Consider the following 57,671-nt stretch of genomic DNA (forward strand, 5'->3'; position numbering starts at 1 on the left):
ACTCACCGAGATGGGTTGAGCGGCCAGGTTGCGGTGGTGACGGGCGGTGCCCACGGGTTCGGACAGCACGTGGTGGCGGCCTTGGCCGAGGCCGGGGCCAGACTGGTCGTGACCGGCCGCGACGATGCGGCCTTGACCGATCTTTCCCGGGCCGCGCACTCCGCCGGTTGGTCGTTGGTCACCCAGGCCGGTGACGTCCGGGACCAAGCCACGGCGACCGCGGTGGTCGACCGGGCGGTCGAGACGTTCGGCCGGGTGGACGTGCTGGTCAACAACGCCGGGATCACCGGGCCGATCGGACCGACCTGGGAGGTGGACTCCGACGACTGGTGGCAGGCGATGGAGGTGAACGCGCACGGAAGCCTGCTGTTCATCCGGGCCGCGCTGCCGGTGATGACCGACCGGGGTGGCGGTACGATCGTCAACATCGTCTCCAGTGCCGGCCGGCGGCGCTTCCCGCACCTTTCCGCCTATTCGGTTTCCAAGGCGGCTGTGATCAAGCTGGGGGAAAATCTCGGCCGCGAGCTGGCGACCGCCGGCACCGGTGTATCGGTCTTCAGCCTGCATCCCGGCGTTCTCCGGGACAGCGGCATCGCCCGCGACCTTCTCCGGGGTGATCACTTGGACCGGTGGCTGGTCAAAACCGCAGGCTGGGTCCGGGAACAGATCAGGACCGGGCGGTCCGTAGAGGCCGCGGTCGCCGCGCAGGCGGTCGTCGCGCTGTGCACCGGCGAATTCGACGCTTCGAGCGGGAGCTATCTGGAGGTCGGCGATGTCCTTGCGCAGCTCGGCTCCTGACACCACCCGGGTGACCGACCGAGGCCGGCGCGCCGGCACCCGGCATCGCCACGAAACCGTGCTGCGGTTCGCGGATCTCGACTGGCAAGGCCGCACCAACAACGTCTCAATGGTCGGAAATCTGCAAGAAGCGCAGATCTGGCTCCTCGACCCGGATCGGCGCAAGATTTTCCAGGATGCCGACGAATCTTTTGTGGGCGCCGCGAACAACGTCGACTACCTCCGCCCCCTCCGATTCCGGGAGGAACCGATCACCGTCGAGGCCACCATCGTCGAACTGAGCCGGTCGAAGGTCCTGCTCGGCAGCGACGTCGTCGATGACCGGTACATCTACGCCGACACGCATCGTCGTCACCGACGGTGTGATCACCGAGGCGGGGCGGCACGTCTCGGCTCCACCGGGGTGAGGACGATCGACCTGGACGGACACGCGATCCTGGCCGGCCTGATCGACGCGCATGTGCATTGCGCTTCGGTGGCGTGACATCGTCTGGCCCCGTTCGCCCGGTCGGGGACTGGTGTTTCTCGTTTGCCTGCGTACAGTGGAAAAGGTCGAAAATTTCCCTGTCGGCCGATCGGTAAGCCATTAATACACCGTGGCTGCCGATGATTTCTGCTTGGCCGATGATCTGGGGTGTGTCCACTCGTCGCGCGCCCTTTCGGTGATCCGGGACAACGAAGGGCAGCGGCTTCGGTCGCGCTCGGCTTGAACTAGTCCAACAGCGGACTGCCTCTGGCGGGTGCTTGGTCCTGAAAGGATGTATTTGCCGTGAAAAATTCGTCGGGTTTGATTGCGGTCATCGCGCATGACGGCATGAAGAAGATCATGTCAGAGTTCGTGTGCGACCATGCCGGCGCATTGTCGGCATTCGAGATGGTCGCGACCAACGGTACCGCAAAAGAGCTGCGCGACGTCAAAATGTCGGCGACTACCTGCGGCCATGGCCCCAGCGGCGGCGACGTCGCCATCGCTGCCGCAGTCGCCGCCGGCGAGATCGCGGCAGTGTTCTTCTTCATCGATTCCGCCGTCGCTCACCCGCACGCCCCGGATGTGAGTGCGCTCATCCGGCAATGCTGCGTCCACGACGTGCCCCTGGCGCTCAACCGAACCACCGCCGATGCCGTCGTGAACCGGCTCATGCACGCGGAACGAGCACGGATACCGAAGCCGCGCGCGACACGAACCCGTGCCGCCCGCAACTCACAGCCGAACTACCGGGAACTGCCGCAGAACCAGCCACATTGAGATACGCGAGGAAGGACGGTTTCATCGTGACGAAGACCCCCGTGGCGATCGTCGGGCCCGGAAACGTCGGGACCGACCTCATGTACAAGCTGATGCGCTCGAAAACACTGGAGGCCCGGTTCATGATCGGCAGGAACCGCGCGTCGGTGGGGCTCAACCGCGCCCGCGCGGAAGGATTGCAGGTCAGCGCGCAGGGCATCGAATGGCTCCTGGACCGCCCGGACCACCCGAGGCTGGTGTTCGAAGCGACGTCCGCGGCCGTCCACGCGGCCCATGCTCCGCGCTACGCCGATGCCGGGATCACCGCGATCGACCTGACCCCGGCCGCCTACGGCAAACCGGTCATCCCCGCGGTCAATCTCGAGCAGCATCTCGGCGAGTCCAACATCAGCACGGTGTCCTGCGCCGGACAGGTGGCCGTCCCCATCGTCTACGCCATCGCCTGCTTCGCCACCGTGACCGAGGCCACGGTGGTCGTGACCATCGCCGCCCCCTCGGCCGGACCGGGCACCCTGGGCAACCTCGAGGCGATCAGCACGGCCACCTGCCGGGCCATCGAAGCCCTGGCGCCCGCCGGGCGTGCCACCCTCGCCCTCGCCGTCGACGACACCGAACCGCCGACACCCATGCGGGTTGTCGTCTCCTGCGTCACTGACCCGTCATCAGGGGCCGACATCTCCGCCTCCGTGGCCACGATCGTCGCGGACGTCGCCCGCTATGTTCCCGGTTACCGGCTCACCCGCCCGCTTCACGTCCAGGGCCTTCCCGGCGGACGGCAGCGGGTCACCGTCGCGCTGGAGGTCGAAGGAGCCGGCGACTACCTCCCGCGCTACGCCGGCAACCTCGACATCATCACGGCCGCCGCGGTCGAGATCGGTGAGGTCATCACCGAGCAGGCAGCCGGATCCATGACCCCGGTCGAACGGCTGACCCAGTCGAGTGCGCGCGACAGTGCACTACACCCGCCGGCCATGGGGCCGGCCGGGCGAGACTGACGGCGAGGCAAGAGATCATCATGCTTGACCGTGATCGCTGAGCAGTGCCGGTGTTCGTCAAAGACGCCCCGAAACAGTGATTCCACGACCAAGCGCGTGGTTTGGGCCGTTCCACCACACGCGGATGCGCGATGATCTTGGCGAGCGGGATCCATCGGGACCTGTCACCCGCGCCAGTGGGTATCCGGGGCCGGGCTGCCGGCGGGGGGCATGAACCCGGCCTCGGATACCCGGATTTTTTCGATTGTCTCGTGTCTCGGTCGTCTTCATCGGTGACCCTCGACAGTGAAGCGATGGCGGGTGTTCGGCGCTGCCGCGCCGGAGGAACCGGCGGTTCGAGCCGGATGGTGAGCTGCCCCAACGCGCGGCGGCGTACTTCGAACAGCAGGTGCTTCGGCCGTTTCGGGCCTCACCGGGCGCAGTGCCGAGCAGGTGCGAGCGAAGCCGGTGGCCTCCGCTGTCGGGAGCGAGGACCGCCGAGGGGCAAGGTGCGGGCGCGGGGCCGGTCGTTTCCGCGAGCGCGGACTGCCGCCGGCGCTGCTCACGGCAGGATGGCGGCCATGCCGAGCGTGATGAGTTTTCGTTCCACCGCTGTGGATGGCAATAGCACCAGCTGGCAGCGGCCTCCGCTGTGGCCGATGTGATCGAGGAGCGCTGCGGCCGCTTCCATGCTGAAGTAGTCCACATTGGTGAGGTCGAGCAGTACGGTGGTGACGCCACTGCGGGTGGCCTCGGCGAGGACGGCGGCGAACAGGCTCGCGTCGAGCGGGCCCCACCCCCGCAGCGTCACCGATTGGCCGGCCAGGGAGGGGCTCTCGAACTCCACCCCGCTCGTATCGGCGCGGAAACTCGTCATCCGTGTCTCCGCATCTCGGGGACGGAGGTGAGCGAGCAGCTGAAGCGGGGCCCGTCCAGTTGATCAGCCGACGCCATGCCATTGCTCCCTTCAACGCGCCGGGCAGCGGGTACCCGCGCCGTCCGCGGACATGTGGTCGACTCCATTCTAATGCGATCATCCGGAACCGCATGAGGTAGTCAGCGGCGGTCTCGTTCCGTTCGTGGCGGCGCTGCCGGATCTCGTCGTCGGCCTTCGAGGCGACTCTCCACGGTTCCCGCAGGCACCCCGGCCGTGTGTTGAGCCGGCGCGGGTGGACATCGAGCGAGCCAGGGCGCGGCGGCCCGACGTCGGTAGTCTCGCGACGGACATCCGCCAGAGCGTCGCCCACCAGCTCGGTAAGCTCAGCCAGCCCCGGCCTGGTCCGGGCGCCGGCAGGGCAAACGGCAGATCCACTACATCAACGGCCCGCACGCCTCGCAATGGCGGCTCGCCGTCGAACACCAGCGGGCACTCTGCGCGCCACGCCGGCGCACGGGAGCTCGGTGGTGACCGGTGCATGAGAAGCCCGCCGGTGGGGTACCCGTCGGTCCGGCCGATGTGGACACGGGAAAAGGAGCGGTCATGGGATTGCTGATCGGGTTGCTGGTCGTCTGGGCGGTATTGGTGGTTTTGGGCGCCGTCGTCAAGGGCCTGTTCTGGCTGATCATCGTGGGGGCCGTGCTGTTCGTGGCCACCGGGGTGATCGGGTTCGTCAAGCGGAAAGCGCTGAGCGGCCGCGGGTGATGTGATGCCTTCGCGATCCGCGCCGCGAGGCAGGCGCGGTTCGCGACGATCGGTGCACCGGTTGGGGTTCCCGGGCCTCGAGCCGTGGTGACCGGGTGGCCGCGCGGATCACTGGCTGGACCGCGCACATCATCGAGCAACCGGCGGCGAACAGCCTGGTCCGCCTGTCGAGCACCTACGGCGGTAAGCCTCAGCGGGTGGTCGTCGGCACTTGATCCCGAGGACCCCGCAGATCACCACCTCGCGATGGCGGGTCGGCCGAAAAGTACTGGTGTCACGGAACGGATAGCCGTGTAGCCGAGCGCGTCCGCCAAGGCGAGCACTGCTGCACCGGCCGCCTCGCCGTGTGTCCACGCCCTGTCCTGGGCGATCGCCTCGCCGTCCCGCATCACCCGATCGACCGCGTGGGGCGCATGCGTTCATTCGCCGACGTCGCGGTGCCGGATGTCGCGGAAGGCGCGCGGGCGGATCCCCGCACTGATGCTGACCGGGTCGAAGGTGTCGAGGATCAGCTCACGCCAATCGGTGGCACCGAACCAGTCTTCGGTCATCAGATGCGCGGTCCAGTGCAGATATGCCGGCCAGGTCCGAATCCGCTCCACCGCGATCCGATAACCTCCACCTGGTTCGCACCGATCGTGGGTGATCCGCCACCGGGGCCGCCGGTCCGCGGCCGCGAGGGACGCGCTGGGCGAGGTCCGTTCTCCGCGCCCGCCGCCCTCCGGGTGCCACCACACGGCGCCCGCGCCGTCTTCGATCAGCAGCAGGCACACATCGCACACGGCGAGCAGGTCCTGCTGGACCCCAGCCTGCTCAGGCCCGGCCACGGCCGGCACCACGTCCTCCGCTTGTCCCGGCTCGCCCTCACCCCGATGCCGACACCGTGAGTTGGGCACCGGATCCACCGATCCTCCGTCCGGGGGCGGCAAGGCCGGTGTGGCACGAACCGCGGCCTTCGGGCAAGTCGACGCCGTCGGCAGCCGGACCGGCGCCCGCGGCGGTGCTGCAGACGCCATGTCTTCCTCCGTCGCGATCGCGCGTTACAGGCTTGTCATACACTGGCGCGTGCGAAAGCGCATGGTGAACCCGCCGGGTCCGACCGGGTCGGATGAACCTAGCGACACCGAGCGGGATGCTCGTTCTTCATCGGCTTCGACCCCGACGAGTCGCCGGGCAGACGCGTGCAGGCTTGCGTCAGGTTGCCGCGTCCGAGGCCAAGCGCGTTCGAAGCCGCAACGACTCGGTTCACTAGTGGCCGGTGCCCAAGGGAGGCATGCCATCAAAGATGGACACAGCGCGTCCTCACGTACCGCAGGCCGACGCGGACGGTTCACTTGATCGAGCAGGGTTCACTTACACCAATTTCCAGAGTCCGGTAACGGAAAGTGCGCAAACTCCTTCTCGCTGAGCCAAAGCGGTACATCAAATGCCGCCCCCGATTTCATCGGATCGCCGCAGGGTATCAAGAAAGGGGCGGTACCGAACTGGCACCCCGGCAATCAGGACACGGCTCAGAAAGGCGGTCGACATGAACGAGATTGCTGCAGCAAGGGGTGCGGAGCGGCAAATTGCGGAGCACGCGGCCGAACACAACCAAATAGCCTACGCCCAGGTGTACGCAACATTGAGCGTTGCCGCAGCCATCGACCGACTCGCCACCACGCTGGCGGGGCGCGGCGTTGCCGCGGCGGGTGAACACGAATCTCACCCCCGCAGGATCCGAACGCGGCCCTGACCGGCGACTTGCTGCGTAAGAGTCAACCGCGCGCGGTGTTCGGTGCCGGCCCCGGCCACAACTCGCGCCGAGGTCCCCGACGGAGTCACCCGACCCGGACCGCAGGCCGCACCCCTAATCGCGCCGACGTCCATGCAAGCCGGACCTGTCGGGTAGCGACCATGCCACCGAAGACGCACCAGCAGCCCGACACCGCCATCGGCTGGGCCGCTGTGCCGAATCGTTCGACTACCACAGCGACACCGGCCAGGACGCCGTCGATTCCGCCTGCTCGCCCGCGCCGCTCCGTCGGCTCACACACTTGCCGTCGACAGGACCACCGCGAGCGCCCCACGAGGAGCGACAAGTCCGGTCGACACCGTCACGACGGATCGATGATCTCCACGATCGTCCCTCGCCGGACAAGGGTGGGTTCGGCATCCGAGGGAGCACCGTCTGCCTGAACCGGTATCCAGGTCTCCATCGTGTAGCGATCGAAGACCCCAGCGCCGGAGACTGTGCCGGTCAGGCACCCACGCGAGGTATCGACATCACGAGGCCGAGCCCGGTAGGCAACGCGCGTGCCGTTGCGCAGGTCGCGGAAGGAACCGTCCACATGACCTCCCCGAACCCCGATTTCGCCCTGGTCGTGCAGCCACGGTAGCCAGCAGGACAAACGTGTGCCATCCCGAAGTCGGGTGAATCCGCGATCCCGCGATCCGACCCCGGGCGGTCGCGGATCGTCCTCAAACAACTGGAGTGCCGCGCAGGCACCTGTCCGACTGAAGCGACCATCGACTTCGCCGACGCTATGAACCCTCACTACGACGACCCGTGCCCGGTGTACTGCCTCGGCCGGTTTCGCCTGGCGCGTCGAGTCACCATCGTCGTACTCGATGCGACCGGTGTGGACTACGTCAGTATGGAAGCGGCCCCGTGTGCCTCGAGCGCGCCGGCCATGCCGAAGCCCGCTGCCGAGCGGTTCTGCCGCCTCCGCGGCGGTCGAACGAAACATCTCATGCCGGGCATGGATGCGGTGGTCCGGGCAAGCAGCCGCAGGCACAAGGATGTGCCGGCGGCTCGCGCTACGACGCGCGTGACCGACCTCGATCGTCGTCACTGCCGACGGCGAAGGTGTCTAGCTTCGTGCGCAAGTCTTCGACGCTGCGTCCGGTGAGGACCGACAGCGGCCGAAGCGCTTCTTCGTGGAGTTCGCGGTACGCAAGGCCGCCCTGCCGGACCAGCGCCCACGCCCACCGCCGTAGCCCCCGAAGAGCCGGTGATCGATCTGCGCTGACGGCACGCAGGTCGACGGTGACCACCCACGGGGTTCCCGAGGCCATCCGCTGGCTCACGCGAGCCAGCAGGGTGGGAGCGTCCTCGCCGAGCGCACCGCAGACTTGGGCGAGCCGGACCACCGAGCAATGGCGGGTGCCCAGCTCGTAGGTCGCCAAGGTCTGGACGGCGATCAGCGAGCCGAGCCGGTCGACGAGCTGCTGCCGGGTGTAACCGCGGCTCCGGCGCAGCAGCCGCAGCTCGTTGCCCAGGCAGCGTCGGTAGGCTTGGTCGAAACCGTCACCGCCGACATCGGCGACGGATCGCGGGACCGGAGAGGGGACGGGCATATAGCGAAGACTTCGCCACGTGCCTCCTGTGACGCCATACGGTTTTTGATCACCCGAGCGGACTACCCGGTTTCGCCGGGCCGCCCGGCGAAGTTTCCGCTGCCTGGTGATCACGCGGGGCGTTCAGCGTGGCAAGATGTGCCGGATGAGCATGCGGACCAGGAACAACGTGGTCGAGACCGGGCGCGAAGACGGGCCGGTCCTGCTGCTGGCCCACGGTTTCGGCTGCGACCAGAACCTCTGGCGCCTCGTCGTTCCCGCCCTCGCGCAGCGGTACCGCGTGGTGCTGTTCGACCACACCGGCGCCGGCCGCTCGGACCTGTCCGTCTGGACCCCGGAGCGCTACGGCACCCTCGACAGTTACGCCGACGACATCCTGGCCCTGTGCCACGAACTGGACCTGACCGACGTCGTGCTCGTCGGGCACTCGGTCAGCGCGATGATCGCGGTGCTGGCCGCCAACCGCGAGCCGGACCGGTTCGCGAAGCTGGTGCTGCTCACGCCGTCCCCGTGCTACATCGACGACGAGGACTACCGAGGCGGGTTCAGCCGCGAAGACATCGACGAACTGCTCGAAGCGCTGGAGTCGAACTACCTCGGCTGGTCGGCGACGATGGCGCCGGTGATCATGGGCAACCCGGACCGCCCGGAACTGGGCGAAGAGCTGACGAACAGCTTCTGCCGCACCGACCCCGCGATCGCCCGCGTCTTCGCGCGCGCCACTTTCCTTTCCGACAACCGCGCCGACCTCGCGAAGGTCTCCGTGCCGACGCTCATCCTCCAGTGCTCCAGCGACGCCATCGCACCGCCCGAGGTCGGGCAGTTCACCCACGAGCAGATCACCGGCAGCCAGCTGGTGACGCTCGACGCGACCGGGCACTGCCCCCAGCTCAGCGCACCCGAAGCCACCACCGCCGCGATCACCGCGTTCGTGGACAGGCCGTGATCCGCGAAGCGGGAGAAAGCGCCGACCACGGAAGTGACGCCGATCCCGCGTTCTCGGCGCTGCTCGAAGACAGCGCCGAGGACCTCTACGAGAACGCCCCCTGCGGCTACCTCTCAACCCTGCTGGACGGGACGATCGCCAAGATCAACGCCACGCTGCTGGACTGGCTGGGGTACACCCGCGAGGAGCTGGTCGGCCGGCGGCGGTTCTCCGACCTGCTCACCGTCGGCGGCCGCCTCTACCACGAAACGCACTTCGCGCCGCTGCTGCGCATGCAGGGCGAGCTCGGCGGCATCGCCGTAGAGATGAAGACAGCGGACGGCGCACGGCTGCCGGTGCTGGTGACCTCGAAGGTCAAGACCAGCCCGGACGGAGAGGCTCAGCTGATCCGCACCACGGTGTTCGACGCGCACGACCGGCGCGCCTACGAGCAGGAGCTGCTCCGGGCCCGCAACGAGGCCGAGCGCGAACGCGACCGGGTGGACCGGCTGGCGAAGACCCTGCAGCGGACGCTGCTGCCGCCGACCTTGCCCGGCGTGCCCGGCATGCAGGTGGCGGCCTACTACCACCCGGCGTCGGAAGACCAGGTCGGCGGCGACTTCTACGACTTGTTCCCGCTGACCGGCGACATGTGGGGGTTCTTCCTCGGCGACGTGTCCGGCAAGGGCGCAGGGGCCGCGGTGGTGACCTCGCTGGCGCGTTACACGCTGCGGGCGGCCGCGGTGCACGACTCGGACCCGGTCGCCGCGTTGCGGACGCTCAACACCGTCCTGCACCAGGAATTCCAGGGCCCCGACCCGCGGTTCTGCACCGTCTTGCACGGCCACGTCCGGCCGCACGACGGCGCCGGCGCTACGATAACCCTGGCCGGCGGCGGCCACCCGCCCGCCTTGCTCATCCGCGCCGACGGGACGCCCTCGTTCCTGGAAGCCCGGGGCGGGCAGCTGGTAGGCCCCCTGCCCGTCGCCCGGTTCGCCGCGGTCACCGCCGTGCTCCAGCCCGGTGACACCGTGCTCCTGTACACCGACGGGCTGACGGAAGCTCGCACTCTCGGCCGCCGCCGCTACAGCGAAGAACAGCTGCGGGCAGACCTCACCGGCCTGGCACCGACCACCGCGCCCGCGGTGATCCATGCGGTCACCGAGCTCCTGGCCGGCTTCGGGGACGGCGTCGAAGACGACACCGCACTGCTCGCGATGAGCGTCCCGCTTCAACCGTGACCCGCTGAGATCAGCGCTGCTGCAGGTAGACGCGAACGGTGGTGCCGCAGTTACCGGTATGGGTGCGCACCAGGTCGGCGAGAGCGTGGACCAGCAACAGACCACGGCCCCCCAGCTGACCGGGATCCGCCGGACGACGGCCCGCCAACGGGTCGGCCAACCGGCCGGTGTCAGAGACCTGACACACCACGTGCCCATCCTCCGGCCACACACTGACCGTCGCAGGGCTCCCGGCCTGGGTCAAGCTGTTCGTGACCCGCTCACAGGCGATGAGTTCGAGATCGCTCGCCTGCTCCGGCGTGAGACCGTGACGACGCCCCTGGTTGACGGTGAACTCCCGGACCGTCGGAAGCTCGGTCACACCGCCGGCCGTGCAGGTCGCGACGGCCATGGAAGCGTCAAGCGGGAGGTTGTACCGTTCGATCGCCGTGTCGGGTGCTTACCCGGGAGCTGGGCACTTCTTGGCCGGCTTCCCACACCCATGGATGGGTCGCTTCGGCATCGACCAGGACACCGACGTCGAGGCGGTGCGCATCGTAGGGACAGACGATGGTGACGTCCCGGTCGGCGAAGGCAGCGTTGATGAGCGCCTCGTGCTGGACGCAAGCGCGAACTCGGCAGCACTTCGCCCCGGGCCAGACGAGCTCGCCGATGATGCGTGCGTGCCGTGCGGGATGCCGATCGGCGAACGCACGCAAGACGTGCGCGATGATCCTGCCGGGATTGCGACCGGCCGAGATCATATCGAGCAGGTGCACATGATCCGCCAGCGCACCCAGCTCGCGCTTCAGCAGCGCCAGCCGATCGCCGGGAACGGCCGCCGCGACCGGCGGCGAATACAGCTACCACCGCGTCGCCGACGAGCTGCTTGACATTTTCCTGCACGGGGTCCGGCCCCGCTGATCCGTCGCGAAGCGGTCGAACACCTGGACGATGCTCATGCGCAGGCGACCGCCACTCGATCCGGTGATCATCACGCCTGGCCGTCACGACGGGGCGGCCGGGCCCTCTTCTTCGGTGCTGAGGTGATCGATGCGGCACGCCCCCCGACCGTTTCGATCACATCAGCCGGCTCGGCGGCAGGATCCCCCCACTTGCCGCCGAGCCAATCGGCGCCGCCCCCGCTTCCGACGACGGCAACCGTAGCCGCCCGGTTGCCAGGCCGAGCACAGCCGGCTGGTGCGAAGGCAGCGCGTCGACCGACCCGAGTGCCTGCGGAACCGACGTCATGACGCAGTGCGGATCAGCACGAGGTAACACCACTTGACTGGATCAGGACGGCTAACACCAGGTGGCCGATTGGAATCACCGGAGATGAGCGTTAGGGACTCTCGTTCACCCGAAGATGTAAACCGCAGGCCGGACGATTTCCTTGGGCGCCAGCTGGGAATACAACAGGTGTGGGCGCCCGCCATGCGACGGAGCGCCCGGAATCGGGAATACGATCTCCAAGGAAGGCAGCCGACATGGACGGAATCACTGCGGTGAAGGGGTCGAGCCGGAAGATCGCGGAGCATGCGGCCGAACACAACCAGCTGGCCTATGCGCAGGTGTACGCGACGTTGAGCGTTGCCGCGGCGATCGACCGGCTGGCTGCAGCGCTGGCGGGTCGTGATGGAGTCGAGGCCGAGCACGTATCCCACCCTGAAACGGCATGGATGCACCCGTAGCACCGAACCGATACCAGGCGCCAGGCCGCTCGCGGGTCAACCGCCCGACCAGTGTCGGCGCGCGACCGTCGCCAGGTCGGCGAGGCGTCGGAGAGGAACGTGAGACGGGCGGTGCAGGTTGCTCATGATCATCGGCGCCGCCATCGGCGCCGCCCAGCCGATGCCGTTCGGCTCCAGCCCCTCAAGAAACTCGCGATGTCCTCGCGGCTGAACCCGCTGCGGTAATCCTCGTCGTCGAACCGGTTCGGTTGGCGGCCAGTACCGCGACCGTCGCGCTGACGTCCATGCACACGACCGGGCGGGCGGCGTCGCGCGGCTGGGCGTAGACCGCGAGCACGTCCTCCATGCGGGCGGCGAACTCCGCGTTCGCCCGCGGCGGGATGTTCCAGCACTTTCTCAGATGAGGGCGCAGTTCCGCTTTTTAGGACCCGGCGATGGTGGAGTGGTCCAGGCTCGGGATGCCCTCGGTGAGTTCAACATGCTTTTCCGTCAACCCGCAACGACCATCGGGCATGCCCCGCCGGCGGTTGTGAGCATGCCAGGGCAGTCAGCCGGGCCTCGACCTCGCCGGTCACCGGGGACGGCACCAGTGGAAGGTCACGCTTCTTGCGCGAGATCGTGGCCGCCGGTCTCAGCGAATCGCTTGGCGACCAGCCGCAGCATCTCGCCCGAGGCAGCAAGCTGGGCCGTGATCACCTCTCTCGGATCGGGCTCGCCCACCGAGGTATCCAGCGCGAGCAATACCTGTGCCCGCCTGATCGTCGAGACCGGAGCGCACCCGTGGTGGTCAGCCGGATCAACTCTTCACGATCCCGCGCCGACAACGTGACCGGCCGCTTCATCAGTGAGGCCATGGCAACAGTCCTTCTCCGGCAGGGGAAGGGACCTGCCGGAGAACGGCCTGGCAGCTACGGGCACCACAACTGAGCAGCGACACTGTACTAGAACTCCTGCCAGGCCCGCTCACCCTCAAGCCTCTGCCGGCCACGGCTGCACGGCGGCTCCAGGACGGCACTCGGATGACGACCGGATCGGCGCCCTCACCGCGGAATCCGGAGCGCCGAGCGACGGCCAATCGCCGAACGACGCATCCCTCGGTTTTACGCCGAGCACTCGAGTCACTACTCTGGAGTGAGCAATGGACAGACGGTCGTTTGCGAGGGTGAGGTGACGCAGTCGGAGTTCCTGGCGCCGAGTTCGGTCCCGGTCGGGGTGGACCCGACCCGGGCCAGCATCGCCCGGGTGTACGACGCCGCGCTCGGCGGCAAGAACAACTACGAGATCGACCGCGAAGTCCTCCAGCAGGTTGCCACCAAGGCACCCGAGGTCGCCGACCTGGCCTGGTCCAACCGCAACTTCCTGACCAGGGCCGTGCGGTTCCTCGCCCAGCAGGCGAAGATCAAGCAGTTCCTCGACTGCGGCTCCGGTCTGCCCACCGCGGAGAACACCCACCAGATCGCGCAGCGGGTCGACCCGGACACCCAAGTCGTGTACGTCGACAACGACCCGGTCGTCATCGCACACGGCCGCGCGATCCTGGAGGAGAACCCGAACACCCACTTCGTCTCCGCAGACATCTTCCAGCCCGCGGATGTCCTGGACAACGAGGTGGTCCGTCGGCACCTCGACTTCGCCCAGCCCCTGGCGCTGCTGCAGGTCGGTACGCTGCACCACTACGTCGCCGACAACGGCGCCGACCTGATGCGCGACTACGTCGCCGCGCTACCCAGCGGCTCCTTCGTCGTCATCGCCCACTTCTTCGACCCGGAAACCGACGAACTGAGCGACCTGGCCCGCAAGATGGAGGACTTGTTCATCCACAGCCCCATGGGCTCCGGGAAGTTCCGAACTGAACGGCAACTCCTGGAGTTCGTCAACGGGCTGGAGATCATGCCACCCGGGCCGGGCAAAGAACCGAAGCTCGAACTGTGCGACTACTGGTGGCCCGACGGACCGAAACTGACCCCGCTCAACCAGGTTGAACGCTGCATCGCCGGCATCGTCGCACGCAAACCGTAGCGGCCGGCGGCATGCCTGGGCCACGCCCCTGCCGCCACCACGATCGACCATCCTGGGCAGGACAGTCAGGCTCCGCGGAGATCGACTGGTCTCCGCACACGACCACCCGTGTGGCTTGCCGCAGCATTACGGTCCGGTTGGCGCAGGAACGGCGTGACCTGCCGCGCTCCCTCACGAGCTGAATCGGGCCCGAGCAATTTCGGCCCACACTCGACCCGGCACAGCCAGATATAGCACCGGACTACGTGTTGGCGAGGCCGCGTGATGGCTATACGCTGCACCGATGCCGACCGACGAGGACACCGCACCGATCGCGCCGGCGGGTGTCGACACCGACAAGCCCTCCGCCGCCCGCATCTACGACTGGTACCTGGGCGGAACCCACAACTGGGCCGTGGACCGCGAATTCGGCAAGCGCGCGGTGCAGCTGTGGCCCGGCATGAAGGCCATGGCCCAGCAGAACCGGGCCTTCATGAACCGCGTGGTCGAAACCGCGCTCGACGCGGGCATCCGCCAGTTCATCGACCTCGGCTCCGGAGTGCCGACCGTCGGCAACATCCACGAAATCATCCGCCGCCGGCTGCCGGACGAGGGAAGCGCGACCGACGTCTACGTCGACTACGAACCAGTGGCCGCCGCGCACTCGACAGTGATCCTGGAAAAGGACGACGCGACCGGCTGGGCCGCGATCGTGCAACGCGACCTACGCGACCCGGACGGCGTCCTCGATGACGAGGCCACCCGTGACCTGATCGACTTCGACGAGCCCGTCTGCCTGCTGCTGATCGCGGTCATGCACTTCATCGGCCCCCACGACGACCCGGACAAGATCACCGCCACGTACCGGTCACGCCTGGCACCCGGCAGCTGGCTGGCGATCTCCCACGCCAGCATCGACGACGCCCCGGCAGACGAAACCACCGCCGGCGTCCGCCGGATGATCGACACCTACCGCAGCACCAGCAATCCCATGTGGCTGCGAGACCGCGCCGAGTTCGTCCCGTGGTTCGGCGACTGGAACCTCCTCGAACCCGGCATCACCCGGCTCCCACACTGGCGCCCCGACCGAGAACCAACCGAAGAAGAACTCGAGGCCAGCTCATTCGGGTGGGGCGGTGTCGCGGAAAACCGGTCTTGAATGTCCCGCACGGGACGGCACCACCAGTCGCTGCCAACATCATCACGAGAGGTCGCTGGGGGTGAGGCGGATTATCGGCGGCCGCATCCCACCCGGACTCGTCTCCGTGACCGACTGGTGGCCGCACAGACCGACACTGCACGTACTGCCCCACACGCGGCCGATCACCATCGGCGCACTCGGGTCTGCCCAGGGTCTGGTTGACACCTCACCTTTGAGGTGTCAAGCCCCGGGTTTGATGGAGACTGGATTAGCTGGTTTCCTGGGTTGCGGTGACCGGGTGGGTCATCGCGTGTAGTGCTTCGTACTCGGCGGGCGGGACGTGTCCGAGCTCGCCGTGCAGGCGCCGGTTGTTGTACCAGTCGATGTACTCGACGGTCGCGATTTCCGGGTCGTCCAGACTGCGCCAGGGACCCTTGTTACGGACGAGTTCGGCCTTATACAACGAGTTGAACGCCTCAGCCATCGCGTTATCGTAGGAATCTCCCTTGCTGCCAACGGATGCGACGGCGTAGGCCTCGGCCAGGCGCTGGGTGTAGCGCACCGCTCGATATTGCTCCGATCCTCGTTCGGTATGCCCATGACGCGGTGGTCTGCTGCTACAGCGAGCAGCAGGCGCAGCAGGTCAAGGCACAGCTTGCCGCCTGGCTGAAACCCCGAGGTCTGGTCTTCAACGAGGGCAAGACACGTGTCGCGCATCTCGAAGAAGGTTTCGACTTTCTCGGCTTCAATCTGCGTCGTTATCGGCGCGGGAACCGGCCCGGCAAGTTGTTGATCAAACCGAGCGCGGATGCGGTGAGGCGAGTACGGAAAAGGCTCGCGAGCGAGGTGCGTGGTATGCGTAGCTCGAACGCGATGGCGGTCATCGCCAGGCTCAACCCGATCATTCGGGGATGGGCCGCCTACTACCGTGGGGTGGTGTCCAGCGCGTTGTTCGCCGCGCTGGATCACTATGTGTGGCGTCTCACCTACCGGTGGGCATGTCACACGCATCCCAATAAGCCGAGGAAGTGGATTGTCCGCCGCTATTTCGGCCGGTTCAATCGGTTCAGGAACGACTGGTGGGTCTTCGGCTCCCGTGATCATGTGCTCGACGATCGGGGCACGGTCGCCTACCTCATCAAGTTCTCCTGGACCAACATCGTCCGGCATCAGCTGGTCACGGGGTCGGCATCTCCGGATGACCGGACCTCGTCGGCTACTGGGCTGCGCGACGACGCAAGGTGCCACCTCCGCTGGACAGCTATAACCTGCGCCTGCTCATGAAGCAGGACGGGCGATGCTCACTCTGCGGAGATCACCTGCTCAGTCCCGGCCAGCCGCCCCAGTCTCCGCGAGACTGGGAACGCTGGTGGCTGAGCGTCGTCAAACGAGCGATCGCCGCGGACTACCTCACCCACCATGGGCGAGGCAGCATGCCGGACGGGAACCAAACTCGCCTTATTCACGCGTTCTGCAACCGCAGCCTCATGGCTCGGCAACGCAGAACACCGGTGACATCGCCCGCAACGCCCTCGGGGCTTGCTTGAGCCGTGGTGCGGTGAAAGCCGCTCGCCCGGTTCTGAGGGGGCCCTGGCGCAGCAATGCGCCGGGGCTACCCGACAACTGCCGGACCCACCCGCGAGCTGGGGCGCCGGGAAGCAGGCGCATCTACTGGTCGGGGCGTTGGCGCACTCGAGCAAGTGGCGCGGAGTCCTGGCCGATGCCGAGGACTTCCCGCACCTGGTCGAGGCCCTCGACGCGGTGGTCCGGCGCCTGGGCGGGGTGACCCAGGTCTGGCGCTTCGACCGGATGGCCACGGTCTGCCACCCGCCTCCGGTCGAATCACGGCTGCGTTCGCGCAGGTCGCGAAGCACTACGGGGTCCGATCGGTGACGTGTCCGCCGCGGCGCGGGAACCGCAAGGGTGTGGTCGAGAAGGCCAACCACTCGGCCGCGCAGCGCTGGTGGCGCACCCTTGGCGACGACATCACGATCGCCGAGGCGCAGGCCGGGCTGGACCGGCTCGCGGCCAAGCTTGACAGCCGCCGCCGGGTCCTCGACGGCGAGCGCACCACCGTCGCCGGCCTGGCCGCTGCCGAGCGGCTGCATGCCCCGCCGTTGGTCGCGTTTCCGGCCGAGTTCGACCTGCCCCGGACCGTCACACCGCAGGCGCTGGTCGCTTTCCGCGGCAACTCCTACTCCGTCCCACCCGGGCTGGGCTGCGCGCAGGTTCAGGTCCGTCACCGACTCGGCGCGGACGTGCTGCGGATCGTCACCGAGGGCGGCGCGACGGTCGCGGTCCACCGGCGCGCTCCGGACGGGGCCGGGCGGGTCGTCCGCGATGACGGGCACGTGATCGCGCTCGAACACGCCGCGATGTGCGCGTTCAGCACCGATCGGCCCTGCACCCACTAGACGCGTCGGCCGCCGTCGGCGGCGGCGTGGGCCGAAGCAGCACGACTGCGCGGCCTGCCCGCGACGGGGCCCGCGGCTCACGTCGTGATCGACCTGGCCACCTACGCCGCCACCGCGGCGAAGCTGGGCAGCGCACCCACCTACGAGTCCGAGGAGGACTGAACTCTTGTCCGGAAACCGTTCAGGGCCACAAATGAGCGAGGCCCGCCGCTATCAGCAACTCCGGTCGCACTCTCCTATCTGAAGCTGGACAACGCCGCCGAAGCCCTGCCCCCGCGTCCTCGATCAGGCGCGCGCGGAGAACCTGTCGATGACCGCGGCACTGGAGCGGCTGCTGGAGATCGAGGTCAACGCCACCGAAGAAGGCCGTCTCGCCGGCCGGTTGCGGTTCGCCTGCCTGCCCGATCCCTGGACCCTGGCGGACTTCGACTTCGCCGCCCAGCCTGGGGTCGACGAGAAACTCATCCGCGACCTGGCGACGTTGCGGTTCCTCGACGACGCCTCAAACGTGTTGTTCGTCGGGCCGCCCGGGGTCGGCAAGACGATGCTCGCCACCGCGCTCGCGCGCGGGACGGCCGAAGCCGGCAACCGGGTCTACTTCACCACCGCGGCCGACCTCGCCGCTCGCTGTCACAAGGCCGCGGTCGAAGGGCGCTGGCAGACCTGCATGCGGTTCTTCGCCGGACCGAAACTGCTCGTGATCGACCTATCCCGACCCCGCGACTATGCCGAGACTTCGGCTGCGTGACAGAGGAATTCGTTGCGGTGGAGGGGATATGGCGGCTTGCATGAGTGCGGCGGTCGGCATAGTCACAGGCTTTCGAGGAAGGCCAACAGCTTGTCGCCGGGCTGGTAGCGGCCCGGTGCCGTTGACGGTGGTGTCGTGGCGTCGAGGGCGCGTTGTTTGATGGTCATGTCGGCGTGCAGGTAGATGCTGGTGGAACGCGGGTCCGCGTGGCCGAGCCAAAGCGCGATCACGGCCGTGTCGACCCCGGCCTGTAACAGCGACATCGCGCAACTGTGCCGCAGCACATGGGGGTGAAGTTGCTCCGGCCGGATGGTGGGGCATGTCCGTGCGGCGGTGGCAGCGTGCAGGCGGACAAGACGTTCCACGGCATCAACACTGAGCCGCCGCCCCGTGCGGGTCGGGAGCAACGGCTGGTCGGCGCGACCGTCGCTTTCGGCAAGCCAGCCGCGCAGGACGGCCTGGGTGGCGGTGGTCAGGGGAACAGCGCGGCGTTTCCGGTCTTTGCCGAGGCATCGGACGCTGGCTCCGTCGCCGAATGTGACGTCACCGCAGTCGAGTCCGATCAGTTCGGACACCCGCAGTCCGGTTTGGACGGCGACTAACCTCGATCTTGCATGGGGCTGTGGGGTTCGGTTGAAGTTCCTGTTGTAGCCGGGTTTTGGCTGGAAACCGTGGTGTGGGCATGGTCGTGGGCCGGCTGTCGCGTCGGCGGGCGGGTCCGAGGTCCTTGGTCGTTGGGACAGGAGCAGGGGTTTAGCCGGGCCAGGGTGCTGCGCGGAGCCGGGTGAAGGCGGTGGCGAGTCGCTGTGCCCAGGGCCAGTCCCGGTCGAGGTGCAGGGTGGTGACGCGGGCGGTGCGGGTGAGTTTCCCGGCGACGGCGCAGACGCGGTAGCGCAATGTGGCGGGTTCGGCGCGGGCGAGGTCGCCGGTGAAGCACAAGGCTTGGGTCCAGGTGAGCAGGTCAGCGGCGGTCAGCGACAACTCGAGCCAGGTCTTGTTCTCCGCGTAGCCGCGGCAGGGGAAGTTGCGCAGCCCGGTGGTTTTGCCGCAGCGGATCCGGTCCTCGACCCGGGCATGGGCGCGGTGGCGGACTTCGAGGTCGGCGAGCTGCCCGCCGTCGGTGTCGGCGATGAACGCGGTGAACCGGTGACCATCAGCGTCGGTGAACCGCAGCTGCGCACCGGGATGGGGACGTTCCCGGCGGACGATCACCCGCGAACGCTCCGGCCACTTCGCCAGGTCGAGCATGCCGGTGATCTCCGCGACCCATGCCCCGTCCCGAGGCCCGCCGTCGAGGTCGTAAGCCGGGACCCACGCGTCGGCGGGAACAGCCAGAACCGCGGTCTGCACCTCGGTGCTGATCGGGAATCCCATGGAGAACCCGCAGCCGGCCGCGCGGACCGCCGCGGCGAAGGCGTGGGTCGCGCCGGCGTCGTCGGTGCGGATCATTACCTGCGGCGCCCCGGGATCGCCGGGGTCGGGCCGGGCGCAGGCGGGCAGCGCGGCCAGCGCCATCGTCAGGATCTCGGCGTGGTCGGCGGCGGTGTTCGACCCGGCTTTGCCCGGTCGGAGGATCCCGGCCAGTGCTTCCCCGCCAGAAATGTCGGGTCGGTCGAGGTAAGCCAGCAGCGGATGGAACCCGAACGTCTTTTTCCACGTTTTCGCCGCGTTCTCCTTCTCGCTATGGGCGATGCTGATCGTCGCATCGATGTCGATCACCAGGCCAGCCGTGACATCGGGACCCGCCCCGGCGGCCCAGGCCTGTTCCCGGGCTGCTGCGCGGCCCGCCTGCAGGCGGGCGAGGTGCTCGTCGTCGACCCGGTCCAGCACCCGCCACGCGGTGGCGTCGCTGGCCACCGCACCGAAGAGTTTGTCCTGGTCCCGCAGCGTCGCCAGATGCGCCAGCGCGTCACCTCCGTCGGCGATCATGACTGCCACGTCGGCCAGGACCCGCCCCGGCAGGTGGACCGGCATGCCCTGGTAGGTGTCGAGAAGTGCTTCCGACCAGCCGGTTCCCAGGCCGGTACTGATCGTCAGCTCCCGCAGCAGCGCCACCCCCGCACGGGACACCAGCCCCTCGCCGTCCGCGCTGACCCGCACCGATGACGCCTTGCTACCCTGCACCAAGGGAGTGCCTTCCTGCCGAGTGAATCTTGGACCTTCGCAAGCCCAAGTTTCCCTTACAGGACAGGCACTTCCTCCATTTTCGAGACCTGATCTACGTCACATCTCATGAAAGACGCAGGCTAACAGCGGGGCGCGGTCTCGGCGGCCTTCCCAGCGACCGGTGACCGGTGCGTCGAGGAGGGCGTCGATCTCGGCCGCGGTGAGGAACGCGATGAGCTGCTTGTCGAACCGTTTGGCCGGAATCGCCAAGACGCGCTGGATCAGTTCGGCGTGCTCGGGGTGGCGCAGTGCGGCGAACGTGAACAGCGACCGGATGGCGGTCAGCCGCAGGTTGCGGGTGCGCGGGCTGTTGTGCCGGTGGTTCTCGAGATGGTCGAGAAACGCCGCGACCAGTTCCGCGTCCAGGTCGGCCCAGTCCAGGACAGTCGGTGGCTTGCCCGTTTGCTGCTGCGCGAATCCGAGCAGCAGCTTGAGCGAATCGCGGTAGGAGGCGATCGTGCGCGGGCTGACTTGTCGCTGCGTGACCAGCCGCTGAGTGAAGAACGCTTGCATCGTGGGCGCGATCGAACTCATCGAGTCCCCACCTCCCGCCCGGACTCGAGCCGACGTGCCGCCAGGGCCAGCAGTTCCGGCGCAGCCGACAAGTACCAGTAGGTCCATCGCGGGTCGCGATGGCCGAGATAGGTCGACAACACCGGCAAGCGGGCATCGACATCCTCTCCGACCCGATACCAGCCGAGGAGGGTTCGGACCGCGAATGTGTAACGCAAATCGTGAATACGCGGCCGGCAGATCGCTGTGGTTCCGATTTCTGCGCTGTCGCAGAGGTTTCGGAACACTGCGTGGATCGTGGGATAGACCATCCTGTTGCGGCGGATCGACACGAAGAAGCTCACGGTCGTGGGCTCGCGATGCACTCTGTCGCGCAGGCGGGCGTAGCGGTGCAACGCGGCCAGCACCGAGGGCTGCACCGGCACCAGCCGGGACTTACCGAACTTCGACTCACGGATCGTCAACACCGCGTCCGTCTCGTCGACGTCGCCGCGGTCAAGCCGAATTGCTTCACCGACCCGCATGCCAGTGGTCGCGAGCAGCCCGATCAGCGTGTGGTGGGTCGCCGACGCGAACCGGGTCCGTAGGCTTCGCGCGCCGGTCAGCAGCGTGTCGATGTCGGCCGGGCTGAAGATGAACGGCTCGTGGTGGCGGCGCCGAGAGGCGACCAGGCCGAACGGCGGGATCTCGGTGCGCGGGTCCAGCCCGGACATGTGCCGGGCGAATCCACGGGCGATCGTCATCCGGCGTGCCGCCATCGTGGTCAACGGGTCCACCTCGGGCGCGTTCGCCCATCCCAGCGCGGCGGAAACGGTGACAGTCGGGAGACGAGAGTCGTCGAGGAAGGCGATGAAGCGCGGCAACAGCCGGTGGTATTCGGCCAGGTCGTGGCCCAGGCGATTGCGCAGCCGCAGATAGTCCGCCGCGGCGTCGGCCAGGGCGCTCATCGCCACTCTCCCGGCCAAGGCAGAGCGATCGACCGCAATGTCGCGAGGTCGACCTTGGCATAGAGCGCGGTGGTGGCCAGATCCCGGTGACGCAGCACCTGGCCGATATCGACGAGCTTCACCCCGCGACGCAGCATCTCGGTGGCCAGCGTGTGTCGCAGCCGATGCGCGCCGGCCCGCGGCAGCCCGGCTCGGTCGCAGGCGCGGCGTGTCACGTCGCTGACCAGGTCCGGCCTGATGCCCCTTCTCGGCGCCTTGCAGGAAAGGAACACCGGGCGCAGCGAGGTCGCCGGCCGGACATCGGCGAGGTACTCAGCCAGCGCCTGACCGACGTCGGCCGGCAGCGGCATCCCATCTTCGCGGGATGCCTTGCCGCGCAGAATGATCCGGCCATCGCGCCAATCGATATCGCCCAGCTCCAGCCGCGCCACCTCGATCGAGCGCAGCCCCAACCGCGCCACCAGAATCAGTATCGCGAAGTCGCGCGCCTGCATCGGATCGGCCCGATCGCAGCTGTCCAGCAGCCGCTGCACCTGGCCGTCGGGGAGTGCCTTGGGAATGCTCGTGTCGCGCCAACCCGCCACCGGAGGAACCGCCGTGGTCAGCAAGTGCGGCGTCAATCCGCGCACATACAAGAACTTCAGCAACGACCGCAGCTCGGCCACCCGGCCCTTGGCCGAGCCGACGCTGACACGTTGGCGCTCGCGCAACAAGAACGACACCACCTGCGCCCCGTCCAACGCTTCGAACTCGATGCGGCCTCGGTCAGGTGCTGCTGCAGGAATCGGCGGGCCAGATTCTCGTACCGGATGATCGTCATCTCGGCCAGGCTCCGCTCCGTGACAAGCCACCCACGGTAGCCGACCAGCAACCTCTCCAACGCAGATTCCGGCGCGGGCGGGTCGCCGATCACGCCTTCACCGCGCAGGAACCGCAGCAATGCTGCGAAGCACTTGACGCTCGACACCTTGCGCCGGCCCGCGGCCACGCAATCGCTGCGAAAGTCTGCGATCACTGCTGGCGACAGCTGGTCAGGCTGCACGTCGTGTTCCTGCATCCACCGGCCCGATGCGCCCATGTCGGTCAGCATGTTGCCGACCGCCAGGACGGAATAGCCCTGCTCTGACAAGCTCGTTCGGAAGTCCGAGACAAACGGCCCCATCCGACCAGGCTTCCTTCGCGTCCCCGACATGACCTCGCCTCCGTCCCGGAACCCCTGGCTCCGACAACAGAAACGGCAATATCAAGGCGTAACTATGCCGACTTCCGGGCACACCTTCGGGTCAGAAACACATCCCTATCAGGCAATCCGAGCTCTGGCCGACCTCATATCGGCATAGTCGCGGGGTCGGGATAGGTCGAGCTATGCAGAACTCGGCATAGCTCGATGAGCTCGGCTATCTCCCGTTGCCCGGAGACGGGGCCTCGGCGTTGTTTCAGGTGATCAACCAGCGTTACCTCAAGTCGTCCACGATCTTGATGACGAACGTCGGCATTGCTGACTGGGCAACGGCTTTCGGGGACGCGACCGTCGCGGCGGCGATGCTGGACCGGTTACTCCACCGCGCGACCGTCGTCGGCATCGACGGCCCTCCTATCGGCTCCGCTCGCATTAGTCCACATCGGACAAGCTGCGCAAGGCGGTGAACGCACATGTCTCCTGACCCGCACGACCCGAACTACAACGCGACCCGCAAGACCTGCCCGATCTGCTGGGAGCAGTTCGTCGCCACCGGCCGGCAAGCCAAGACCCGGCTCTGCTGCTCGCGCCAGTGCAAACGCACCGCGGCCGCCCGCCGGGGAGGTCGAGCGCACCACTCCTGCCTCCAGCACCGCCAGGCCCTTCGGGACACCGCCTCCGGCGGCGACCCCGCCGGCGCCTGCGGCGCCGCTGCCGCGCATTGCGGCCCAGCGGGACTGCCCGCACTGCGGCGGCCCGGTCACCATCGTCGCGCTGCTCACCACCCCCGAAGCGGCCCGGCCGCAGATGCCCGTCGCGGCACCCGACGGAGTGATCCCGCTCCGCCGCTGACACCGGTTACGCTGCACTCCTCAGCTGGCCCATTTCGGAGAGCATGGCTGGCCCATCTCGGAGAGCGCCATCACCGCTGTGGTTCAGCGCTGCGTGTCGCGCAGCCTGGTTCGTCGGCTCTGATTGCTGGCGCGCCGCGACCTGTCACGTGGTTTGGCTGTGGGCGGGTGGGCGTCAGGAGACCGGTGAGGCTTAGGCGTCGTCGAAATGGGGTATCTCCATGTAGATCAATTTTTGGCGACTGGCTGATCGGGATACGTCGCCGCAAGGGAAGGTGCACGTCATGAACGACAAGCTGGAGAACAAGGGCGAAGAGCTCAAGGGCCGCGCCAAGGAAGCCGTCGGTGACGCCACGGGCAACGAGCAGTGGCAGGCTGAGGGCAAGGCGGACCAGGCGAAGGGCTCGCTGAAGCAGGCGGGCGAGAAGATCAAGGACGCCGTCAAGAGCGTCACCCACAAGGACTGATCCCAGCGCGTCGACCCGCCGCACCCCGACTGGTTTGGGGTGCGGCGGCTTCGTGTGCTCCGGATTCGCCGGGTGATCGACTTTTCCGTAGCGTGTGCGGTGCGTGGCACTCGGACGTCGCTGGCAAGCGCACGGGGATCGGCGCCGTGCCCGGCCGCGCTGATCTCGATGGCATCGACGCGCTGCCGCAACCGCGACGGCAACACCTGCCGCACTGTGGCCAGGGCCCGCGCGGCCGCCTCCTCGATGCCCGCGCCCGTCCCGACGGCGATCCGCAGCGCCACGGCCAGCTCCTCGTCGAACAGCAGTGGCGGCAGCTGACTGCCCGCTTCGAGCCGGTAGCCGCCGTCGGGGCCCTTGACCGCCTGCACTGGGTAACCCAGCTCGCGCAGCCGGTCGACGTCGCGGCGCACTGTCCGCTCGCTGACGCCCAGCCGCTCGGCGAGCAGGCCGCCCGGCCAGTCACGGCGGGCCTGCAGCAGGGACAGCAGTGACAGCAGCCGACTGGAGGTCGTCGTCGAGGAGGCGATCGGCATGTTTTCACCATGCCACAAGTAGCGGACGTTCTCTGACCGGTATTGGTGACATCGTGGTTCTGGTCGCCGGAAGCCTCCGGCGCCAGAAACCACTCGTGAAGGACCGGAACACCGTGTCGCTCAACGCTGTCGCCCACCTGAACTTCCACGGCTAGGCCCGCGAAGCCCTGGAGTTCTACCAGTCGGTGTTCGGCGGGCGGCTCACCCTCGCCACCTACGCCGACTTCGGGATGCCCGCCGAGCTGCCCGGCGCCACGAACGTCGTGTTCGGCCAGGTCGTCGCCGACAACGGCTTCCGGGTCATGGCCTACGACGTGGCCGGTGAGCAGACGCCGGCGGCCCCGGGCGCACCCAGCACGCGTCGCGAAAACGGCACCACGATCACCGAGGAGCCGTACTTCCTCTCCGTCCGCGGCGAGAGCATCGACGAGGTCACCCCCGTGTGGGAGGGCCTCGCCAAGGGCGCGACCGTGATCGAGGCGTTCGGCCCCGCCCAGTGGGCGCCCGCCTTCGGGATGCTCGCCGACCGCTTCGGCGTCACGTGGATCGTCGACGTCGCGGCCGAGTACACCCAGGCCTGACCAACCCCCGCGAGGAGTGCGGCCGGGACCGGCCGCACTCCTCCACCGCACAGGAGAATCCCCATGCAGACCCGCCCGCTCGGCCGGACCGGCATCCAGGTCAGCGCCTACGCCCTGGGCACGATGATGTTCGGGCCGTACGGCAACCCCGATCCCGACGACTGCGTGCGCATCGTCCACCGCGCCCTCGACGGCGGCATCAACGTCATCGACACCGCCGACGTCTACGGCGGCGACGGCGAATCCGAGAAGATCGTCGGGAAAGCCCTGCGCGGCCGCCGCGACGACGTCGTCCTGGCCACGAAGTTCAACGGCCCGATGGGATCCGGCCCCAACCAGCGCGGCAGTTCCCGCCGGTGGATCGTTTCCGCCGTCGAAGGGTCGCTGCGCCGCCTGGGTGTCGACCACATCGACCTCTACCAGGCCCACCACCCTGAACCCGGCACTGACGTCGAGGAAACCCTCGGCGCGCTGACCGACCTGCTGCGCGCGGGCAAGGTACGCGCGATCGGCCACTCCAATCTGCCTGCGTCGGACATCGTCGAAGCCCAGTGGGTGGCCGAACGGTGCGGGTGGCCCGCTTCCGCTCCGAGCAGCCGCATTACTCGATCCTCAACCGCGGGATCGAACGCGAGATCCTGCCGGTCTGCGAGCGCTACGGGCTGGGTGTCCTGGTGTGGAGCCCGCTGGCGATGGGCCTGCTCGCCGGTCGCCTCCGTAAGGGCAGCGCGGAAAGGGCGTCGGCCGGTCGCCTGCGCTGGGCGCGGCAGCACATGACCGACGAACGCAAGCACGACGCCGTCGAAGCACTCGCCCAGCTCGCCGAACAGGCCGGGCTGTCGCTGCCCCACCTCGCCCTGGCGTTCGTGATCGCCCACCCGGCGGTCACCTCGGCGATCATCGGCCCACGCACGCCCGAGCAGCTCGATGGCCTGCTCGCGGGAGCCGGCACGCTCCTCGACGACAACCTGCTCGACCGCATCGACGAGACCGTGCCGCCGGGAACCGACGTCGGACCGGTCGACGTTGCCTACGTCCCTCCGGCACTCGCACAGCCGGAGCTCCGCCGACGCACTACCAAAACCCGGGCAGCGCGCCAACGGACGCCGCAATGACGACAGCTTCGACATGCATGATGCGCGCTTCGGGGCAACGGGTTCCGCCAGGCCGCCGGTTCCGGCGCCGCGACGCCGGAACCGGCAGGAGACCGCAGATCCGTTGTGGCAGCTTGAGCGGAACCAGGCGGGCACCCTGGACGACAAGACCGCCCGTGAAGAAATCCGGGAAACTGTGCTCCGACCGCGACCACGACATCTCGTGCCACCGACCGCGTGACCGCCAGTCCCATCGCCCTTTTACCCCACGAGAAGCGTCCCGGCTCAGGGATACTTAATTGGCTATCGCTGAGGGATGCCAGATCACTTTCCTCCCGAGTACCGGCCGCGGGGCCACCCGGCGCCACCGGGTGAGCAGGCCCGTCCGCGGTCAGTGCTCGTGGTGGTATTCGATCAGCGGGTCGCGGCCGCTCGCGTTCTTGTCATAGCCCACCGCCCAGGCGTGTCCGCCGGTGGCGGAGATTCCGCCGAGCACGGTGTCGCCGGAGCCGTGACCGGGCGTCGGAACCGCTTGCCAGCCGTCGCGGTTCCTGCGGACCACGAGGCTTTTCTGCGTCGCGGTCACCGGATCGTAGAAGGTGCCGACCGCCCACACAGTGTCCTCGGCGACGGCCACGCCGGTGAGATTGCTGAACGCGGAACCGGTGGCCGCGAGCACCTCCGTGGACCAGATGCCCTCGTGCAGGTGCCCGATCAGCGGCCGGCCCTGTTGCCCGGCGTTGTCCGTCTGCCCGACGGTCCAGACGTCCTTGCCGTGCACGGCGACGCCGTCGAGAACCGCTCCGGCGGAGCCCGGAGTCGGAACCACGCTCCAGCGGTGTCCGTCCCAATGTTCGACCAGTGGCTCGTCGCTCGTGGTCCCGTTGCGCTGGCCGACCGCCCAGACGTCGCTGGGGCCGTCGGCGGCGACGCTCGTCAGGTGGTTGCCGGTGGCGCCGGGGTCCGGCGACGGCTCGGCCGACCAGCGGTGTCCGTCCCAGTGCTCGACAAGCGTGGCGAAGCGGCCGGAGCGGTCCTGCTGCTCGCCGACGGCCCAGACGTCGTCGGCCGACACCGCGGTGGCCGACAACAGCAGGTCGCGGGTGGTGCCCAGTTCGGGCGTCGGTACGACCTGCCAGGACTTGCCGTCCCAGCTCTCGATCAGGCTGTGCGCGTGGTAATCGCGGTCGAGCCGCACGCCGACGGCCCAAGCGTGACCCGGTGCGGCCGCGACTCCGAAGAGGGTGTTGTAGTCGGGACCGACGTTCGGCGTCGGGGTCGACGTCCAACGGGTGCCGTCGAAGTGGGCGGCGAGGCTCAGGGTGGCGTCGGGATTGCTGCCGGGGGTGTCGGGCAGGAAGTTACCCACGGCCCAGACGTCCTGCGGTGAGACCGCGCTGACGGCGCCGAAGGTGTTGTCCGCCGTGCCGAGCTTGGGAGCGTCTTGGACCCGCCAGCCCCCGCCCGCCGCGGTTCCGGGGATCGTCCTGACCGGCTCGGCCGGGGACGGCGTGGGGGTCGCGAAGGAGGGGACCGGGAGCGGTTCGGTGGCCACGGCGGGCGCGCCGGTGACGGTCAGCAGCGGGCTCAGCGAGGTGACGGTGCGGGTGTCGCAGGTCAGTTCGAGGCAGCCGAGGCCGAACGTGCGCTGCAGCGTCTGGAGCAGCGAATAGTGGCTGTAGGCGGTGGGATCCTGCACTTTGCGTGGTCCGTGGCTCGTCACGACGACCGTCGCGGTCTTGCCGCCGCCTCCGGTGTTGTCGTCGCCTTCGTCGTAGACGACGGCGATCGCGTTGTTGCCTTTCGCCCAGAAGTTCGCGCCGGTGATCGTGCTCACGAGCTGGCCGAGGTACCGGTCGCCGACGGCGACCAGGTGCTGGTCCTGCGGGTCGCCGGGGGTGCCCGAGTCGACGCAGTAGGGCGGATCGCCGTGCTGGTCGTGGCACTCGTCGGGGATGACCAGGCCGAAGGACGGCACGTTGCCGCGGGCCAGGTCGGTGCCGAGTTGTTCGACCGGTACCTGCCGCGACCAGTCCTGGGCGTTGAGCGACGTGGTGAAGTTCGGGATCGGGTTGTGCTTGGCGACGTACAGCGGATCCTTGTCCGGTGCGCCGTTGCAGTTGGCCGGGTAGCAGATGCCCTGATAGCCGGGGTGCGGCAGGCCCTGCAGATACGCTTTCCAGCTCGTCCCGGCGTGGTTGAGCTGGCTGATCAGGCTCGGCCGGTCGACGCGGTTGAGGTAGTAGGGGTTGTCGTTGCCGACGCCGAAGGTGCTTCCGCCCAGCATGGCGACATAGTTGGGCTCACTGGGGTGTGCGACGGCGTAGTAGTTGGTTGCGAGGCCGTACTGCTGCGCGAGGGCATTGAGATTCGGCGCGGCCGGATCGCCGATGACGTCGGCGAATCCGTGGTTCTCCTCGACGACGAGGAACACGTGGTCGTAGCGCGGAACAGCCGTCCCGCCGGTGGGCTGCGCCGCGGCGCCGGGTGGCGCCAGGCCCACCGAGCCGGCGACCGCCAGCGAAAGCGCGAGCACAACACGGGCATATCGGAACATGAGCGCTCCTTTCTTCGCATCCGGGCTCCGGCACCACGCGGCCGGATCGCTATGATCAGCCGTCGTGCCGGTCGTCGTCCCCGTTGTCCGCAGGCACGAAAAGCAGCCCCTTGGGAGTCGCGATGCCGCTGCCGAACGGGGTGACTCGGCCGGAGGACAGGTCAACCGTGCTCAGCCCAGCCGCCGACGCGAAAGCCTGTCCCCGCTTGAAGTTCCCGGTGATCGCGACGATTTGTCCGGTCGCGTTGTCCACCACGTAGAGCGTTCCGCGGGCGGCCGTGGTGAACGTCGTGTCGTCGACCTCGGAGCCGAGCGGCAGCACGGAAGCGCTCTGTTCGCGCGTACCCGGGTGGCGCACGAAGACCAGCTGCTTGTCAGCCTGTCCTACCAGCATGAGACTGCCGCCGACACCGGGCACGGTCCGCGGTACCGCGCAGCTGGAGTCGGGGTCGGTGAGGTTGAGCGGTGCCTTGGCGCCGGTGACCAGATCGGTGGCGGTGACGTCGTCGGTGAAGACGGACGTCAGCTTCGCGGTCTTACCCGAAAACTCCACTCGGTACATCGCGGGTTTGCCCGCTGTGCTGCCGTGGGCATCCGTCGCCGGAGCGGACGCCGCGAGGTAGACCACGCCGCCGCGGACGGTGACGCTGTCCGTGCCGCCGCCGTGGGGGAGCGGGTCCGGGCTGTAGGCGTAGTGCGTGACTTCGGCTTCACCGCGTTCCGGCTCGATCGTGGTGATGCTGCTGTTGCCGTCTTCGTTCACGGTCGCGATGACCCGGTGGGCGCGCGGGTCGGCGCCGAGGCCGTCGATCTTCCCGGTCAGGTCCCAGTGCGCCACCTCCCGGCCCTGCCGGTTGTACTCGACGACGGTGCTGGTGGTCCGGCCGGACGGCGCTGGTTCGCCCTGGCTGCCGACACCGTTCTGGAAGGCGACGAAAAGGTTCTCACCGAGCCGGGCGATGTCGTCGGGCTTGGTGAGCGTCGTGCTGGATGCGAAGATCGCCGCGGTGAACCCGGCCGGAACCGTCACGCTGGAGGCACCCGTCGCCGGGGTTGCGGCGGCGGGGACGGCGAAGCCGAGTGAGGCCAGTGTCGCGGCGACGGCGACCACCGGCCCGGCAGCCGTCCGAATTCGGGCGTTCGTCACCGATGTCATGAAAATCCTTTCGCCGCGCGGAAACCGGCCGGCGGGCCGGACCCCGGCCATGCTCATCGCGAACGGTGGCGGGGTGATGACCGACGTCGGGCCGGGAGGTGGCGTGCCCCTGAACATCTACATTCCTGTAGAACTTTCTGATTCGCCGCTTCGTTCGCGACCGCATGATCCGGTGGGCACCCGGCCAGGCCCACCGGATCGGCCGGGTTGGGATTGCCGAATCGCAGCCGGTGTGCCGCGGTCGAGGCGCTTGTAGGATCACCGCATGGAGCAGAGCGAACGGCTACTGAGTCGCCACGAAATCCGTTACAAGCCAACACGTTCCGGTCATTGACTGGGCATTGGATGGTTGGCACGGCCGGTCGCGCCCGTAGTCCGAGACTGGAGCGGATATGCTCGACGTTGCCCTGTCGCCGGCCGGCCGTGTCCTGTGTGCACAGTCCTGTACGGGTCGGGTGCCATGCTGACCGTTGACGGAGTGCGTCGGCCCAATGAGTCCATTGTGGACTTGTCAGCGTACGGCCAAGACTCCGCCGTTCGGTCGCGGCGGATAGTCCTGTACCGGTCAAGAGCCCTGTCGGCCACCGTCCGGGCTTCTCAGTATTCGCAGGCTGTTTCCGTGACCGGATCTCCCGGAGCGAGGGGACGCCGCGGAGTCCGGCCTCATCGCTCCATCCAGGAATCGAGGCAGTCGCATGCGTGTCAGACCGTTTCGCCTCTATGCGTACTAGCGCTCAGCGCCGCGGCACTTGTCGTTCCGGCCACCGCAGCGTCCGCCGCGACACCCGATCGTCAACGGCGACTTCGAAGCCGGGAACCTCAGTGGGTGGACCGCCACCGGGACGACCGCGATCGTGAATTCGGGCGCGCACGGCGGCACCTACGCGGCCCGGGTCGCATCCACCTCGCCGAGTGGCTCCTCGTCGATCGCGCAGAATTTCACCGCTCCGAGCGGCTCGACGCAACTGTCCTTCTGGTACTCGGTGACTTGCCCGGACACCGTCACCTCCGACTGGGCCACCGCCACTCTGCGGGACAACACCACCGGCACCACGGCCACGCCGCTGCCCCGGACCTGCACCAAACGGCGCGGGGTGGAAGCAGGTCACCGCCGCGCATTCCTGAACCCCACCTTGACCAGCCGCGACGACAACTATCCGGGTGACCCGCCCTTCGTTGTGGTCAGTATCTACGTGCGCGGTACGGCCGGCGACGTCGACGCGGTCGCGCAGGCGTGCCGGCGCGGCCCGGGGCACGAACCTCCAAATAGCGCTGCTCTGTGCGAGGAAGAAGATCAGGCAGAACACCACGAGCAGGGACTCGGCGAGCAACTCGCCGACGGTCACCGCGGTGGTGAGCGCGCCCGACGCGCTCGCCGACTTGTTCCGGCCGAGCATCGCGGTCAGGTTGCCGAGCATCTCGTCGAGCTGGCCCGGCCTCAGGCGCAGGGGCCGGCCCGCAGCCAGGTGTGCAGGTCGGTCAGGCTCGCGGTGACCTGGTCGATCAGCCCAGGCATGCCGACGGTGACGGTGATGACGACGAACGTGACCACGCCGCCGGCCAGGGCGAGCCCGACGACCAGCACGATCGCGGTCGCCGGCCCGCGGCAACATTCTTCCTGGCCAACCAGGAAACGGCCGGGGAGAACAGGCCGGCGAGCAGCAGTGCCACGGCGACCGGGACCAGCACCAAGGCCAGCTTGACGGCCACGAATCCCACCACCGTCGGAGCTGCCGCCACGGCCAGCAAGCGCCCGGAGACAGCGGCCGCGACCCGGAGTCCGTAGGGAACCGCGGACCGGACCTCTTCGCAGAATTCGCTCTCCCGGCTCACCGGCCGATCGGCAGTCATGAGTGTCCGCCTTTCCGTGATGTCGCTGCCCGTCCCGGCGAGGACGTGGCTGGCTCCAGCGTGTCTCGGGTGGCACCACGCCAAGCGGGATTCCCGGCCCGACGTCACGGCTAACCCGGTTATCGGCTGAGCCTCGATCTGCGTCCCCCGGAGGGGCGCCGCGGCAGAGGAACCCTCGGCTGACTGATAACCGGCGAGCCGCACGGCCAACGCCGCGGGCCAGGCCGTGACGTTCCATCGTCGCCGGCTCCGACGACCTCGCCAGCCTCTTCCGTATTCCGTGGGCGTAGGGATCACGTAGTGCTAGCGCCATACACGGCCGACTTTTGAACAGGAGACGGCATGCAGTCCGTAAGTGAAGAACGACAGGGGCCGCGGCAAGTGAAAGGTCCTCGACCGTGAAGATATCGGCGTCGTCGTCGACGAAGGCAAAAGCTTCGGCTCCGGTAATGCTCACGTTTACTGTGTCGGCATCCACTTCCCGGACACTGGGGAAGTAAAGTTCTACGACAAGAGCAAGGTCACCGCGGTCTGACGCCGCGCCCGATCGACCGCTGCCGGACGAACCGGCTGCCGACAATCTGAATACTGTCCGACTTCGTCGACCGATCCGGTCGGTGGAGCATCTCGTCGAGTCAGACTCCGGCGCGCAGCGCGGCATCAAGGCGACGCTGCTGCGACACGCCGCTCGAACCGGCGGAGCACCTTGTCCTCCGTATCTGGTCGTTTCTCAGCCAATGAATCGTCACTGTCTGCGTTCGTTGCGCCGACTTCGGCGCAGTAGATCTGACGGCGGTCACGGAGCGTGGCAGCTGACAGGAGTGTGTCGTCCGGCGCCACCTCGGCCCAGGGCCAGTAAGGTCACGGGAACAACACTCGGTTGCGTGACCTCACCCGCGTCCTCGCCGATCGAAGCCCGATCCCGTGGTCGCGGCAGCGTAGTCACGCCGTCGAACCGCTGAACGCCGGCGGCGAATCAGACCGGCCTTCGAAAGGAACGACGCGTGCAGATACAGATCAGCACGGACAAGAACGTCCACGGCAGCGACGAGCTGATCCAGCGGCTCGAGGCTGAACTCCAGTCGACGCTATCGCGCTTCAGCAACCACATCACCCGCCTGGAAGTCCACTTGAGTGAAGAAGTCGCAACCGGTGGAGGCGGCCTTTCCTGCCGAATTTGGCTCTATGGGATCAAGGCGCCGCCTGCGGCGGCGCGCAGGAGTCACCTTCCGTACGGCGGGCTCCGCCCCATGGCGGACCGGCCGCCCGCTCCGCTCCGGCCGGCCGCCGGGGGAGTCCGCCGAGCGGTCGCGACCCGTACGCGCGCCGCCGCCGGGACCTCTACCCCATGACGCCCGTTCGTCAGCCCGGGGCGTGGCACTCGGACCGTCCACGGATCACCGCCCATGCGACGACGGATCACAGTGCAGCCGGTAACCCCTGCGCCCGATCCCCATCGCGCGCCTACCGGCGGCGCCCGAGCGCCACGCACCGCACACGCTACGGAACCCGCAGCCATCCGGCGCATCCAGTGCGAACAAGCTCCTCAGCCGCCTCTCAGCGAAGCCGCACCCGGCACAACACGACGAAGGCGCGGCGTCGGCACTCGGTCTCAGGCAAGCCAGGAGGGGAGCCTGACCACATGGACCGGGGCCGATCGCCGCGCCCCAGGAAAGATGCCCCAGCCGTCGCGGCGCTCCACGTCCTCGCACAGCATTGCACCGACCAGGTGACATCCGTGAGGGCGTGACGCCCGGCCCTGGGGAAGGGAGGGGCAGACTGCGACACATACACGACCCAGCCCACGAGGGGTGTGGGCGGGATCACTGAGCCGCTGAACAACCGACCGGACGCCACGCAGCGCCCACGGTATGCCCGAAGTGGACAGTCCGCCAGCAGATCATCAGAAACCCGGGATTTCCCTAGGTGGACCGTGCCTCGCAGGCGATCCCTTTGACACCGGGGCACCGGCATCAAGGGCGCCTGACGGCGTCGCTGCGCGATGAGCTTCGCTCACCCTTGACACCGGCACCCCGGCGCCAGCCTCGACCCTCGATGCGGACGACGGGCCTTAGCTGGCCCTGGGCAACCTCGTCCTGCTCAGTCCGCTCGGTGCGCTCTGCGCGCTCCGGATCCTCGCGCTGCAGTCGGTGCCGCGGATCGCGGTGGCCGCGTTGATCGTGTCGATCATCATCGAGACCAGGCTTTTCCTCATCCATGCTGGCCGGGTCAGCTCTGTCGACGACGTCCTGCTCAACACGCTCGGCGCCGCCCTCGGTGCCACGCTCACCCGCAGCCTCCGGACCACTGTGGGCCGGTTGATCCCGCGCCCGCGGCAGAGCACCCCGACTCGTTCCGCCGAGCCAGCCGCCAGCCACCGTCCCTGATCCGAATATCGCCTGGCCGCACCGGGGTAACCTGACCGACGAGCGCGGCCCGGCGTCTGAACACGGCACGGACGACAGTCGCGTGTGGACGGACACGGGATCAACGTCTTCAAGCCACTGCAATCGCACGGTGGGACTGCCTGACCTGGCAGAGGTGCCGACAGGGGTTGGGGGACCCCGCGGTGCAGGATCCCCCAACTGATGGGCGATCGTCGGTCAGCTCTGGCCGAGTAGTCCGTTCATCTCGGTGATCTCCGCCTGTTGGCCGTCGATGATCTTCTGCGCCAGGGCCTTGGCGTCGGCGTTGTCACCTTGTGCCAGTTCGGTCTTGGCCTGTCGATGGCGCCCTGGTGGTGCTGGACCATCATCTGCAGCCACATCCGGTCGAACTCGGCGCCCTTCATGCCCGGCAGCTTGGTCATGTCGGTGTCGCTCATCATGCCCGGCATCGACTGGCCGCCGGTCGTGCCCGGCATGGTCATGCCGGTCGCTGTGGCACCCAGGTGCTCAACCACCCGGTCATCTGCTGAATCTCGGGATCTTGGGCCTTCTCGATGCGGCCGGCCAGGTCGGCGACCTTGGCGTTGGCCGTCCGGCTGGGCACCATTTTGGCCATGTCCAGGGCCTGCTGGTGGTGCGGGATCATCTGCTGGGCGAAGGCGACATCGGCCTGGTTGTGATCGCCTCACCCGGCGGCGGGCGCTGTCGTGGCCGAGCCGCTCATGCTGCTCATGTCGTGCCCGGTGTCGGTGTCGGTGCCGCTGCCGCATCCAGCGAGCACGGCGCCGAGGGTCAGGGCGGCCAGAGCCGTCCCGGCCAGGGTCTTCCTGGTCATCACGGGTTACATCCTTTGCGAGCTGGTGACGTTTCGGTGCAGGGCGGGCGAGTGCGTGCACAGAGGCACGCACGGGTCCTGTCACAGCCGCAGCACGCAAAGCGAAGAGAGCAACTCGTTGGAGGAGCGGACGCGAGGTGGTCCACGGCCGGCGCTGGTCACGGCGCGGTTCGGGTCGCGGTGAGGGTGTGGGTCTGGCGTCGTTGCCACAACAGCCACCCGAACTCCAGCCCGGCGAGGGCGACCAGCACAGCCAGGCACAAGTGCAGCAGGTCGTGGCCATGGCTGGCGGGACCGGAGTGGTTCATCGCCTGATCGTGGTCCGGGCAGCACTCCGTATCGGTCCCAGCCGTCGCCTGCTCGACACTCGGTCCCGCGACGGTTTCGGCCGGTGTGAACGCCGCCTCCGCAGATGTGGCGACCATCCGCGACCCTCCATGGGACACGTCTGCCGTATGGGCGGTCACCAGGCTGTGCATCCCGATTAGGGCGAACGCCAGCACGGACAGCAGCATCCATCGCGGAGCTGTCGCACGTGCCGGGAAGATCAACCCTGCACGGTAGAACCACCGTGATGCCCCGGCCGGAGCAATGCTTGAAACCTGTGGATGGCTGGGAAGGGGGCGTACCTTCCCGGTGACCGGTTGAGGTTTCCAAGCATGGCCGACGCGCCAACGTCGGCCGGGAAGGTACGACCCGATGCTGAGCGTAGTCCCTGATCCTGCTGCTGGTGATGATGGTGCGGCGGGCGGCTCGTCCGTGTCGTCGGTGATCGATGAGCTGGTGCGTGAAGGCGCGCGGCGGATGCTGGCCGAGGCGTTGCAGGCCGAGGTCGAGGCCTACATCGCCCGGTTCGCCGGCGAGCGTGACGAGAACGGGCATCGCCTGGTGGTCCGCAACGGTCACCACGAACCCCGCGAGGTGCTGACCAGCGCGGGCGCGGTGCAGGTGACCGCGCCGCGGGTCAACGACAAGCGCATCGACCCCGACACCGGCGAACGCGAGCGGTTCTCCTCGGCGATCCTGCCGCCGTGGGCACGCAAGACCCCGAAGATCACCGAGGTGCTGCCCTTGCTGTACCTGCACGGCCTGTCCTCGGGGGACTTCGTGCCGGCGCTGGGTCAGTTCCTCGGGTCGGCGAAGGGCCTGTCGGGTCCGGTGATCACGAAGCTGACCGAGCAGTGGAAGGCCGAACAACGCGCCTTCGCCGAACGTGATCTGTCCACTGTGGACTTTGTTTATCTGTGGGCGGACGGGATCCACGTCAACATCCGCCTGGAAGAGCAGAAACTGTGCCTGCTGGTGATGATCGGGGTGCGCGCCGACGGCCGCAAGGAGCTCGTCGCGCTGGCTGACGGGTACCGCGAGTCGGCCGAGTCCTGGGCGGATCTGCTGCGCGATGCCCGCCGCCGCGGGATGCGTGCCCCGGTGCTGGCCGCGGGCGACGGGGCACTGGGGTTCTGGGGCGCGCTGCGGGAGGTGTTTCCCGAGACCCGGGAGCAGCGCTGCTGGTTCCACAAGATCGCCAACGTGCTGGCGGCGCTGCCCAAGTCCGCGCATCCCGGGGCGAAGAAGGCCCTCGCGCAGATCTGGAACGCCGAAGACCGCCGGCACGCCCTGGACGCGGTGAAGGCGTTCGATGCCGCCTACGGCGCGAAGTTCCCCAAGGCCGCCGCCAAGATCACCGACGACATTGACGTGCTGCTGGCGTTCTACGACTATCCGGCCGAGCACTGGATCCACCTGCGGACCACGAACCCGATCGAGTCAACCTTCGCCACCGTGCGGCACCGCACCAAGGTCACCAAGGGTCCTGGCTCCCGCGCGGCGGGGTTGGCGATGGCATTCAAGCTCATCGAAGCGGCCCAGGCTCGCTGGCGCGCGGTCAACGCGCCCCACCTGGTCGCCCTCGTCCGTGCCGGCGCACGGTTCGAGGCAGGCAAACTCGTCGAACGCCCCACCGAACACACCCCACCCGCAGCCGCCTAAAAGATCTTCATCCACAGGTCTTGACTATTGCTCCCCCGGCCGGGCGGGGGTGGTCGTCGACAGCAGGCACACCAAGAGCAACGGCGCGAAGCGCGATCCGGTTCACCGCCCGGTTCCCCGCCTGCACTATCCGCGGCCTCAGCGCCTGGTCCCGAGTGGTGGGTGGTCATCGTCGGTGTGGCGGTCATCGGACTGCACCTCATGGCCGTGGGCCCCGTGGTGCTCGTGCTCGCCGTGGTCGTGGCCGGCCATGGCGTCGGGTGATCCGCCCATCATGCGCAGCATCTCCCGGCCGCCACTGCGGAAGAACCGGACGAGCAGGACGGCGGCGAGGATCAGGAAGGCGATGTTGAGCCAGGTGGTGTAGTTCCACGAGATGCCTTCCGACATCACCGTCGCGGAGCGCTGCTGCGGGATCAGGCTGGTCACGCCGAACAGCAGCTCCACCAGGTAGCCGGCGCCGACCATGGCGGCGTAGAACGTGCCGAGCAGGACCAGGGTCATGCGTGTGCCGTAGTAGCGCCGGTAGATGTTGAGGATCGGCAGAATGAGCAGGTCGGCGAAGATGAACGCGACCACGCCGCCGAAGCTGATGCCGCCGTTCCACAGCACCGCGGCCAGCGGGACGTTGCCGATGGAGCAGACGAACGACAGGATCGCCACGATCGGTCCGACGATCGGACCCCACAACGCGGAGATGACCGGGTGGTCGGTGAAGAAGAATGCCCGCCAGAACGACTCCGGCACCCACGCGCCGATCGCCCCGGCGATGAGCAGGCCGATCACCAGGTCCCGCAGGATCGCCGCCCATTCCATGACGAACACGTGCGCCACCGAGGTGAACCCGCGTGGCGAGAACAGGCGCCGCCAGAACGAACCCTCGCCGGTGACCGACATGTCCATCGCGGCGTGGCCCTCCATCGACCCCGCCAGTCCACGCTCGGCCTGCTCGCGTGCCTTCTCGATCAAGCGCTTACGGACGAAGATCCGGAACAGCAGGGCGAGCAGCACGATCATGATCGGGCCGCCGACGAACTCGGCGGCGGTGAACTGCCAGCCCATCAGCAGCGCCATGATGGTGCCCAGCTCGACCACGAGATTGGTGGAGCCGATCTCGAAGGCCATCGCCGCGGTGAAGTTCGCGCCCTTGCGGAACAGTGAGCGGGTCAGCGCGACCGCGGCGTAGGAGCACGACGACGACGCCGCGCCCAGCAGCGACGCCACCGCGAGCGTGCGCGGCCGCTCGTCGCCCATCAACCGGACGATCGTGGACTTGCGCACCACCGCCTGCACCACTGCGGACAACAGGAACCCGAGGATCAGCGCCCACAGGATCTCCCAGGTCATCGACCCGGCCAACGCGAGCGCGTGCCCTATCGAATCCACCATTTCCACTACCCGCATACCTCTGGGGGGTATCTAACGTGGGCGAATGTAAACCCTGATGGTCTCCGCCGTCACTGTGACCCGCACGACAGCGTTTCGGGTACGGGTCATCCGCGGTTCCGGCGTCATCGACGACCGGGATGAGGCCTGATGGGCCGACCTGATCGACGAGGCCCGCGTGTTCGTCACCGGACACCACTGACCGTCACCCCTTCCTGCCGAATTTCTCGTGTTGCTGTGTCGATCCGGGTGCGGCCCGTTCGTAGTGGGGTGAGGATGTGGGATGGGGCCGCCGATCACGAGGAGAAGGCACTATGACGCGCTACCTGTTGTCCGTGCACAGCCGCGAAGGCGGCGAGGTCCGTGAGCCGATGACCGAGGAGCAGATGCGCCAGTCCCACGCGCGCCTCGGCGACATCGAGCGGGAGATGGCTACGGCGGGCGCTTGGGTGTTCTCCGGCCGCCTGCACGAGCCGGACACCGCCACCGTCGTGCGCGTGTCCGACGGTGAACTGCTGACCACCGACGGCCCGTTCGCGGAGTCCAAGGACCATCTCGGCGGCTTCTACGTCAATCCAGGTGCCGATCGAGGTCCGCCCGTTCGCCGGCTTCGCCGACGAGCCGATGGCTTGACCGAGGTGGTCGAGGAGGCGGTGGTCGGCCGGATCTTCCGCGAGGAGTCCGGCCGGTCGGTGGCCGCCGTCATCGGCTTCTGCGGTGACATCGACGTCGCCGAGGACGCGGTGCAGGAGGCGTTCGCCATCGCGCTGCGCAAGTGGCCGGAAGGCGGGTTGCCACCCAACCCCGGCGGCTGGATCACCACCACCGCCCGCAACCGCGCCATCGACCGGCTGCGCCGCGATGCGCGAGGCCGGGAGCTGTTCGGCGACATGGCCGCGGTGGCGGCCCAGGACGATCTGGGGGAGGTGGACGCCGTGCCGGACGACCGGTTGCGCCTGATCTTCACCTGTTGCCATCCGGCGCTGGCCGGCGAGGTACGGGTGGCGCTCACACTGCGGCTGCTGGGCGGCCTGTCGACCACGGAGGTCGCCCGAGCGTTCCTGGTGGCCGAACCGGCCATGGCGCAACGGCTGGTCCGCGCCAAACGCAAGATCAAGGCCGCCCGCATCCCGTACCGGATACCGGCGGCCGAGGAACTGCCCGGCCGGCTGCGGTCGGTACTGGCCGTCATCTACCTCGTCTACACGACGGGACTCACCAGGCCGGGCCTCTGCGCGGAGGCGATCCGGCTGGCGCGGATCCTGGCCGGGCTCATGCCCGACGAACCAGAGGTCGCCGGTCTGCTCGCGCTTGTCCTGCTGGTCGAGTCCCGGCGTGCGACGCGCACGCGGCCGGACGGCTCGCTCGTGCTGCTCGTCCAGCAGGACCGAGCCGGTGGGATCACGCCCTGATCGGGGAAGGCCAGGCGATCGTCCGCCGATGCCTGCGCCGCAACCAGCCCGGTCCCTACCAGATCCAGGCGGCGATCAACGCCGTGCACGCCGACGCCGCGACCGCCGCGCAGACCGACTGGCCGCAGATCCTCGCCCTCTACGACCAGTTGTTCGCTCTCGCACCGACCTCGGTTGTGGTGCTCAACCGCGCCATCGCTGTCGGTGAGGTACACGGCCCCGCCGCCGCCCTCGCGCTCGTGGACGAGTCGGACCTCGACCACTACTACGCCTTCCACGCCGCCCGAGCCGACCTGCTGCGACGACTCGGCCGTGACGACGACGCGCACACCGCCTACCAGCGAGCCGCGGCCCTGGCACCCTCCGACGCCGAGCGAGACTTCCTCACCCACGGCGGCAGAGGCGCCCGCTGAGCCGATCAGGCCGGCTTGGCGGCGCGGAAGTAGGTGATCAGCCCCATGATGGGACCGCCGCCGCCTGGATCACGCGCCGCTGCAGACAGGACGGGGTCATGCGGCGATCTCCGACAGGGTTTCGGGACGCCAACATTCGTTTTTCCCTGCGCCGGAACGGAAAGTCGCCGCATGGATCCGGCGGAAACGGTTGCGAAAACTCGGCAGAAGGGTGGGATGCCGCGGCGGGCGCGGTCGGCAGGGTCGAGACCGTGGTGGGTGGTGATGATCGGTTGGGTGATAACGCTTTCGGCACCGCCGAGGCTGGCCGCGATGCTGAACACGCGCAGCCGATCGACGACGGCCGCGTCCGCACAGCTCGTGCTGCTCGGCGCTGGTGTTCGACATCGTGACGCGTAAGTAGTAGCTTACGCGTCATGGTGACCTCGACCGCTGATCCGTGGCAGGCCCTGGCCGATCCCACTCGGCGCAGGGTGTTCGCCCGTGTCGCCGGCGGGCCGTGCTCGGTCACCGAGATCGCGCGGGACCTGCCGGTCAGTCGTCCGGCGGTGTCGCAGCACTTACGAGTTCTGCTGGATGCGCGGCTGGTCGACGTCCAGCAGCAGGGCCGGATGCGCGTGTACGAGATGCGAGCAGACGGCCTGGATGAGATGCGTCAAGAGCTCGACTCCTACTGGCGCAAGACCTTGACCAGATTCAAAGACGTGGCCGAGCGGACCTACCGACCGACCGCGACGACAGCGGAAGGGACACCACCTCGATGAGCACCACTCCACAAGACCAGACCGCCCTGCAGGTCGACATCGTCGTCGACGTCCCCGTCGAGCACGCCTTCCGCGTGTTCACCGACCGGTTCGACGAGATCAAACCCCGCGAACACAACCTGCTCGCGGTGCCGATCGAACGCACAGTGCTGGAGCCCCAGGTCGGCGGCACCGTGTACGACGTCGGCACCGACGGCAGCCGGTGCACCTGGGCACGGGTCCTCGCGTGCGAGCCACCGCATCGGCTGGTCATCAGCTGGGACATCAGCCCACGATGGCAGCTTGAGTCCGACCCGGACCACACCAGCGAGGTAGAAATCCGATTCACGGCCGAGGCGCCCGAACGCACCCGTGTGGTGCTCGAACACCGGCACCTCGACCGGCATGGCGAGGGCTGGCAGGGCTTCACCAACCTCGGCACCGGCGAAGGCTGGCCCCTCTACCTCGAACGGTTCCGCGCGGCAACGCAACGGCACGCCGAGGGCGCCTCAGTCAGCTAGCGTCCATATCGGACCCGATCCTCGACGACAGCGGAGAGGTCACGTGAGCATGAATGCCGGCGCCCGGCATCGCGATCACGCGGAAGCCTTCGTCGCTATGCAGCCCCTCGTTCACTCCTGTTGACCTGGAAGAAGTCACAAAGCAGCTGGTCAAGGCCAAGGCCGTGAAGCACTGCAAGCGGCGAAGCGTGAGGTCCGACGAGCGCAAGGGGCCACGGCCGACTGTCGAAGAGCGTCGTGGCAGGGCCAAAGTGCAGCTCCTGCTCTTGCAGTACCGAGAAGGTGCTACTCGACAGGAGCTTGCCGACCGATATGAGATCAGCTTGCGCGGGGTGGGACGGCTGTTGCAACGTCATGATCCGCAACAGCTAGACCGCGCCCCGGGACGAACGGCTCAATGTCGCTCACGCAGGCATGGAGCCCGCCGTCTTCCGGAGTGACGTGCGCGGAAACCTCCGGGGGGCGAATCGGCCGACGTGACATTACCTGATCAAGGCGAGAACTCTCCGAAAGTTAGCGGGACGCTAAAATACCGGCTGGGACGGGAATTCCAGTCGGTGGGTGGTTGTGGCGGGCAGGTTCCGCCCGGACCATGCCATTTCGGCGGCCATCGACCGCCGTTTCGCCGAGGACTCTTCTGGGAGAACCCATGAACAGACGGAAGTCACGGTTGGCGATCATCGCAGGTGTCGTGCTCTTGCTGGGCGGCCTCGGACTGGGCCCGGCCAGTGCGGGAGCCCGGCCGAGCACGGGCGTCGGCTCGTGCACGCTCAAGAACTGGCAGCCGGGCGACGACCCGGGCGACGCCAAGGACCTTCCGGAAGGAAATCGGCCACAGTCCTACAAAGGGGACGATTACGACTGCAGCGGCGCGACTTTCGCCGCGCCCGGCGCCGAATTCACGAAGTTCCCGCAACCGAAGAATTTCCCGAACCGGTCCGGCCTTGTGCAGCCGCTGGCCACGACCGCGTCGAATCCGCTGGCGCCGTACTTCCCGCCGTTCACCCATTTCGTGGTGCTGGTCCGGGAGAACCACACCTTCGACGACTACCTCGGCGACTGCGCCACGACCGTGCAGGCCGGCTGCAACGGCGCCGTGCAGAGCACGAACCACATCAGCTCGGTCCCGAACCTGCACACGCTCGCCAAGAACAACGTGCTGATGGACGCCTACAGCACCGGCACGCAGCCGCCGAGCGGCCCGAACCACTGGTGGCTCTTCTCCGCCCAATCCCAGTCCAGCTCCCAGCAGCAGCCCTATCCGGGCACCACCGGGACGCAGTTCGACCGCTTCCTCAAGGGCGTCTCGAGCCCGGGCGGCCTCGGCACGGACCCGTGCGCGACGCAGACCGGCACGACGACCGGCACCAGCCCGTACCCGTACGTCATGAACGGTGACTTCTACTGGATGCTGAGCAGCGGCAGCGGCGAGTGGAAGAACCCGGGCACGGGCAAGCCTGAGGTGCTCCCGGTCAACCGGCCCGGCACGTCCGTACCGGAGCTGCTGAACTACAACAACTACACCTGCAAGGCGCAGAACGACGACGACCAGGTCATCGGCGACGGCTTCCGGAACTACGTGTCCACGAACGGTTTGCCCGCGTACTCCTACGTCGAGCTGTTCAACGACCACCCCGGGACCTACCAGGACATCCCGAAGAACGACGCGGTCACCAAGCAGGTCGTCGACTCGCTCATGAACAACGCGTCGTACAAGGACAACACGGTCATCGTGGTGACCGAGGACGACACCCAGAACGGCAGCAACGGCCCCGACCACATCAGCAACACCTACCGCGTGCCGACCGTCGTGGTCGCTTCCCCGAAGTACATGAAGCAGGGCTACGTCTCGCACGTCGCCTACAGCACCAACAACGTGCTGGCCGCGATGGAACGCACCCTGCAAAACGTGTCGCCCGGCGCCATCGACCCGAACGGCAACCTCGGCCGGACCACCTTCCCGATGACCTCCGCGGACCAGGCCGCGCTCGGCGACCCGCTGGAGGACTTGTGGGTCCAGGGCGCCACCCCGTTGTCGGCTACGGCCGGCGCGTCGCCGACGACCGGGAACGCGCCACTGACCGTGTCGTTCACCGGCTCGGCGACCGGCGGCCTGGCGCCCTACGCCTACAGCTGGAACTTCGGTGACGGGTCGGCGGCGAGCACGGCGCAGAACCCCGGTCACACCTACAACGCCGCCGGCAACTACACGGCGACGCTCACCGTGACCGACAGCGCTTCGCCGGCGCACACGGCCACGTCGAGCGTGGCCGTCACGGTCGGCGCGGTCGGCCAGCCGCTTGCGGCCTCCGCGTCCGCCGCGCCGACGTCCGGCCAGGTTCCGCTGACCGTCGCGTTCGGCGGAACCGCCACCGGCGGGACACCGGCGTACTCCTACAGCTGGAACTTCGGTGACGGCAGCGCGGCGAGCACCACGCAGAACCCCAGCCACACCTACAACAGCGCCGGCACGTACACGGCGACGCTGACCGTCACCGACAGCGCGTCGCCCGCGAAAACCGCCACGTCGACCGTGCAGGTCACCGCGTCGCCCATCGCCGGGGCGCCGCCGGGCGCACCCACCGGCCTCACCGCCACCCCGGGGAACGGCCAGGTGACGCTGAACTGGACGGCGCCCGCAAGTAACGGAGGCGTCAACATCACGTCGTACCGCGTGTACCGCGGCACCGCGAGCGGCGGCGAAATGCTGCTGACCAGCGGCGGCTGCGGCAGCCTCGGCGCTGTGCTTTCCTGCACCGACAGCGGTCTCACCAACGGCCAGCCCTACTACTACCGGGTCAGCGCCGTGAACTCGATCGGCGAGGGCACGCAGAGCACAGAGGCGACGGCAACCCCCAGCGGCTGCACGCCCAGGCAACTGCTCGGCAACCCGGGCTTCGAAACCGGAAGCGCGGCGCCGTGGTCGACGACGTCCGGTGTGGTCGCCAGCAACACCGCGGAGCCCGCCCACACCGGCAGCTGGGACGCCTGGCTCGACGGTTACGGCTCGACGCGCACCGACACGCTGTCCCAGCCGGTCACGCTGCCGTCCGGGTGCTCGACGTACCAGCTGAGTTACTGGCAGCACATCGACACGGCCGAAACCACGACGACGACCAAGTACGACACGCTCAAGGTGCAGGTGCTCAACAGCGCGGGGACCGTCCTGGCGACCCTGGCGACGTACTCCAACCTGGACCACAACACCGGCTACAGCCAGAAAACCTTCGACCTGGCCCCGTACGCGGGCCAGCAGATCACGCTCAAGTTCACCGGAGCCGAGGACTATACGAGGCAGACGTCCTTCGTTCTGGACGACACCGCGATCACCGTGAGCTGACCGCGAGAGCAGGCCGGCCGCCCCGGGGACCCCGCGTCACCGGGGCGGCTTTCGTCTTCTATACCCCCGCGGCGTGTTGCGATGAGATCTGACGCAGACCGAGGGACGGATCGACGTGTTCGTCCAGTCGATCGGCACGACGGCCTCACTTCGCGGCGCCGCGACCCGCTCAAGCGCCACAATCCGCGCTACGGGTGGTCGCGGTCGAGCCGGCCGAGTCCGCCGTGCTGTCCGGTGGGCGGCCGGGGGTGCGCACCGCATCGAGGGCATCGGGATCGGTTACGTTCCGCCGATGTGGGGCCCGGACCTGCCGGGCGAGATCGTCCCGATCGCTACCGCCGACGCCGAGGACATGGCCAGGCGCATGGCCCGCGAGGAGGGTCTCTTCGCTGGTACGTCGTCAGGCGCCTACGTGCTCGGCGCGATCAGGTCGGCCAGCGTCTCGGACCGACCGTCAGGGTCGCGACCTTACTGGGGTGGATTCGGGCCTGAAGTATCTGAGCACCACTGTGTACCAACGCGGATGAATTCGACAAGAACTTCATTGAGATGTTCTTCGCCACACGGGGCGTCGAGAGGCGGCCGCACCCAGTGGCGCGGAGTGGTTTGCAACGCGGGTGTGTTCGCGATTTCGCACAGGAACAGCCTGCGGCGTCCGGCGGGATGCGTACAGGAAGACCGGGTCGCGCAGCCAGGGTCGTGCTTGAGCATCTGGCCGGGGAACTCGGACGGTGAGACGGTGATCCGCAGGGTTGGTCAAGCCGGTGCCGACATCGTTCCCGTCAGTCAGCTCGCGTTCCTCGATCAGGCCGCTCTTGATGCGAGCCCGTTGAGGCTGACCAGGTTCTGCACGCCGACGTGCGGCGTTTCTTCAATAATCATGGAAAGTCTCCCCGATTGGCGGGCTTGGTTCAGGTTGCCTCGGGTCGCCGTCGCGGGAATGGAAGTTTCGGCCGCCCCAAGGAGCCTTGGGGAGATATCTCCAAGCAATCGCCGTATGTGTTTTTTTCCGGACTGGATCCGCTGTCGCGCGGCTTCGCCTTCACTGACAGATATGACGTGATCACCCGAGTAGCCCCATGTACTTACCCCTTCGGCTGCGTCACGTCCGTCGCCGTGCGAGGTACCGTCGACCGGTCGTTTCGTTGCCCGCTATCGAATGTTCGGTCCGGCAGGCCGAACCGCTGTTCATGACGACTCGAAAACCGGACGAGCGGAGACCCGTTGAAAATCTTGGTGCTGTGCTCCGCGTTCAATGGCCTCAGTCAGCGCGCCTGGCTGGGTCTCCGCGCCGCGGCCACCGCGTCACGGTGGAGACGGTGCACAATTCGCAGGAGATCGCCGCGGCGGTGACGGCTACCGACCCCGAGTTGATCATCTGCCCGTTCCTGCGACAGCGGGTTCCCGAGGGGGTCTGGCGACGCTACCGCACGATCATCATCCATCCCGGCCCGGAGGGAGACCGCGGCCCGTCCGCGCTGGACTGGGCGATCATGGACGCCGAGCCCACCTGGGGCGTGACCGCCCTGCAGGCGACCGGCGACCTCGACGGCGGGCCGGTCTGGGGCACGCGAGTGTTCCGGATGCCGGCTGATCCGCCGCGCAAGAGCACTCTCTACAACACCGAGGTGTCCGACGCCGCGATGAGCCTGATCGATGAGGTGGTGGCCAAGGCCGAAGACGCCGGTTTCACGCCGGGACGCCAGGACCACCATCGGCCCGAAGCGGTGGGGAGGATCCGTCCCGTGGTCCGGCAGGCCGATCGATCCTTCTCCTGGGGCGACCCGACCGGCCACATCCTGCGTCGCATCCGCGCCGCCGACGGCCGTCCCGGAGTGCACACCGAGTTGGCCGGTGTGCAGGTCGCAGTGTTCGACGCCCATCCCGGAGACGCCTCGCTCGACGAGCCCGGCACCATCGCGGCACGACGGCAGGGTGCGATGCTGGTCCGCACCGGCGACGGCGCGCTGTGGATCGGGCAGGCGCGGCGGTTGGCTCCCGAGGCCCCAGGCACGACGGTCAAGCTGCCCGCCACCGTGGCTCTCGGGGGCGTTCTCGAGGTGCCGCGGACCGCAGGCCCGCCCAGCCTGCGGGAGATCAGCTACCGGCGGGTGGGCAAAGTGGGGTTGGTGCGATTCGAGTTCTACAACGGCGCGATGGGCACCGCGCAGTGCCGGCGGCTTGCCGCGGCCGTGCGCCACGCGGCCGCGCAAGACACCGCTGTCCTGGTCCTGGCAGGCGGCGAAGTGTTCTCCAACGGCTTGCATCTGGGTGTCATCGACGCCCATCCGGATCCTGCGGCGGAAGCGTGGCGGAACATCACCGCGATCGACGACCTCTGCCAGGAGATCATCGGCTGCGCCGGCCAGCTCGTGGTGTCCGCGCTCGCCGGCGACGCGGGCGCGGGCGGGGTGATCTCGGCGCCGACACAGTGATCGCCCGGGACGGCGTCCTGCTCAACCCGCATTATCAGAAGATGGGCTTGTACGGCTCGGAGTACTGGACCTACGTGCTGCCCCACCGGGTCGGCGAAGCACAGGCACGTCGGCTGGCCACCAGCTGCGAGCCGATCAGCGCCGCCGAAGGGGCAGAGATCGGGATCATCGACCGACTCGCCGCGAGCGACCGCGGGGGATTCATCGCAACCGTGCTGGACTACGCCACCGAACTCGTCGTCGGCGGCCAGGCGGATGCCCTGCTCTACCGCAAACACGCCACCCGAGAAGCCGACGAGCAACGCAGGCCACTGGAAACCTACCGGGTACGGGAACTCGCCGAAATGAGCCACGACATCTTCGACGACCGCCACGGTTTCGCCCACGCCAGGCGCACCTTCCTCACCGGCCGGCCCGCCGGCCCGACGCTGCCGAAACCCCGCCTGCCAGCCCCACGACTCCCTTAGATGAGGCCCGTCAGCTGATCGCGCGGGCAGCCGAACTGTTCACCGGCCCGCGCTGGTCGCCACGCGGGACGGGGAGGTCGCGGACCAGCTGAGATCGAGTCGTGAATTAGGGACGGAGCGGAGCGAGCCGCGGGTTGGATAGCGGCGAGCAATCGGCTGGCGGCGTCTGCGAACCGAGGAGTCGGACGGCTCGGAGTGCTCACAGCGCGGTCGTTTCGGATCGTTCGTTGTGGTCTGTATCTACGTGCGTGGTACGGCTGAACCGCCCGACAAGGTGTCCGGACAACCGGGGGAAGCTCACGATTATTTCAGGTGGTGGCACCGTGGTGCCAACCGCCGAGGGCGCTCGGCCAGGCTAACTTCTAACGGTTGTGGTTACAGTGCAGTTCCCAAACGCAGTTCGTTTGCCTCAACGTGTGAGACGTGTCGTCGAAGTGTCAACGCTCATACGTCACCGGTGGGAAGACCGCCGCGGGCGACCTCACCTTCATGGTGAAACTGCGCCGCTGCTGACGTCACTGCCGGAATCATGCCCGCGGATCGGGGCTCGGGAAATCGCTCCGGTGGCGTCACGGGCGCGATCTGCGCGGGTTGCACCGCCGCGTTCTGGCGTCACCGTCGTGTGCCGGTGTGGTTCCGGTTCGCGGTCTTGCCGGCCGGGTGTGGCCGTGCGTTCGCGGGCCGGATGGGCTGGCGGGCCGAGCGTCGTGGCGGCGAGTAGGGCGTGGGTGCCGGTAGGCGCAGCAGCACGCCGAACTTGCCGGGTCCGTGGTGGCGCAGGGCGGCGGCGGCCTGGGGTTCGTTGCGGGCGCAATTGGCGAGGATGCCGAACAGCAGCATGGTGATCAGCAGTGACGAGCCTCCGTAGGAGATCAGGGGCAGGGTGACCCCGGTGACCGGCAGTAGGCCGACCACGTACCCGATGTTGATCGCGGCTTGGGCGACGACGAGCAGGGTGAGGGTGCCCGCGACGATCCGGATCCACGGGTCGAGGTTGCGGCGGGCGATCCGTGTCCCGACGACCGCGACACCGGCGTACAGGGCGATCACGAAGACGCAGCCGACGAAGCCGAGTTCTTCGCCGAGGAGCGCGAAGATGAAGTCGTTCTGCACCCCGGGCAGGTAGCCCCAGTTGGCGCTCCCCCGCCCGAGTCCCCGGCCGAAGATGCCCCCGTCGGCGAGCGCGTACAACGCCTGGGTCGTCTGGTAGGACTCCGTACTCGAGTCGGGTGCCGCCGAGAAGAACGACAGGATCCGCGCCGTCCGGTAGCCGGCGCTGAGGGCGAGTACGGTGAATCCGGCGACCGCCCCGGCCAGCAGGGCGGCGAACAGCCGCGCCGGGATGCCCGCGAACCACAGCAGCCCGAGCAGGATGATGCCGAGGGTGATCGTGCCGCTGAGGTTGGGTTGTGCCATCACCAGCGCGAACATCACCAGCGTCACCGGGACTACGGGCACCATCAGGTGCCGCCACCGGCGCAGCAGGTGGTATTTGGCGACCAGGACGTGCGCACCCCACAGCGCGAGGGCGAGCTTGGCGAACTCGATCGGCTGAACCGACTGCCCGGCGACGACGAACCAGCGTTGCGCCCCGCCGCCGGTCGTCCCCAGGGGGGTCAGCACGGCGGCCAGCAGGCACACCGCCAGGACCATCGCCGTGCCGGCCAGCCTGCGGATCTTCCCGATCGGCACCCGCAGGCCGAGCCAGAACACGCCGGCGCCGAGACCGACGTAGCTGACGTGCTTGAAGAAGAGGCTGTACTGGCCACCGCCGGTGCGCGGATCGTAAGACGAGACCGACGAAGCGCTCAGCACCATCACCACGCCCACGGCCACCAATACCCCGGTCAAGGCCAGCACCAGGTGAAACGACGCCAACGGGCGCGTCAGCCACCCGGTCAGCCCCTCCCGCACGGCCATGGCCCGTGACGCGCGCAGGCGGTCAGCCGACTCCGGTCGCGGCGCCTCGACGGTCTTACCCCGGTCGTCCGGCGAAAAGCCGCGACGCGCGTGAGCCGGCGTTCGTGGTCGCGTTTCCACGACGGACAATCCCGTCGTTGCGGCACTCCTGTCGTTGCGGTCCGGGCCCTCTGCGTTCGCGTTCTTCCGTGCTCGCACCGGTGATCAGCCGTTGCGGACGCGTCGCCGTGGCATTCGCAGTTGCCTGTGATGCTCGATGGCGAGCCGGACCATGTCGGCCACGTGCTGGTCGTCGACGTAGTGGATCTGGTGCTTGCCCTGCCGGCGGGCACGCACCAGCCCGGCGAGTTTGAGCTTCCCCAGGTGATGACTCACGGTGGCCACGCTCTGCCCGGTCTCCTCGGCCAGTGTTCCCACGTCGCGTTCGCCCAGGGTCAGCAACCACAGCAGATGCAACCGGACGGTCGCGGACAACAGACCGAACGTCGCCGCGGCGTCCTGGAGTAGGTCGGGGGGCAGCGGGTCGGAGTCGGGCGGTGCGGGCACGGGGTCATCCTCTCGCGTGTCCCCGTAGCGTGACGTACACCCCGTCACTTGCACAAGTGTTTGACTGTTTCGGGTGGGTGCGGTGTACTGGGTCCCGGCCGCCCCCTGCCGGGCGCTGCGGCCTGTCCGTGGAGGGAGGTGAGCCGGGTGACCGGCGAAGGAAGTAGTCGCCGCGACCGCGCGGACGTCCGGCTTTCCCCGTCCACCCGGGAGTAGGCGCGGTGGTCCGCGCGGTCGTTTCGCTGGCGATGCGCACAGCAGTGACCTCGACGGACAGGACCTCCCGATGACCCGTTTCCCCGGCGTGGCGCCCGAGCTGGGCGACGCGCCCGTGCTCACCGTCTTCCGGCAGCTGGCCAGCTCGCCCAAGGGCCTCACCGAGACCGAGGCCGCGGACCGGCTGCTCGGCTACGGTGACAACCACCTCGATCCTGCCCGGGACGGCGTCCTCCGCCGGATCTGGGCCGCGGTGCGCAGCCCGTTCGTGGCGCTGCTGGCCGGACTGGGTGTGGTGTTCGCGGCGGTGGGGGATGTGCGCGGCGCGGTGACCGTGGCGATGATGGTCGTCGTGAGCGTGCTGCTGCGGTTGTGGCAGCGCACCCGCTCCGAGCGGGCGGTCGGCGCGGTGCGGGCGCGGGTCACCACGACGGTCACCGTGCGGCGGCGGGCCGGCGAGGGCTATCCCGCCACCGAGCGCGAGGTGCCCACGGCCGACCTGGTACCCGGGGACGTGGTGCTGCTCGGCCCCGGTGACGTCGTGCCGGCAGACATCCGGGTGGTCGCCGCTACGGACCTCGTCGTGGACCAGTCGGCGCTGTCGGGCGAGGCGCTGCCGGTTGGGAAACGGCCGCCGGCGCCGCGGCCCCGGCGCAGGGCGCTGCCGCCGCAGCTGGTGGACATGCCCGCGCTCGGGTTCGCCGGGACGTCGGTGGTCGGCGGCAGTGCGACGGCCGTCGTGGTCGCCACCGGCGGCGCGACGTACTTCGGTTCGCTGGCCGCGCAGGCCACCGCGCCACGCGCGGAGTCGAGTTTCGAGGCCGGGGTCCGCCGCGTCGGCTGGACGCTGATCCGGTTCATGCTCGTGATGGTGCCGATCGTGCTCGTGGTCAACGGCACGGTGACCGGGAACTGGGCGCAGGCGTCGATGTTCGCGGTCGCGGTCGCCGTCGGCCTGACCCCGGAGATGCTGCCGGTGATCGTGACGACCAACCTCGCCAGGGGTGCTTCGGCGCTGTCGCGGCAGCAGGTAATCGTCAAGCGGCTCGACGCGATCCAGGACCTCGCCGCGATGGACGTGCTGTGCGTGGACAAGACCGGCACGCTCACCGAGGACCGGGTGGCCTTCGCCCACAGCATCGACGCGGACGGGCGCCCGGACGGCGAAGCCGCCGAGTACGCCTACCTGGCCGTGCACTTTCAGACCGATCGGCACGACCGGCTGGACGAAGCGATCATCGAGCAGCTCGCCGGCGACGACGAGAACCTGCTGACCGACGCGCTGTTCACCAAGGTCGGCGAGATCGGCTTCGACCACACCCGCCGCCGCGCCACGGTCGTCGTGCGCCGGGCGGGGGCGGACATCCTGGTCACGAAGGGAGATCCGGACGAGATCCTGCCGCGCTGCACCCACGCCCGGCGCGCCGGGGAAGCCGTCGAGCTGAATACGGCGGCCCGCGGCGATCTCGCCGACCTGGTGCGGGCGTACGCGGGACACGGGATGCGGATCCTGGCCGTGGCGGCCCGGCCGGCACCGGCGCGGCTGGGGGACTACACCGAGGACGACGAATCCGGGCTGGTGCTGGTCGGTTTCGTCGGCTTCGTCGACCCGGTCCGCGACGGGGCCGCCGCGGCCGTGGAAACGCTGGCGGCACACGGAATCCCGGTCAAGATCCTCACCGGCGACAACCCGCACGTCGCCGCCCAGGTCGCCGAGCAGGTCGGCGTCCGGGTGGGGGATGTCGTCGTCGGCGGTGACGTCGAAGCGGCCGACGACGCCGATCTGCGCGCCCTGGTCGAACGCACGACGGTGTTCGCCAAGCTCGCCCCGGCGCACAAGGCCCGGATCGTGACCGCGCTGCGGGCGACGGGCCGGGTCGCCGGGTTCATCGGCGACGGCGTCAACGACGTCGCCGCATTGCGGGTCGCCGACGTCGGCATCGCACCCGACACCGCCACCGACGCGGCGAAAGAGGCAGCCGACCTGGTGCTGCTGGAGCGCGACCTCGGAGTGCTCGCCCGTGGCGTCGTCGAGGGGCGCCGGACGCTGGGCAACACGCTCAAGTACGTCAACATCACGGCCAGCTCGAACTTCGGCACCGTGCTGACCGTCCTGGCGGCCAGCGCGTTCCTGCCCTTCCTGCCGATCCTGCCGATCCAGCTGGTCGTGGCGAACCTGCTCTACGACGCCGCCCAGATCGCGCTGGCCTGGGACCGGATCGACCCGGAGTATCTGCGCGCGCCGCGCCGATGGGACGCGCGCGGGCTGACCCGATTCATGCTCGTGTTCGGCCCGGTCAGCTCGCTGTTCGATCTCTCGACGTTCGCGGTGCTGTGGTGGGTGTTCGGCGCGGGCTCGAACCCGCTGCTGTTCCAGACCGGCTGGTACGTCGAGGGCCTGCTCTCGCAGCTGCTGGTCGTGCTGGTGCTGCGCGGCCGTGCCGCGCCCATGCGGGGCAGCAGGCCGGCCCGGGCGGTGGTCGCCGCGGCGGCGGGGGCCGGGCTGGGTGGGCTGCTGCTGCCGTTGTCGCCGCTGGCGGGGCCGCTGCGCCTGCACCCGCTGCCCGTGAGCTACCTGGGATGGCTGCTCCTCATGCTCGTGACCTATGCCGTGGCCGCCCAGCTGATCAAACGGTTGTACGCCCGTCGGCGTCCCGCCTGGTGGTAACCCCCTTCTTCCTGAGCTGAACGAGAGTGAGCGCAGATGACGACTGCGGACATGTTGCTGCGCCTTGCCGCCGGGGTCGGCCTGGGCACGATGATCGGTTTCGAGCGCCAGTACCGCGCGCGCATGGCGGGGCTGCGCACGAACGCCCTGGTCGCCGCCGGGGCGACGCTGTTCGTGCTGCTGTCCGCGCACGGGTTCACCGGCGCCGGCGCCGATCCGACGCGGGTCGCGGCGCAGATCGTGTCCGGCATCGGGTTCCTCGGCGCCGGGGTGATCCTGCGTGAGGGCCTGACCGTGCGCGGGCTCAACACCGCCGCGACGCTGTGGTGCTCGGCGGCGGTCGGGTCGCTGGCCGGCGCCGGGCTGTACCTGACCGCGGTGGCGGGCACGGCTGTAGTGGTGGCGGTGAACGTGGCGCTGCGGCCGCTGGGCCGCGTGGTTGACCGCCGCCCGGACACCCGCGGCGAAACGCCCGCCGTCTACACCTTCCGTGCAGTGACCCGCGACGACGCGGAAGCGCACGTCCGCAACCTGCTCGTGCAGGCCTTGTCCCGCACGGACTTCGCCCTGCAGTCAATCGAAAGCGTCAACGCCGCCACGGTCGGCCAGGTCGAGGTGCGGGCCGCCCTGTCGGCCGAGCAGCGCGACGACAAACAGATGGAGTCGGCGGTCAGCCGGCTGTCCCTGGAGCCGTCCGTGACCAGCGTGCGCTGGCAGGTCACCAATCCCGACCACGACGACGTCGAAGACAGGTGACCCCATGGCCTTGCTCCGCACCTTCCCGACCAAGGGCGTCCTTACGCGGCCGCGGCGCACGATCGCCGACGTGGTCGTGTTCCTCGGCGCCGCCGCGCTGCTGTGGCTGCTCGTGCGCCTGGCGCACGGCGCCGCCGTTCCGTGGACCCCGGCGACCGCTCCGTCCACAGTGTCCACCGATCCGACCGAACTCCCGTTCTACGCTGGGCGTTCGCTGCTGCGGATGTTCCTCGCGCTGGCGGTGTCGGTGGTCTTCACCTTCGTGTACGCCACCGCCGCTGCCCGGCTGCGGCGCGCCGAGAAGGTCCTGATTCCGCTGCTGGACATCCTACAGTCGGTGCCGATCCTGGGGTTCCTGTCGGTGACGATCACCGGGTTCATCGCGCTGTTCCCCGGCTCGGAGCTGGGGCTGGAGTGCGCGTCGGTCTTCGCGATCTTCACCTCGCAGGCCTGGAACCTGACGTTTGCCTTCTACCATTCGCTGACTACCCAGCCACGTGAGCTGGACGAAGCCGCCCGCGACCTGAGGTTGTCGCGCTGGCAGCGGTTCTGGCGGGTGGACGTGCCGAGCGGAATGATCCCGCTGGTCTGGAACGGGATGATGAGCTTCGGCGGCGGCTGGTTCTTCCTCACCGCGTCCGAGGCCCTCAGCGTCAACAACCACCAGTTCGCCCTGCCGGGGATCGGCGCCTACGTCGCCGCGGCCGGCGACGAGGGTGACTTGGGCAAGGTGCTGCTGGCGATCGCGGTGATGATCGTCATGGTGGTTGGGGTGAACGTGCTGTTCTGGCGCCCGCTCACCGCATGGTCGGAACGGTTCCGCATCGAGCAGTCCGAAGCCGCCGAAGCGCCCCGCAGCCTCACCCTCGGCCTGCTGCGCCGCTCCCGCCTCCCGGCGCTGCTCGGCCGGGTCTTCGGGCCGCTGGTGTTCCCGCTCGACCGTGCGCTGGCCGTCTTCGGGATCGCCGAATACCCACTGCGGACCTCGGCGGTGCGCCGCCGCGCAGGAGACGTCGTGTTCGCGGTCGCGGTCCTCGCCCTGATCACCTATGGGCTCGTGCGCGCGGTCGTGTTCGTCGGGGACACGACCGGGTTCGCCGAAGTCGGGCATGCGCTGCTGCTCGGGCTGGTCACCTTCGGCCGGGTGCTCATCCTGGTCGCGGTCGCCACCATCGTGTGGGTGCCGGTCGGGGTCTGGATCGGGCTCGACCCCCGCGTGTCGCGGCTGGCCCAGCCGGTGGTGCAGGTGCTCGCTAGCTTCCCGGCGAACTTCCTGTTCCCGCTCATCACAGCGGTCCTGGTGGCCACCGGGATCTCCCTGAACTGGGGCGGCATCCTGCTCATGTCGCTCGGCGCGCAGTGGTACATCCTGTTCAACGTCATCGCCGGTGCCTCCGCGATCCCCAATGACCTGCGCGAAGCCGCAGCGAACCTGCGGCTGCCGCGGACACTGTGGTGGCGCAAGCTGATCCTGCCCGCGATCTTCCCCAGCTACGTCACCGGCGGGATCACCGCGGCCGGCGGCGCGTGGAACGCCTCCATCGTCGCCGAAGTCGTCTCCTACCACGGGCTCACCCTCACCGCGACCGGTCTCGGCGCCTACATCAAGGACGCCACCAGCACCGGCGACGCCGGGCACATCCTCATCGGCGTGACCGTGATGAGCCTCTACGTCGTCGGCCTCAACCGGCTGTTCTGGCGCCGCCTCTACACCCTCGCCGAACGCCGCTTCTCCCTGTCCTGAAACGAGGTTCCCGTGTCCCGTCCCGAAGTGCTCGTCTCCGTCGAGCAGGTCAGCAAGAGCTTCACCGGCGCCGAGGGCGACGAACTGCGCGTGCTCGACGACATCGCCCTGGACCTACGCGCCGGCGAGATCGTCGCGCTGCTGGGCCGCTCCGGCTCCGGCAAGTCGACCCTGCTGCGCATCATCGCCGGCCTGATCGGCCCGACCACCGGCCGCGTCCGCTACCGCGGCACCGAGCTCAACGGCGCCAACCCCGGCACCGCCATGGTGTTCCAGACCTTCGCCCTCATGCCCTGGCTGACCGTGCAGGACAACGTCGAACTCGGCCTCGCCGCCCAGAACGTCGCCCCGGCGCAGCGGCGTGAACGAGCGCTCAAGGCCATCGACATGATCGGCCTCGACGGGTTCGAATCCGCCTACCCCAAGGAACTCTCCGGCGGCATGCGCCAGCGCGTCGGCTTCGCCCGCGCCCTGGTGCTCCAACCCGACCTGCTGCTGATGGACGAGCCGTTCTCCGCCCTCGACGTCCTCACCGCCGAAAACCTCCGCGGCGAACTCATGAGCCTCTGGCACCGGGACAGCTTCCCGACCAAGGGCATCTGCATCGTCACCCACAACATCGAAGAAGCCGTCCTGCTCGCCGACCGCATCCTGGTCCTCGGCGCCAACCCAGGCCACATCCGCGCCGAGATCACCGTCGACCTCGCCCGCCCCCGCAGCCGCAAGACACCGGCCTTCGAAATGCTCGTCGACCAGCTCTACGACCTTCTCACCGGCCGCGAACCCGGCGTCACCGAACCTGAGCCCACCCAGGCCACGCCCACCGCGCGGCCGCTGCCGGCAGTGTCGGTCGGCGGTCTCGCCGGCCTCGTCGAGATCGTCCACGCCCGCGGCGGCCGCGCCGACCTGCCCGACATGGCCGCCGACCTCAGCTTCGAAGTCGATGACCTGCTCCCGCTCGTCGACGCCGCCGCCATGCTCGACTTCCTCTTCGTCGCCGGCGGCGACCTGCACCTCACCCCGACCGGCAGCCTGTTCACCACTGCCGACATCCAGGACAGCAAGAAGGTCTTCGCCGAGCAGGCCCGGCACCGCGCGCCCCTCGTGCGGACAATCGTCACAGCACTCGCCGCCAGTACCGGCGGCACCTTGCGCGCTGGGTTCTTCCTCGACCTGCTTCGCCGCGGCTTCTCCACCGACGACGCCCAGCAGCAACTCGACACCGCCATCGACTGGGGCCGCTACGCCGAACTGTTCGACTACGACACCGACACCGGCCAGATCACCCTCGACCCCGGCCGCCGGTCGGCGGCCGATCCGGACGTCGGCCGGTCGCCGTCGCAAGGTTAGCCGATGGTTGTGGCAAGGCAAATTATCTCGTATGAAAGAATCCGGCAGACTCGGCAAACGGCGGAATAAGGGAACTCTCGGGGCGTGGATCGGCCGATGTGGCCGTGTGCCAGGATTCCGCCATGACAACTGGGCAGCTCCGGCTCGACGATTCCCCGGCGGCACCGCGCCGGGTGGCCGCCAAGGTTCCGGAAGTGACGGTGTACTTCTGGATCGTCAAGGTCCTCACCACGGGCATGGGCGAGACCACATCGGACTTCCTGGCCCACCTGATGGACCCGGTGATCGCCGTCGGTATCGCCGGTGCGGGTCTGGTGATCGCGCTGGTCGCGCAGTTCCGGGCCCGGGCCTACGTCGCCTGGTTGTATTGGCTGGCTGTCGTGCTGGTGAGTGTCTTCGGCACCATGGCGGCCGATGTCCTGCATGTCGGTTTCGGTATTCCTTACGCCGTTTCAACGGTGTTCTTCGCTGTCGCGCTGGCCGCGGTTTTCGGGGTCTGGTATGCGAC

The 57,671-nt window shown here is 68.4% G+C and carries 49 protein-coding genes and 7 pseudogenes (1 of these 56 cut by a window edge); 33 read left to right on the forward strand and 23 right to left on the reverse strand.

What is annotated here, in order from left to right; translation table 11 throughout:
• The first annotated feature begins 15 nt into the window (after positions 1-15).
• The 4 genes from OG738_RS21610 to OG738_RS21625 all read left to right on the forward strand — a co-directional run bounded on the left by OG738_RS21610 (position 16) and on the right by OG738_RS21625 (position 3,039).
• Positions 16-798 carry an SDR family oxidoreductase gene (locus OG738_RS21610; RefSeq protein ID WP_329056207.1) on the forward strand — a complete coding sequence of 261 codons (783 nt, stop codon included), beginning with the start codon at positions 16-18 and terminating at the stop codon, positions 796-798.
• Positions 773-1,282 carry a hotdog domain-containing protein gene (locus tag OG738_RS21615; RefSeq protein ID WP_329056208.1) on the forward strand — a complete coding sequence of 170 codons (510 nt, stop codon included), beginning with the start codon at positions 773-775 and terminating at the stop codon, positions 1,280-1,282. Before OG738_RS21610 ends, OG738_RS21615 begins: the two co-directional genes overlap by 26 nt.
• 285 nt (positions 1,283-1,567) lie before the next feature.
• Positions 1,568-2,044 carry a methylglyoxal synthase gene (locus tag OG738_RS21620; RefSeq protein WP_329056209.1) on the forward strand — a complete coding sequence of 159 codons (477 nt, stop codon included), beginning with the start codon at positions 1,568-1,570 and terminating at the stop codon, positions 2,042-2,044.
• Positions 2,045-2,085: 41 nt separating this feature from the next.
• Entirely contained in the window at positions 2,086-3,039 is a 954-nt protein-coding gene (locus OG738_RS21625) for an acetaldehyde dehydrogenase (acetylating) (protein WP_329056210.1), read from the forward strand.
• Positions 3,040-3,580: 541 nt separating this feature from the next.
• Here the strand turns inward: OG738_RS21625 and OG738_RS21630 are convergent.
• Positions 3,581-3,895, reverse strand: coding sequence for a hypothetical protein (locus tag OG738_RS21630; protein WP_329056211.1), 315 nt, complete (start codon positions 3,893-3,895; stop codon positions 3,581-3,583).
• Positions 3,896-4,498: 603 nt separating this feature from the next.
• On the opposite strand from OG738_RS21630, the gene OG738_RS21635 reads away from it, so the two are divergent.
• The gene (locus tag OG738_RS21635; protein WP_329056212.1) at positions 4,499-4,660 is read left to right on the forward strand and encodes a hypothetical protein; all 162 of its coding nucleotides are present in this window, start codon (positions 4,499-4,501) and stop codon (positions 4,658-4,660) included.
• Between the two features lie 419 nt (positions 4,661-5,079).
• Here OG738_RS21635 and OG738_RS21640 read toward each other — a convergent pair whose 3' ends face one another.
• The 3 genes from OG738_RS21640 to OG738_RS21650 all read right to left on the reverse strand — a co-directional run bounded on the left by OG738_RS21640 (position 5,080) and on the right by OG738_RS21650 (position 7,999).
• The gene (locus OG738_RS21640; RefSeq protein WP_329056213.1) at positions 5,080-5,565 is read right to left on the reverse strand and encodes a hypothetical protein; all 486 of its coding nucleotides are present in this window, start codon (positions 5,563-5,565) and stop codon (positions 5,080-5,082) included.
• A 1,191-nt stretch (positions 5,566-6,756) separates the two neighbouring features.
• Entirely contained in the window at positions 6,757-6,990 is a 234-nt protein-coding gene (locus OG738_RS21645; RefSeq protein WP_329056214.1) for a hypothetical protein, read from the reverse strand.
• A gap of 469 nt (positions 6,991-7,459) precedes the next feature.
• On the reverse strand, positions 7,460-7,999 hold the full coding sequence (locus OG738_RS21650; RefSeq protein ID WP_329056215.1) for a helix-turn-helix domain-containing protein: 540 nt from the start codon (positions 7,997-7,999) through the stop codon (positions 7,460-7,462).
• Positions 8,000-8,144: 145 nt separating this feature from the next.
• On the opposite strand from OG738_RS21650, the gene OG738_RS21655 reads away from it, so the two are divergent.
• Positions 8,145-8,945, forward strand: a complete 801-nt coding sequence (locus tag OG738_RS21655; RefSeq protein WP_329056216.1) for an alpha/beta fold hydrolase — start codon at positions 8,145-8,147, stop codon at positions 8,943-8,945.
• Positions 8,942-10,165 carry a PP2C family protein-serine/threonine phosphatase gene (locus tag OG738_RS21660; RefSeq protein WP_329056217.1) on the forward strand — a complete coding sequence of 408 codons (1,224 nt, stop codon included), beginning with the start codon at positions 8,942-8,944 and terminating at the stop codon, positions 10,163-10,165. Before OG738_RS21655 ends, OG738_RS21660 begins: the two co-directional genes overlap by 4 nt.
• 10 nt (positions 10,166-10,175) lie before the next feature.
• Here the strand turns inward: OG738_RS21660 and OG738_RS21665 are convergent, their stop codons facing one another.
• The gene (locus tag OG738_RS21665) at positions 10,176-10,526 is read right to left on the reverse strand and encodes an ATP-binding protein (RefSeq protein WP_329056218.1); all 351 of its coding nucleotides are present in this window, start codon (positions 10,524-10,526) and stop codon (positions 10,176-10,178) included.
• Between the two features lie 10 nt (positions 10,527-10,536).
• Here OG738_RS21665 and OG738_RS21670 point away from each other — a divergent pair, with 10 nt between their 5' ends.
• From OG738_RS21670 to OG738_RS21690, 5 genes are all read left to right on the forward strand, one after another.
• Positions 10,537-11,037, forward strand: a complete 501-nt coding sequence (locus tag OG738_RS21670) for a hypothetical protein (RefSeq protein ID WP_329056219.1) — start codon at positions 10,537-10,539, stop codon at positions 11,035-11,037.
• A 594-nt stretch (positions 11,038-11,631) separates the two neighbouring features.
• Entirely contained in the window at positions 11,632-11,835 is a 204-nt protein-coding gene (locus OG738_RS21675; protein ID WP_329056220.1) for a hypothetical protein, read from the forward strand.
• 606 nt (positions 11,836-12,441) lie between these two features.
• Positions 12,442-12,762 carry a hypothetical protein gene (locus OG738_RS21680; protein ID WP_329056221.1) on the forward strand — a complete coding sequence of 107 codons (321 nt, stop codon included), beginning with the start codon at positions 12,442-12,444 and terminating at the stop codon, positions 12,760-12,762.
• 240 nt (positions 12,763-13,002) lie between these two features.
• Positions 13,003-13,854, forward strand: a complete 852-nt coding sequence (locus OG738_RS21685; protein ID WP_329056222.1) for an SAM-dependent methyltransferase — start codon at positions 13,003-13,005, stop codon at positions 13,852-13,854.
• Positions 13,855-14,137: 283 nt separating this feature from the next.
• Positions 14,138-14,992, forward strand: coding sequence for an SAM-dependent methyltransferase (locus tag OG738_RS21690; RefSeq protein ID WP_329056223.1), 855 nt, complete (start codon positions 14,138-14,140; stop codon positions 14,990-14,992).
• 250 nt (positions 14,993-15,242) lie between these two features.
• Here OG738_RS21690 and OG738_RS21695 read toward each other — a convergent pair.
• Positions 15,243-15,569 (reverse strand): annotated as a pseudogene (locus OG738_RS21695) (integrase core domain-containing protein); the annotation flags it as partial.
• Positions 15,570-15,580: 11 nt separating this feature from the next.
• On the opposite strand from OG738_RS21695, the gene OG738_RS21700 reads away from it, so the two are divergent.
• The 3 genes and pseudogenes from OG738_RS21700 to OG738_RS21710 form a co-directional block, all read left to right on the forward strand.
• Positions 15,581-16,258 carry a group II intron maturase-specific domain-containing protein gene (locus tag OG738_RS21700; protein WP_329056224.1) on the forward strand — a complete coding sequence of 226 codons (678 nt, stop codon included), beginning with the start codon at positions 15,581-15,583 and terminating at the stop codon, positions 16,256-16,258.
• 605 nt (positions 16,259-16,863) lie between these two features.
• Complete coding sequence (locus OG738_RS21705) at positions 16,864-17,388, forward strand: Mu transposase domain-containing protein (protein WP_329056225.1); 525 nt, start codon at positions 16,864-16,866, stop codon at positions 17,386-17,388.
• Positions 17,389-17,680: 292 nt separating this feature from the next.
• Positions 17,681-18,136 (forward strand): annotated as a pseudogene (locus OG738_RS21710) (ATP-binding protein); the annotation flags it as partial.
• A gap of 62 nt (positions 18,137-18,198) precedes the next feature.
• Here the strand turns inward: OG738_RS21710 and OG738_RS21715 are convergent.
• The 6 genes from OG738_RS21715 to OG738_RS21740 form a co-directional block, all read right to left on the reverse strand.
• Complete coding sequence (locus OG738_RS21715) at positions 18,199-18,885, reverse strand: tyrosine-type recombinase/integrase (protein WP_329056786.1); 687 nt, start codon at positions 18,883-18,885, stop codon at positions 18,199-18,201.
• 4 nt (positions 18,886-18,889) lie between these two features.
• A complete protein-coding gene (locus tag OG738_RS21720) occupies positions 18,890-20,263 on the reverse strand; it encodes an IS1380 family transposase (RefSeq protein WP_329056226.1) in 1,374 nt (457 codons plus the stop codon).
• 96 nt (positions 20,264-20,359) lie between these two features.
• Positions 20,360-20,836, reverse strand: coding sequence for a tyrosine-type recombinase/integrase (locus OG738_RS21725; RefSeq protein WP_329056227.1), 477 nt, complete (start codon positions 20,834-20,836; stop codon positions 20,360-20,362).
• Positions 20,833-21,762: a tyrosine-type recombinase/integrase gene (locus OG738_RS21730; protein WP_329056228.1), complete on the reverse strand. Its 930-nt coding sequence runs from the start codon at positions 21,760-21,762 to the stop codon at positions 20,833-20,835. The genes OG738_RS21725 and OG738_RS21730 overlap by 4 nt, the downstream gene beginning before the upstream one ends.
• The gene (locus OG738_RS21735; RefSeq protein WP_329056229.1) at positions 21,759-22,487 is read right to left on the reverse strand and encodes a tyrosine-type recombinase/integrase; all 729 of its coding nucleotides are present in this window, start codon (positions 22,485-22,487) and stop codon (positions 21,759-21,761) included. Before OG738_RS21735 ends, OG738_RS21730 begins: the two co-directional genes overlap by 4 nt.
• Entirely contained in the window at positions 22,403-22,924 is a 522-nt protein-coding gene (locus OG738_RS21740; RefSeq protein WP_329056230.1) for a hypothetical protein, read from the reverse strand. Before OG738_RS21740 ends, OG738_RS21735 begins: the two co-directional genes overlap by 85 nt.
• Positions 22,925-23,202: 278 nt before the next feature.
• Between OG738_RS21740 and OG738_RS21745 the strand changes: the two genes are divergently transcribed.
• Entirely contained in the window at positions 23,203-23,409 is a 207-nt protein-coding gene (locus tag OG738_RS21745) for an ATP-binding protein (RefSeq protein ID WP_329056231.1), read from the forward strand.
• Between the two features lie 668 nt (positions 23,410-24,077).
• Entirely contained in the window at positions 24,078-24,260 is a 183-nt protein-coding gene (locus OG738_RS21750; RefSeq protein WP_329056232.1) for a CsbD family protein, read from the forward strand.
• A 140-nt stretch (positions 24,261-24,400) separates the two neighbouring features.
• Here the strand turns inward: OG738_RS21750 and OG738_RS21755 are convergent.
• A pseudogene (locus OG738_RS21755) lies at positions 24,401-24,796 on the reverse strand (helix-turn-helix transcriptional regulator); the annotation flags it as partial.
• A 167-nt stretch (positions 24,797-24,963) separates the two neighbouring features.
• Between OG738_RS21755 and OG738_RS21760 the strand changes: the two are divergent.
• Both OG738_RS21760 and OG738_RS21765 read left to right on the forward strand, forming a co-directional pair.
• A complete protein-coding gene (locus OG738_RS21760) occupies positions 24,964-25,377 on the forward strand; it encodes a VOC family protein (protein ID WP_329056788.1) in 414 nt (137 codons plus the stop codon).
• 63 nt (positions 25,378-25,440) lie between these two features.
• Positions 25,441-26,492, forward strand: a pseudogene (locus OG738_RS21765) (aldo/keto reductase).
• A 370-nt stretch (positions 26,493-26,862) separates the two neighbouring features.
• Here the strand turns inward: OG738_RS21765 and OG738_RS21770 are convergent.
• The 4 genes from OG738_RS21770 to OG738_RS21785 all read right to left on the reverse strand — a co-directional run bounded on the left by OG738_RS21770 (position 26,863) and on the right by OG738_RS21785 (position 31,769).
• Positions 26,863-29,028, reverse strand: coding sequence for an alkaline phosphatase family protein (locus OG738_RS21770; RefSeq protein WP_329056233.1), 2,166 nt, complete (start codon positions 29,026-29,028; stop codon positions 26,863-26,865).
• A gap of 55 nt (positions 29,029-29,083) precedes the next feature.
• A complete protein-coding gene (locus OG738_RS21775) occupies positions 29,084-30,184 on the reverse strand; it encodes a hypothetical protein (RefSeq protein WP_329056234.1) in 1,101 nt (366 codons plus the stop codon).
• A gap of 880 nt (positions 30,185-31,064) precedes the next feature.
• Positions 31,065-31,244 carry a hypothetical protein gene (locus OG738_RS21780; protein ID WP_329056235.1) on the reverse strand — a complete coding sequence of 60 codons (180 nt, stop codon included), beginning with the start codon at positions 31,242-31,244 and terminating at the stop codon, positions 31,065-31,067.
• Positions 31,245-31,622: 378 nt separating this feature from the next.
• Positions 31,623-31,769: a hypothetical protein gene (locus tag OG738_RS21785; RefSeq protein WP_329056236.1), complete on the reverse strand. Its 147-nt coding sequence runs from the start codon at positions 31,767-31,769 to the stop codon at positions 31,623-31,625.
• A 1,270-nt stretch (positions 31,770-33,039) separates the two neighbouring features.
• On the opposite strand from OG738_RS21785, the gene OG738_RS21790 reads away from it, so the two are divergent.
• The gene (locus tag OG738_RS21790; RefSeq protein WP_329056237.1) at positions 33,040-33,387 is read left to right on the forward strand and encodes a hypothetical protein; all 348 of its coding nucleotides are present in this window, start codon (positions 33,040-33,042) and stop codon (positions 33,385-33,387) included.
• A gap of 729 nt (positions 33,388-34,116) precedes the next feature.
• Positions 34,117-34,422 (forward strand): VanZ family protein, encoded by a 306-nt coding sequence (locus OG738_RS21795; protein WP_329056789.1) that lies wholly within the window; start codon positions 34,117-34,119, stop codon positions 34,420-34,422.
• 216 nt (positions 34,423-34,638) lie between these two features.
• Here the strand turns inward: OG738_RS21795 and OG738_RS21800 are convergent.
• Positions 34,639-35,257 (reverse strand): annotated as a pseudogene (locus tag OG738_RS21800) (DUF305 domain-containing protein).
• A gap of 158 nt (positions 35,258-35,415) precedes the next feature.
• The gene (locus OG738_RS21805) at positions 35,416-35,772 is read right to left on the reverse strand and encodes a hypothetical protein (RefSeq protein WP_329056238.1); all 357 of its coding nucleotides are present in this window, start codon (positions 35,770-35,772) and stop codon (positions 35,416-35,418) included.
• Between the two features lie 184 nt (positions 35,773-35,956).
• Here OG738_RS21805 and OG738_RS21810 point away from each other — a divergent pair, with 184 nt between their 5' ends.
• Positions 35,957-37,246, forward strand: a complete 1,290-nt coding sequence (locus OG738_RS21810; protein WP_329056239.1) for an IS256 family transposase — start codon at positions 35,957-35,959, stop codon at positions 37,244-37,246.
• A 138-nt stretch (positions 37,247-37,384) separates the two neighbouring features.
• Here OG738_RS21810 and OG738_RS21815 read toward each other — a convergent pair whose 3' ends face one another.
• Complete coding sequence (locus OG738_RS21815; protein ID WP_329056240.1) at positions 37,385-38,635, reverse strand: permease; 1,251 nt, start codon at positions 38,633-38,635, stop codon at positions 37,385-37,387.
• A gap of 626 nt (positions 38,636-39,261) precedes the next feature.
• Here OG738_RS21815 and OG738_RS21820 point away from each other — a divergent pair.
• Positions 39,262-40,457 (forward strand): annotated as a pseudogene (locus OG738_RS21820) (RNA polymerase sigma factor).
• A 5-nt stretch (positions 40,458-40,462) separates the two neighbouring features.
• Here OG738_RS21820 and OG738_RS21825 read toward each other — a convergent pair.
• Positions 40,463-40,792, reverse strand: a pseudogene (locus OG738_RS21825) (PLP-dependent transferase); the annotation flags it as partial.
• Positions 40,793-40,873: 81 nt separating this feature from the next.
• On the opposite strand from OG738_RS21825, the gene OG738_RS21830 reads away from it, so the two are divergent.
• The 5 genes from OG738_RS21830 to OG738_RS21850 all read left to right on the forward strand — a co-directional run bounded on the left by OG738_RS21830 (position 40,874) and on the right by OG738_RS21850 (position 47,963).
• A complete protein-coding gene (locus OG738_RS21830) occupies positions 40,874-41,221 on the forward strand; it encodes an ArsR/SmtB family transcription factor (RefSeq protein WP_329056241.1) in 348 nt (115 codons plus the stop codon).
• Complete coding sequence (locus OG738_RS21835; RefSeq protein WP_329056242.1) at positions 41,218-41,721, forward strand: SRPBCC family protein; 504 nt, start codon at positions 41,218-41,220, stop codon at positions 41,719-41,721. Before OG738_RS21830 ends, OG738_RS21835 begins: the two co-directional genes overlap by 4 nt.
• 649 nt (positions 41,722-42,370) lie before the next feature.
• Positions 42,371-45,061 (forward strand): PKD domain-containing protein, encoded by a 2,691-nt coding sequence (locus OG738_RS21840; protein ID WP_329056243.1) that lies wholly within the window; start codon positions 42,371-42,373, stop codon positions 45,059-45,061.
• A gap of 1,310 nt (positions 45,062-46,371) precedes the next feature.
• The gene (locus tag OG738_RS21845; protein ID WP_329056244.1) at positions 46,372-47,496 is read left to right on the forward strand and encodes a hypothetical protein; all 1,125 of its coding nucleotides are present in this window, start codon (positions 46,372-46,374) and stop codon (positions 47,494-47,496) included.
• Positions 47,493-47,963, forward strand: coding sequence for an enoyl-CoA hydratase/isomerase family protein (locus OG738_RS21850; RefSeq protein WP_329056245.1), 471 nt, complete (start codon positions 47,493-47,495; stop codon positions 47,961-47,963). Before OG738_RS21845 ends, OG738_RS21850 begins: the two co-directional genes overlap by 4 nt.
• 612 nt (positions 47,964-48,575) lie before the next feature.
• Here OG738_RS21850 and OG738_RS21855 read toward each other — a convergent pair.
• Together OG738_RS21855 and OG738_RS21860 are read right to left on the reverse strand one after the other, a co-directional pair.
• Entirely contained in the window at positions 48,576-49,883 is a 1,308-nt protein-coding gene (locus OG738_RS21855) for an FtsW/RodA/SpoVE family cell cycle protein (RefSeq protein ID WP_329056246.1), read from the reverse strand.
• Positions 49,884-50,087: 204 nt separating this feature from the next.
• Positions 50,088-50,429, reverse strand: a complete 342-nt coding sequence (locus tag OG738_RS21860; protein ID WP_329056247.1) for an ArsR/SmtB family transcription factor — start codon at positions 50,427-50,429, stop codon at positions 50,088-50,090.
• A 286-nt stretch (positions 50,430-50,715) separates the two neighbouring features.
• Here OG738_RS21860 and mgtA point away from each other — a divergent pair, with 286 nt between their 5' ends.
• From mgtA to OG738_RS21885, 5 genes are all read left to right on the forward strand, one after another.
• On the forward strand, positions 50,716-53,313 hold the full coding sequence (gene mgtA, locus OG738_RS21865) for a magnesium-translocating P-type ATPase (protein ID WP_329056248.1): 2,598 nt from the start codon (positions 50,716-50,718) through the stop codon (positions 53,311-53,313).
• A gap of 36 nt (positions 53,314-53,349) precedes the next feature.
• Positions 53,350-54,069 carry an MgtC/SapB family protein gene (locus tag OG738_RS21870; protein WP_329056249.1) on the forward strand — a complete coding sequence of 240 codons (720 nt, stop codon included), beginning with the start codon at positions 53,350-53,352 and terminating at the stop codon, positions 54,067-54,069.
• 4 nt (positions 54,070-54,073) lie between these two features.
• Entirely contained in the window at positions 54,074-55,813 is a 1,740-nt protein-coding gene (locus OG738_RS21875) for an ABC transporter permease (RefSeq protein WP_329056250.1), read from the forward strand.
• Between the two features lie 12 nt (positions 55,814-55,825).
• A complete protein-coding gene (locus OG738_RS21880; RefSeq protein ID WP_329056251.1) occupies positions 55,826-57,163 on the forward strand; it encodes an ABC transporter ATP-binding protein in 1,338 nt (445 codons plus the stop codon).
• 122 nt (positions 57,164-57,285) lie between these two features.
• Positions 57,286-57,671, forward strand: partial view of a COG4705 family protein gene (locus tag OG738_RS21885; RefSeq protein WP_329048308.1) — the 5' end (the start) only. The gene runs 418 nt beyond the window's last position; only the first 386 of its 804 coding nucleotides appear in the window; the start codon lies at positions 57,286-57,288; the stop codon falls past the right edge of the window.

The organism is Amycolatopsis sp. NBC_01488, from assembly GCF_036227105.1.
Taxonomy (GTDB): domain Bacteria; phylum Actinomycetota; class Actinomycetes; order Mycobacteriales; family Pseudonocardiaceae; genus Amycolatopsis.

Coding starts and splice junctions, on each gene's coding strand:
- OG738_RS21615 (WP_329056208.1), top strand. CDS start 773: ATGTCCTTGCGCAGCTCGGCTCCTGACACCACCCGGGTGACCGACCGA.
- OG738_RS21630 (WP_329056211.1), bottom strand. CDS start 3,895: ATGACGAGTTTCCGCGCCGATACGAGCGGGGTGGAGTTCGAGAGCCCC.
- OG738_RS21635 (WP_329056212.1), top strand. CDS start 4,499: ATGGGATTGCTGATCGGGTTGCTGGTCGTCTGGGCGGTATTGGTGGTT.
- OG738_RS21650 (WP_329056215.1), bottom strand. CDS start 7,999: ATGCCCGTCCCCTCTCCGGTCCCGCGATCCGTCGCCGATGTCGGCGGT.
- OG738_RS21655 (WP_329056216.1), top strand. CDS start 8,145: ATGAGCATGCGGACCAGGAACAACGTGGTCGAGACCGGGCGCGAAGAC.
- OG738_RS21675 (WP_329056220.1), top strand. CDS start 11,632: ATGGACGGAATCACTGCGGTGAAGGGGTCGAGCCGGAAGATCGCGGAG.
- OG738_RS21690 (WP_329056223.1), top strand. CDS start 14,138: ATGCCGACCGACGAGGACACCGCACCGATCGCGCCGGCGGGTGTCGAC.
- OG738_RS21725 (WP_329056227.1), bottom strand. CDS start 20,836: ATGAGTTCGATCGCGCCCACGATGCAAGCGTTCTTCACTCAGCGGCTG.
- OG738_RS21730 (WP_329056228.1), bottom strand. CDS start 21,762: ATGAGCGCCCTGGCCGACGCCGCGGCGGACTATCTGCGGCTGCGCAAT.
- OG738_RS21740 (WP_329056230.1), bottom strand. CDS start 22,924: ATGGGGCCGTTTGTCTCGGACTTCCGAACGAGCTTGTCAGAGCAGGGC.
- OG738_RS21750 (WP_329056232.1), top strand. CDS start 24,078: ATGAACGACAAGCTGGAGAACAAGGGCGAAGAGCTCAAGGGCCGCGCC.
- OG738_RS21770 (WP_329056233.1), bottom strand. CDS start 29,028: ATGTTCCGATATGCCCGTGTTGTGCTCGCGCTTTCGCTGGCGGTCGCC.
- OG738_RS21775 (WP_329056234.1), bottom strand. CDS start 30,184: ATGACATCGGTGACGAACGCCCGAATTCGGACGGCTGCCGGGCCGGTG.
- OG738_RS21805 (WP_329056238.1), bottom strand. CDS start 35,772: ATGCTGCTGTCCGTGCTGGCGTTCGCCCTAATCGGGATGCACAGCCTG.
- OG738_RS21810 (WP_329056239.1), top strand. CDS start 35,957: ATGCTGAGCGTAGTCCCTGATCCTGCTGCTGGTGATGATGGTGCGGCG.
- OG738_RS21815 (WP_329056240.1), bottom strand. CDS start 38,635: ATGGTGGATTCGATAGGGCACGCGCTCGCGTTGGCCGGGTCGATGACC.
- OG738_RS21830 (WP_329056241.1), top strand. CDS start 40,874: ATGGTGACCTCGACCGCTGATCCGTGGCAGGCCCTGGCCGATCCCACT.
- OG738_RS21835 (WP_329056242.1), top strand. CDS start 41,218: ATGAGCACCACTCCACAAGACCAGACCGCCCTGCAGGTCGACATCGTC.
- OG738_RS21840 (WP_329056243.1), top strand. CDS start 42,371: ATGAACAGACGGAAGTCACGGTTGGCGATCATCGCAGGTGTCGTGCTC.
- OG738_RS21855 (WP_329056246.1), bottom strand. CDS start 49,883: ATGGCCGTGCGGGAGGGGCTGACCGGGTGGCTGACGCGCCCGTTGGCG.
- mgtA (WP_329056248.1), top strand. CDS start 50,716: ATGACCCGTTTCCCCGGCGTGGCGCCCGAGCTGGGCGACGCGCCCGTG.
- OG738_RS21870 (WP_329056249.1), top strand. CDS start 53,350: ATGACGACTGCGGACATGTTGCTGCGCCTTGCCGCCGGGGTCGGCCTG.
- OG738_RS21875 (WP_329056250.1), top strand. CDS start 54,074: ATGGCCTTGCTCCGCACCTTCCCGACCAAGGGCGTCCTTACGCGGCCG.